Genomic DNA, 57,671 nt, shown 5'->3' on the forward strand with positions numbered 1-57,671 from the left:
GCCGATTTTCTTATACTCCGCACCTGAAGAAACGATGATAGAACGTGCTTTGAATTCCTTGGAGCCTGCTTTGATGGTTTTGTACTCTTCCCCATCAATGATTTCCTTAACATCTCCATAAGCGTATTCCGCACCGAATTTTTTAGCATGGTCAAACATTTTTGTGGATAGCTCAGGCCCAAGAATGGTGTCGAATCCTGGGTAGTTTTCGACTTCTTCCGTATTGGCCATCTGGCCTCCTGGCACTCCGCGTTCTAGCATCAATGTTGAAAGGTTCGCACGTGATGTATATACAGCAGCAGTCATCCCAGCAGGGCCCGCTCCGATAATCACAACGTCATAAATTTTTTCAGACATAATTCTCACTCCTTCATATTCCATTACAAATGGAACTTTCACTACGGTTAGTGTTCCCTACCTATTATCCTATATAACAAATAATTTTTCGTCCAAATATTTGCTCAACCTAACAGGTTTTGAACAAGCTTTACATACTTCGACAAAGTGGACACCGATATGAAATATTTATCCGCGATGACCTGTTTACTCATCTTTTCGTTTTTCAGCTTATTCCATACATATTCGACAGCTGACGCCCAACCTGCTGGATTGTTCAGCTTCTGATTCGCATGGGTAGCCTCGACGAAGACAGAAAACCACATTAAATAAAGGCCTGCTTCATTTAATTGGATGGGGTGAAAATGCTGATATAACAATTCTGCCGTCCGATCGGCAAAACCAATCGCTGTCAGTTGGCGGTCTTTATTAGGTTCCTGCACCATGTCAGCATAATCCTTTTCCCATTCGGTGAAATTCTGCTTCATGCCGAAAACCTGGTTTTTCAAAAGCTTCGGTTTATGAACGGAGTGCTTTAATAGGAAAATAGCAAACAATCTTTCTTCGATAAATTCACTATCAAGCCGTTTTATAATAGAAGGAAGGTGATTTTCAAACCCATCAGAGGTAGCGTTCATATCCCCCCAAGGCTCCATGCCTTCTTTTTCTGGATTCATCTCAATGACCTTTTTCCATGCTTTTCTGGCAGCCTGTTCATGTCCTAAATGATGAGCTGATATCGTCAGCCAATAGTAGAACGTTCCGTCGCCTTCAAAACCTTGCTTTTGTAGCACATTTAACCATTTATATGCAGATGCATAGTTTCCGATTAATGCAAAAGTGGCACCAAGCTTGAAGCGATGTTCCGATAGCATCGGCCGGATCTTTTCGAGCATCGAAACAAGTTCATCCACCTTCTCATCTTCCTGCTGATAATGATAAAAGACGACTAAATTACATAGCGCATGCAGGTTTCCTGGGCTTTTTTCCAGGACCTCATCCAATGTGGCGAACGCCTCATCTTCCTGCCCAAGGTAAAAGTAGGCTAACGCAAGGTTATTGTAAGCGGACCAGTAATCCTTATATTCGGCAATCGTTTCTTTTAACACTTCAATCGCTCTAGGGAAGTCGCCCGCTTCCAAATATTCACGCGCTTTCTCCTGTTTGGCAATCAGGCCATCATGCTTGAAGGGATTTTCCTCCGAACCATCTGACTCAAAGGTGATAAGTTCAAGAAGATCCTCAGCGTCGTCACTGAATTCCCCGTCTTCCTCTTTATCCAGGTAAGCACTCGCATGGCGGTATGCTTCCTTGAACATGCCTAAATGGGCATAATTATTGGCTAGGAAGTAATGGCATTCCGACATAAAGGGATCCATTACATCCAAGATATTTTCTAGAAGGTTATTGGAATAATTGTATTCTCCGATTTCCGAACAAGTAATTGCCAATTGGCATGCAATCATCGGTTCAGCGGGTTCAAGTTCCAAGGCACGTTCCAGGTATTTTTTTGACTTTGGTAATTCATGTCTATGATATGCTTTTAAACCCTTGGTGAAGTAATACTCACCAGTTGGGTGAAAGGTTAGAATTTTTGCCTGTTGGCCATAATTAGAGTCTTTACTCATGTAATCCTCCATCTACAAGTTGATTAACTATAGTATTATACCATATGGAAGGATTTTTGCCGAACGATTCAAGAAACTGGAAATTGATATTTGACTTCCTTTTTCTCGATTTGACGGGTGGCCTTTGTAAAAAAAAACACCCTCCGAAGAAGGAGGGCAATAGACCTGCTTAGGCCTTTGATTTTGGCTCGTCTTTTACGGAATGCCTAGCTTTTAATACATCAAGAACGGCCTGGAAAGGTAATTCCTGTTCTTGTAGCAGGACGAATAAGTGATAAAGGAGATCGGCACTTTCCATCGAAAGTTCTTCGGCATCACGGTTTTTGGCAGCTATGATGACTTCAGCGGATTCTTCCCCCACTTTTTTCAGGATTTTATCAACGCCTTTTTCGAATAAGTAGGTCGTATAAGATCCTTCAGGCATTTCTGCTTTTCGCTCTGCAATCAACCCTTCCAATTCCGTTAGGAAATTCACGTTCGTTGGTCCAGATTTTTGCACTTCTTCATCTTTATAAATCGTTGTGCCGAAGCAACTAGTTGCACCAGTATGGCATGCGGGCCCTGCAGGTACAACCTTCACGACTAATGCATCCTGGTCGCAGTCATATTTCATTTCGACTATTTTTTGTGTATTTCCGCTCGTTTCCCCTTTATGCCATAACTCATTGCGAGAACGGCTAAAGAATACCGTCTCCCCTTTTGCGATGGAAAGATTCAAGGATTCTTTGTTCATGTAAGCAAGTGTAAGCACTTCTCCTGTACCAGCATCCTGGATAATCGCTGGAATAAGGCCTTTTTCATCATATTTAATAGTATCGAAATTCATCGTACAACCACTCCTTGTTGTTTGAGAAACGTTTTGACTTCTTTAACTGATGTTTCTTTATAATGGAAAATTGAAGCCGCCAATGCCGCGTCCGCTTTTCCTTCTTCAAATGCAGTCTGGAAATGCTCCGCATTCCCGGCACCACCCGAGGCAATGACCGGAACGGAAACAGCTTCAGATACCGCTTTCGTTAATGCAATGTTAAACCCTTGCTTCTCGCCATCACAATCCATGCTGGTTAATAAGATTTCACCGGCACCACGGCTGACCGCTTCCTTTGCCCACTCTATGACTTCCCATTCTGTCGGTTTTCGGCCCCCATGGGTATACACACGCCAAGAACCAAGTGCTTCATCATATCGTGCATCAATGGCAATGACGATGCATTGCGCTCCAAAGTAATCGGAACCTTCATTGATTAAGTCAGGTCGTAGGACGGCAGCTGTATTTAGAGACACTTTATCAGCGCCTGCTCGTAGAATCTTCTTCATGTCCGCTAGCGAGTTAATGCCACCGCCAACCGTAAAGGGGATGGCAAGGCTACCTGCCACACTTTGAACGACGTCGACAATGGTTTCCCGTCCTTCATGCGAAGCAGAAATATCAAGGAAGACCAGTTCATCGGCTCCTTCTTGATCGTAAAAGGCCGCAAGTTCGACAGGGTCCCCCGCATCTCTTAAGGAAACAAACTGAATCCCCTTAACGACGCGTCCATCCTTTACATCCAAACAGGGGATAATCCGTTTTGTCAGCATTTAACCACGCACCTTTTCCAGCGCTTCTTTTACCGTGAAGCGGTTCGTATAAATGGCCTTGCCGATAATCGCCCCTGCAACACCTTGGGCTTCATATTCTTGGAGTTTGATAAGGTCAGCAAGCGAACTGATGCCTCCTGATGCGATCACATTCTTACCGGTTGCTTCCGCCATCGCGACAATCCCCTTCACATTAGGACCCGAAAGCATCCCGTCCGTCGCGATATCTGTCACGATAAACGTTTCCGCACCGGCATCAGCAAGAATTTTCCCAAGATCGATGGCCAGTGTTTCAGAGGTTTGTAGCCAACCATGCGTGGCCACTTTACCATCCTTCGCATCTATTCCAATCGCGATGTGTTTCCCGTATTTTCTAATCATTTCTTTTGTGAATTCAGGATTGGAAACGGCTGTGCTGCCAAGAATGACACGCTCTACACCGTTATCGAGATAATGGGCAATATCCTCCTCCGTCCGAATCCCGCCGCCGATTTGGACACGCGCCCCCAACTCTTTTGCCGCTTTAATCACGTATGAGTCATTGATGCGCACGCCTTCTTTGGCCCCATCCAAATCAACCATGTGTATCCACTCTGCTCCTTGGTCCGCAAAGCTTTTGGCCATATCAAAGGGAGAATCTCCATAGACCGTTTCCTGATTATAGTCTCCCTGGATTAAGCGGACGCATTTGCCGCCCCGCATATCAATCGCCGGGTAAATCGTAAAGTTGCTCATGCTTTTTTCTTCCCTTCCACTAACGACAAATAATTTTTCAAGAGAGACATGCCCATCTGCCCGCTTTTCTCCGGATGAAACTGCATGCCGAACACATTACCTTTCCCCACGATCGCCGGTACCTCCACATCATAGGTTGCTGAAGCGATCATATAAGATTCATCGGTATCCGCATAATAGGAATGGACGAAGTACACATGCTCTTCTACAAGACCATCGATTAATGGCGAAGATTGTTTAAATTCAAGGTGGTTCCAGCCCATATGTGGTACTTTATATGTTTGTTCGTTAGCATCAACACCGGTAAAACGAACGACTTTCCCTGGAATTAGAGAAAGTCCTTTTGCTGGTCCATTCTCTTCACTTTCATCAAATAGAAGTTGCATGCCAAGGCAAATCCCAAGTAAAAATCCACCATCGGCGACGTATTGTTTCAGGAACTCATCAAGCTTCTGTTTTTCCAAAAGACTCATCGCATCTCTGAATGAACCGACGCCTGGTAGGATGATGCCTGTCGCTTTGGCCAGCTCGGCTGGGTCGTCGGAAATGAATGAATCAGCTTCCAAACGTTCGAGCCCCTTACTGACGGAAAATAAATTCCCCATTCCGTAATCGACGATCCCGATCATTTACAACATTCCTTTCGTCGATGGAATCCCTTTTTCTCGCGGATCGATGGACGTAGCTTCATCCAATGCACGCCCAAGCGCTTTAAAGATTGCCTCGATCATATGATGCGTGTTATGGCCATAATGAACGACGACATGTAGGTTCATTCGTGCTTCAAGCGCAAACTTCCAAAGAAATTCATGCACCAATTCCGTATCGAATGTCCCTACCTTTTGCGAAGGGAACTCTGCACGGAACTCAAGATGCGGCCGATTACTTAAATCGATGACCACTTGAGCAAGAGCCTCGTCCATCGGTACGAAGGCATTTCCATAACGTTTGATGCCACGCTTGTCCCCAAGGGCTTCCAATAACGTCTGCCCTAAGCAAATGCCGATATCTTCAGTTGTATGATGATCATCAACCTCCGTATCCCCCTTCGCATCCACAGTAAGATCGAACTTCCCATGCTTCGTGAACAAATCAAGCATATGCGTCATAAACGGAACACCCGTCTCAATCGACGAATTCCCTTCCCCATCGACACCAAACCTCAAACTAATATCCGTCTCATTCGTCTTCCGCTCCACACTAGCAAAACGCTCCATAACTAATCCTCCTCAAATCGGGGGTCAGACCCCATTTCCCAAGTTCGTAAACTCTTTGAAAACACTTATATATCAATACTTTCAATGATTTATTTAGGGGTCAGACCCTATTTCCCAATTTCATGCACACCACGGGATTCGATGGCGCGTGCGTGGGCTTCGAGTCCTTCCATTCGGGCAAATGCGGCAATTTTTGCCGCGTTTTGTCGGAATGCCGTTTCGCTGTACATGATGATGCTCGATTTCTTTTGGAAGTCGTCAACATTTAATGGACTAGAGAAACGGGCCGTCCCGTTCGTAGGTAAGACATGATTCGGTCCTGCGAAATAATCCCCCACCGGCTCCGAACTGAAACGGCCGATAAAGATGGCCCCGGCGTGGCGGATTTTCGCCATCACTTCAAGAGCATCACGAGTCACAATTTCCAAATGCTCTGGTGCCAGCTCATTTACGGCACCAATGGCCTCGTCCATATTCTCACAGACAACAATCCGCCCGTAATCCTTAATCGCAGCTTCTGCAATTTCCCGCCGTGGAAGTAATGCAACCTGCTTCTCCACTTCTTTAGCCACTTCCGTTGCAAGGACCATTGAAGTCGTCACAAGGACACTACAGGCACGAGCATCATGTTCTGCCTGTGATAACAGATCCGCGGCCACTTCCGAAGCAGCAGCCGTATCATCTGCAAGGACGGCAATTTCACTAGGGCCTGCAATCATGTCGATTGCCACGTCCCCGAATACTTCCCGTTTCGCCAATGCTACATATATATTGCCGGGACCGACGATTTTATCGACATGCACAATCGTTTCTGTTCCATAAGCAAGTGCCGCAATCGCTTGAGCCCCACCGATCTTGTAAATCTCCGTCACACCGGCAATTTTCGCAGCGGCTAAAACGGCCGGTGTCAATTTCCCGTCTTTCCCAGGTGGAGATACCATGACGATTCGCTTCACACCCGCCGCTTTGGCAGGCATCACATTCATCAGAACGGATGATGGATAGGCAGCCGTTCCACCGGGAACATAAACCCCAACCGCATCAAGGGGCGTCATTTTCTGGCCCAGCATCGTTCCATTCTCATCGGTTGTGATCCAGGAGTTCCTAATTTGTTTCTCGTGAAACATTCTGATATTATCGGCCGCTTCCTGAATGATTGCTACCTGTTCCACAGTTAAATCCGCTGTTGCCTGTTCGATTTCCTGTTCGGTAACTAGAAACTCCTCAAGACGAACGCCGTCGAAACGTTCCGTAAAATTATGTAATGCTTCATTCCCATTTTTTCTCACAGCATAAATGATATCCTGTACCGCTTTTCGTTGATCGGCAGTACCAGCATCAACTGAACGCTTCAAGGAAATCCCTTCTGCAAACCGTGCAATTTTCATGTTTCCACCTCATAAACGTACGTATTATTGTTCTATGATTTCCGCTAAACGATCGACAATTTCTGTAATTCTCGCTTCTTTAATTCGGTAACTGACAGGATTCGCCACCAACCTTGAAGTCACATCGGCAATTTTCGCATATTCGACCAAACCATTTTCCTTCAATGTTTGACCTGTTGAGACGATATCCACGATTCTCTCTGCTAAGCCAATTAATGGAGCTAACTCAATCGAACCATTCAATTTGATGATTTCGACCTGCTCACCTTGTTGGCGAAAATAACTCGATGCCACATTCGGGTATTTACTCGCAATTTTAGGGGCAAACGAGCTGATTTTCGTTCCAGGTAGCCCGGCCACCGCTAAGTAGCAAGCACTGATTTTCAAATCCAGTAATTCATAAACATCGCGTTCTTCCTCTAACATTACATCCTTGCCCGCAATCCCCATGTCAGCAACTCCATGCTCCACATAGGTTACGACATCCATCGGCTTCGCTAAAATGAACCGAAGATTTTCCTCTTCCACTTCGATGATTAACTTACGGGAATCATCAAACTCAGGAGGTAGACGGAAGCCGGCCTTCCTTAATAGCTCCGCCGCTTCTTCAAAAATTCTGCCTTTAGGCATCGCGATTGTTAAAAAGCTATTACTCATCTTGTCCATTCCCCCCATTCCCTACAAACATATGCACATCAGAAAAAGTTCTTGTAAACGCATCGACATTTTGTACGACCGTAATATCTTGGATCGTGATTCTCTTTCCTTCCAATCGTTTCGATTTCGCATAATCAAGGGCTTCCGCTCGGCGCTCCGGACTGAACAAAATGCATTCAGGTGCAATTAGCTGACTAGGTTCACCTAGTGCTTCGGCAAGGCGGTCGACACGAATTGCAAAACCAGTGGCAGAGGCATCCCATCCGAATTTTTCAAGTAAGTTGTCATAACGTCCACCATTCCCGATCGGCGACCCGACTTGACCTGCATACACTTCGAACAGCGTTCCGGTGTAATAACTCATATGACTGACTAGCGTTAAATCAAGGTTCACATACTGATCGACACCGAATTCCTTCAGCTGTACAGCCAATTCCCTCAGTTCATCGAGTGAATCCTGTCCTTTTCCATTCTCAAGCAGCGCCATTGCTTTTGACAAAGTGCCCTCACTTCCTCTTAAGGAAATGAATTCGATGAGCCTTTGTTTATCAATAGAAGAAAGCGGAAGCGATTTTACATGTTCACGAAAACCAACATAGTTCTTCTCATATAACAACTTTCGTAAAACCGAAGCTCTTTCTTCCGTCCCTAATATGCTCAAGAAGAATTCCTGTAAAAATCCGATATGCCCGATGGATATTTTGAAATCCTCGAGGCCGGCAGCCTTCAGGACATCGGTAAGTAACGCGATCATTTCCGCATCTGCACTGATTGATTTGTTTCCAATACATTCAATCCCGATTTGCTCGAACTCAGCCGGTCTCCCGCCTTCACGTTGCTGGGCGCGATACACATTCGCTGAATAAGCTAGACGAAGTGGGATTTGTTGTTTAAGCAGTTTCGATGCCGCCACCCGGGCGATCGGAGCCGTCATATCCGGTCGAAGCACAAGCGTATGTCCCTGGGCATCAAGCAGTTTAAATAATTGCTGATCCAAAATGGCAGAAGCTTCCCCGATCGTTTCGTAATATTCCAAAGCAGGTGTTTCAATAAATTGATACCCCCACTTCTTGATCTCATCACTCATCTTATTTCGAACCGATACTTTGGTTTCGTATAGCATTGGTAATGTATCTCTCATCCCTAACGGTTTCTCAAACATAAATGGCTTAGTCACGACTGCACATCCTTTTGGAATAATGGGTACTGTATGTATTTCCATTCGACCCCCCTCTTTTAAAATGCAGGGCCTTGATAAATTAAATATGTGTATACTTATATCTTTCCTATATGCCAATCTTAAAACCCCACTATGGGTCACATGTAAAATACTATCAAAAAAACTAACATAATCCTATAAATAATCGCAATTATCTATCAAATTACTTTAGTTCGCTAATATGGTAACAAGATGAAGTTATTACTAGTGTACTCCTGCCCCCACCTCCCGTCAATGAAAAAAGGGGGTCAGACCCTATTTCCCAAACTCCTTATAAGCACCCGAGACCTACAGCGGCGTGGTTTTGGAAAAAAACAGGAGGGGTCAGACCCTATTTCCCGGTCCTTTTCTACTATCTTTGTTCGTTTTTTATTATTGTTGTATATCTTTTGGTATGGAGGATTTATAATTTTTAGTGGTTTAGGTGTATTTTAACTTCTTAGGGGGAAATGATTTTGAAGAGATTTTTGTCGTTTATTGTTGCAAGTGTCATCATTTTTACGTTCGGGTTTGGCGGGGATAAGGGGTTTGCCGCAATGAAAATCAATCAAGATGAGCTGAATGCCTATCTTGCTGAAATAAGAATGACGGAAGACGAGTTAAAAGAGTACTTGGACTACTATGATTTAACTTTGAAAGATTTTGATTCATTGGAAGAGCTACGCGATACTTGTGGTCCCATCGTTACTCCAGAATCTTTACAGGAGCTCCTGGATGAATATGAAATGACCGAAGAAGAGGTTACGAGCTTATTAGTGGAATATGGCGAAATGGAAAAAGGGGAAACCATTCTCGATTCGTTTCACTTCATTTACGATATTCAAGATATCATTGATATGGATTTAGAATCAGACATGGATTATGCCGACGAGGATCTTCTTGATTTGATGGATGGTCTATTTACCGAAGTCGATCTCACAGAAGAAGAACTCGACCGCCTGATGAACCATTTGTTGCCCATCGTCGAGGACCCTTCCTTCGAATCACGCTTAATGGCGATTGCCGATAAGATGGAACAATTGGAATACTTCGATACAATCGATGAACTTTCCGCTGAACAAGTGGCTGAAATGCTTTCAATTTATGATGAATTGCAAAACTTGTTGCAGATTCAATTCAAGTTTTCCTTAACTCATGAAGGCGTTACCTCCACTCTTTCTCTTGAATCATTATTCCAGCTAGAGGATTTAACGAATGCTAGCTTGCTAGTCTCCATCTATGACTTAAGTGGCAACCTCTTGCTTGATTTTAAATTGACTGGGGAAATGATTGGTTCCAATTTAGTGAAAGAAACAGGAAATGACCTTAAGCAAACAACGAAGGTCATAACCAAAGTGGCTGATGTAAAACAAGAAAAGCCTACACATAAAACGGAAAAAGGTGCTTTGATGCCCAAAACTTCCGGTAACTATCTTTTTGGTGCGTTAATCGGCTTAGTGATGATTGCCCTTGCCTACAGGCTGATCAGAAAAGCGACACTCGTAAAATAAGATGAATCCCAAGCAAAAGAAAAAGTGGCTGCTCCTTGTAGCTTCCTGCCTCATAATTGTAGGGTTTTATTTTACGACGACGAATGCCTATACGCTGTTAAAAGGCTATGCCCTCTATAAATGGAACAAGCCGGATAGTGTGGAGTCGACGGCGACCCTACACCAAGAAAAAAAGGACCCTGTTCCTGATCAACTATATGAAAAAAGGCCAGAAATGGGCGACCTGGTGGGTGAACTGTATATCCCCAAGCTCGAAGCAACCTTACCGATTTATCATGGAACAGATGAGGATGAGCTTGAAAAGGGAGTCGGCCATTATGCAGGTTCTGTCCTGCCTGGGGAAAAGGATAATTCCGTTTTATCTGGCCATCGGGACACTGTATTCCGGAAGCTAGGTGAGGTTGGTAAGGGGGACTTGCTGATCACAAAGACAGAAGCAGGCACGTTCACGTATAAGGTAAGAAAGGTCCGTATTGTTGATGCCGATGACCGGACCGTGATCGTACCCAAGCCCAAAGCCACGCTAACGGTAACAACCTGCTATCCTTTTTCATATATTGGTAGTGCACCAGAGCGATATGTATTGATTGCTGATTTACTGAAATCGGAAGTGGACAATTAAAAGAGAGGGCTGCATCCTTTTTGCAGCCCTCTCTCCATTATAAGAGAGTAGGAGGACGGGCGCGTGACCGATAAAAGGGCGCAGGAAAAGTTCTTTCAAATCGTAAGAAACACATATGAAATCACGTCTAGTGAAGAGAATATATCATTGGCAGAGGTTATGGATCAGCTAAAAAAGGATTTGTCCCAGCTAAAAGGACTTACTCATTGAGCAAGTCCTTTTTCTTATAAAGAAGTTTGCTGTTCACGCTTCAGCATTTCTTCTTTGGTATAAATCAGCTGCATCGGATTCCCACCAACGAAAGCTCCCTCTGGAACATCCTTATGAACAAGCGTCCCAGCTGAAACAATTGCCCCATTTCCGATTGTCAGTCCCGGAAGAATGGTGGAATTGGCTCCAATCAGTACTTCGTCCCCAATGACCACCTCTCCCAACCGGTACTCGTCGATCAAATATTCATGAGCAAGAATCGTCGTATTATAGCCGATGACTGTATTCCGCCCCACTGAAATCTTTTCAGGAAACATGACATCCGGCATGACCATCAAGGCGAACGAGGTATGCTTTCCCACTTCCATTCGCAGAAAAGTTCGGTACAACCAATTTTTCATGCCTAAAAACGGTGTATATCTTGCTAGTTGAATCACAATAAAATTCTTCACGACTTTCCAGAACGGGACGGTTTTATACACATGCCAAAGTGAATTGGCCCCTTTCACTGGAAAGCGGGTCGTCCGTCTCATCCCTTAACCTCTTCAAACTTCTCAGCCTCTACTATATCCAATAAATCAGACATGTTCTCCAGCATAAAATCTGGATGAAAGCTTTCCAGGAACTCCCGGCCCTTTATGGACCACGCAACACCGGCCGTTCTCGTTCCCGTGTTTTTTCCACCAAGAATATCATGATGGCTGTCGCCAATCATCACCGCTTCTTCTGGAACTGAGTCAAGCTGCTTTAATGCTTTTAACAGCGGCTCCGGATCTGGTTTTGCGTGTTTCACTTCATCCAAAGTGACTACGACGTCAAAGAATTGATCAAGTTTGCTTAAGCGTAAGCCCCTTTCGACAATATCCCTTTTCTTCGTCGTCACGACAGCTAGCTTATAACCACTTTGCTTCAACGTTTGGACCGTTTCGAATACCCCATCGAATTGGGTTACCAGCAAATCGTGGTTTTTCCAATTATGTTCGCGATAGCGGGCGATCATTTCATCTGCGCGTTCCGGGTCTATCGAAGTAAACGTATCGACCAGTGTCGGACCTATGAATGGGATGATGTCCTCCCGCTTGAATTGTCCGGGAAAATAATGGTTCAACGTTTCCGTAAAGGAGGCGATGATTAATTCATTCGTATTGATCAACGTACCATCCAGGTCAAATAATAGTGTAGTTATTTTACTGTTCATATGCGGCATCCTTCCTCTGTACACTGCTGTATCGATTCCATATATAAGCGACTATCATCGTCAGGACAATGGCGGTGACCAGCCTGATTAGTAATAAAGGCAAAACGGGAATCCCCAGTGGTATAAAAATCAAAGTATCTTCTATAACGGCATGACAGGCTACTAAAAAGATGAACGCGAGGGTCATATCCTTCTTCGAGACATTGTCTTCCTTGGCAGCCTGAATCATCACACCCGCTCCATAAGCAAGGCCAAGTGTCAGCCCTGCCACAAATGGCATCGATGTATTTGGCTTCATCCCCAGGATTTTCATAAAAGGAGCGAGTGCCTCGGAGAAGGCCTCCAGCCATTTTAAGTCTTTCATAATCTGAACAACGACCATAAGGGGTATCACGATGAGCGCCAGCTGTCCAATTCCGTATAGAGCCTGAATGACCCCATGTAATAGAATCGCACCAGCCCCGGTAATCTCGACTGTCTCCGGAACAGCAAAACCTTGGGCCATTTCCGCACCACCCTGCCAAACGAGATTGATGATGAAGGCAGACACTAGGGCGAGACCAAACCGGACCGTCAATATGACCCACAGCTTGACGCCCGTTTTCATGGCTACCCCTGATTCGATAAATAAATTGTGTGAAAAGGATAGCATCACGGCAATGATGAAGACTTCTTTCACCGTGAGATCGAGCGTCAAGATTCCTGCAATTGCCGCATATAAATTCAAGAAGTTCCCCAGTACAAGCGGGATGGCCGCATCGCCAGGGAGACCGATTAAATTCATCAGAGGCGCAATCAAGTCAATCAACCATGGCAAGACAGGTGTATACTGAAGCACCGTCACAATCAATGTAACCGGAAAAATGATTTTCCCCAATGTCCAAGTAGTATTTAAACCAGAAAGAATTCCCCTCTTAACGGAATCTACTATCACTATGCCCTCTCCCTTTACACATATTCTCTATGCATCTAAATATCGTTTATCCGCATGACCACGGAACCTTCTATAAAGAATGAAAGCAACAGCGATAATGATCAAGACAATGGAAATCACTTGGGCAATCCGAAGTGAATCCGTTAGCATCAAACTATCGGTCCGCAGCCCTTCAATGAAAAAGCGACCAACTGAATACCATAGAACGTATGTTAAAAATAACTCTCCCCTACGCAAGTTCACTTTACGCAATAATAGGAGGATGACCACGCCGACTATGTTCCAGACCGATTCGTATAAAAAGGTCGGGTGATAATACGTTCCATTTATGTACATTTGATTAATAATGAACTCTGGAAGATGTAAGTTTTCCAAGAAGGCCCTGGTTACTTCCCCACCGTGCGCTTCTTGGTTCATGAAATTGCCCCAACGGCCAATGGCCTGACCTAGCAACAAACTTGGAGCAGCGATATCCGCCAACTTCCAAAATGATACGTTCTTTACCTTTGCGAAGATGATGGCGGTTAGGACCGAACCGATTAATGCCCCATGGATGGCAATTCCGCCATTCCATATTTTAATGATGTCCCCGGGGTTTTGTGAATAATAATCCCATTGGAAGATAACATAATAAATGCGTGCACATATAATCGCAATGGGCACTGCAAAAAGGATCATATCCGTAAATAGTTCCTTGTCCAGGCCTCGGCGTTCTGATTCCCTTAAGGCAATGATAAGGCCCAGTAGTACCCCAAACCCGATAATCAGCCCATACCAATGTATCTGGATGGAACCAAGTTCAATCGCAATCGGATTTAGTGGTTGAATTCCTTGCTCCATTTTGTCCCCTCTTTTCTGATAACTTTACTTAAAATTCATCGTTGTCCGAATCGGCAATAGCATTATTTAAACGATCCGAAAATTGTTCCGCCGCATTAACACCCATGCGTTTTAACCGGTAATTCATGGCGGCCACTTCAATGATGACAGCTAAATTTCGTCCTGGACGAACCGGAACGGTGATTTTCGTAATCTCTGTATCAATGATTTTCATTGTCTCTTCATCCAGACCGACCCGGTCATATTGCTTATTCTTTTCCCAAAGTTCCAGATTGATGACGATGGAAATTTTCTTGTGGCTCCGAACAGCTCCGGCCCCAAATAACGTCATGACATTGATGATGCCCAGTCCCCGGATTTCAAGAAGGTGCTCAATTAAATCCGGAGCATTCCCGACAAGCATATCCTGATCTTCCTGGCGGATTTCGACGCAATCATCGGCTACAAGACGATGTCCACGTTTAACCAGTTCGAGCGCCGTCTCACTCTTACCGACCCCGCTTTTTCCGGTAATCAGTACACCCAATCCATAGATATCCACTAACACACCATGAATCGCTGTAGTGGGGGCTAATTTACTTTCGAGAAAGTTCGTCAGACGGCTGAATAACCTCGTTGTCTTCATGGAGGACCGCATGACAGGAACGGACTCTCGTTCCGATGCTTCAATCAACTCGATAGGCACTTCCTGACCACGAGTGATGATGATTCCTGGTGTATAGTCTCTACATAGTTCTTCCATCCTTTGAATTCGATCGGCCTCATTCAGACGATTGAAGAACGACATCTCCGTCATTCCCAGGAGTTGTACGCGATCTGCAGGATAATAGTCGAAGAAACCGGCTATTTCCAATCCTGGCCGAGAAAGATCACTTGTAACGATTGGACGGTTAATGCCTTCTTCACCACTGATAAGTTCAAGATCGAATGCTTCGACTACATCCTTTGTACGGACTTTTGCCATATATCTTTCCTCCTTTTTTGGAGCGATGTTTATTTTTAGCGATACTTTTTCATTTTAGCATTATTCTGTAAATAACCAAACCACGCATGATCAATTTATTTTTTTTTCCTATCCAGAAGCTACTTTACCCCTTTCCCTTTTGATTATAATGATGAATACAGGATTTCGAAAGGAAGGGATAACACATGAAAATCGTACTTGATGCCGGCCATGGTTATACGACCCCCGGCAAGCAATCTCCCGATGGGATGAAGGAATATGAGTTCAATCGCGAGACGGCTGCCTTCATCAAACACTATCTAGAAAAAACAAAAGGCATCACGGTCCATTACGCCCACGAAGATGAAAGGGACGTCCCTCTTGGCGAACGAACCCGGAAATCCCATGCCCTCGGAGCTGACCTATACCTCTCCATCCATGCGAATGCCGCTGGATCAGGGAAATGGCATGAGGCAAACGGGATTGAAACTTATGTTCATACCTCTAAACCGAAGGAATCGCTCTCCCTCGCCGAAAAGGTCCAACATGATTTGGTAAAAGCCACACAATTGAAGAACAGAGGAGTGAAGACGGCAAACTTCCAGGTTCTTCGTGAAACAAAATGCCCTGCACTATTAATCGAATGTGGGTTCATGACCAATCAACAGGAGGCCGCCCTTTTAAGAACGGAAGCCTTTCGGAAAACATGCGGGGAGTCCATAGCCAAAAGCGTCCTTGCCCATTATAAGCTTAAAAACGAGGGCTCCTCCACCATTCTGTATAAAGTCCAAATCGGAGCCTTCACGGATAAGAAAAAAGCTGAAACCCTTGTCAAAAAGTTGGCCAAAGATGGTTATGATGCCTTCATCACCAAGCAAACATAAACAAAGCCCGTCAGTCTAACTGGCGGGCTTACGCTTTTTTTTACTTTTAAGAAACCGTGATGGCTGCCGTTTTCGTGTCGGCGAATACATGGAGGACCGAATCATCAAAACTAGTCGTTTTAAACTTAAGCACTTTTTGAACCACATCACTTTTTTCTTCGACGATGGTCATTCCCTCTAAGCTTACGTTAAAACTTCCTAAGTTAGACTTCAACTCTCCTTCAATCGCCTTTCCTGGAGGCAAAATCAGCTGGACCTTACCAGTAATCGATTTGGCATGGATTGCTTCACAATCCTGCGCTTGATTCTTGCAGACGATTTCCCCGTTAAAGGACTGAACATCCATTTTCTTGAAGTGCCCATCGGCATTAATTGCCCCATTTAATGTTTCTGCCTCGAGCTCATCATAACTCGTATCTGAAATGGTGATGGTTCCGTTACCCGTTTCAAGTTCGCACGTTTCACCTTTCCCTTGTTGGATATGGATGACACCATTTGCCGTTTTGGCCTTAAGTTTCTCTGCCGTCAGGGATTCTGTAGTGATTGCACCGTTAAACAGCCTAACCTGAATGTCTTCATAGGCCTTGCTCGGGATATACAACACCGTATCGACCTTCATCGTCTTTTCACGGACCTTGAACTTCATTTTCCCAGCGTCGATTGCGAAGTGAACTTCCTCTAGGAAGGTCTCCCTCGCCTTTTCTATATCTTCCACCCGATACACTTTAGCAAGACATTCCACTCGTACATCCTGCTGGTCCCATGTTGCGATTTTCACTTTCCCATTTGCGATATCGATATCGATTTCATCCAGGTACTCATAATCATGTTGAAAAATATGACTGACCTCGACGGATTTCCCAAAGTTAAAATCCAAATCCGTTTCTTTAATCTTTTTATATGCACTTTCAACGAAGCCTAAGATTTTTTCCTTAGAGGATTGTACATTCTTCTTGAAGCTATCCTGGGCACTGTCATCACTTTTCTGATTGACAACAACGGTGGATAACTCATTTTGCAACTTCTGCTCTTTTGCATCACTTTCCAAACTAGCCTTTTCTAATTCCTCCAACAGATTCAATGCTTCTACAGCTGTCAGCTTTCCTTCTTGTACCATCTCTAATATTCTCTGTTTTTCCGCTTGCATAGACATCCCCACTTTCTTAGAGTACCTTACACATACATACGCCCAGACAGGTAAAAAGTTTCATAATTATCCCAATTCCATTTATCGACAAAGAGTGGCGACAATTTCTGAAAAGGGAAAGAACACATTTCCCCGGAAATAATGGAGTTCAATCGATTTTAATCAACTGATTAATTAAAAGAAACCTGCCATATTTCTACAAAAAGCAAGCCGAAATTGGCTTGCTCTTAAACATGTTCATGCTCTTGTTCCTTTTCTTCGATCCATTTTTCCATCCGGATTTTATCACGGGTCAACACAGGCTTTAAATATTTCCCTGTATAAGATTCAGGCACTTCACAAATATCCTCTGGTGTTCCGTAGGTTACGATGGTCCCGCCTTTATCTCCGCCTTCAGGACCCAAATCAATGATATGGTCCGATGCCTTGATGACATCAAGATTATGCTCGATAACGAGAACGGTATCCCCATTGTCCACAAGTCGCTGTAAGACTTCAAGCAACCTGGCGATATCATGGACGTGCAGACCGGTAGTCGGTTCATCCAAGATATAAAATGAACGGCCAGTTGAACGGCGATGCAATTCGGAAGCGAGCTTCACCCGCTGGGCTTCACCGCCTGACAGTGTGGTTGCCGGTTGCCCAAGCTTGATATACCCTAGCCCCACATCAAATAGCGTTTGTATTTTCCGTTTGATTTTCGGGATATTTTCGAAGAAGCTGACACCTTCCTCGACAGTCATATCAAGGATATCAGATATGTTTTTCCCTTTATATTTCACTTCCAGTGTTTCACGGTTATACCTTTTTCCATGGCAGACTTCACATGGAACATAGACATCAGGAAGGAAATGCATTTCGATTCTAATAATTCCGTCACCACGGCAGGCTTCACAACGGCCGCCCTTCACATTAAAGCTGAAACGTCCTTTTTTATACCCACGAATCTTCGCTTCATTCGTTGATGCAAAAACGTCACGAATATCATCGAACACGCCTGTATAGGTGGCTGGGTTAGAACGAGGTGTCCTGCCAATTGGCGATTGATCAATATCAATTACTTTATCTAAATGTTCAATCCCTTTAATTTCACGGTACTCCCCAGGTCTAGCCTTGGCACGGTTCAGTTTTTGCGCTAGAGACTTATGAAGGATTTCATTCACTAATGTACTTTTACCAGAACCGGAAACCCCAGTGACCGATGTAAAAACCCCAAGCGGGAATTTAACATTGACGTTTTTCAGGTTATTTTGCTTAGCCCCTTTGATTTCAATGAACCGTCCGTCGTTTTTTCGGCGTTCTAACGGAAGAGGGATGAACTTCTTTCCGGAAAGGTATTGGCCCGTTAATGATTGGGGATTATTCATGACTTCTTCTGGGGTGCCGGCAGCTACGATTTCTCCACCATGTTCACCTGCTCCCGGTCCCACATCAATCAGATAATCTGCCGCAAGCATCGTATCTTCATCATGCTCGACCACGATGAGCGTATTGCCGATTTCACGCATGTTTTTTAGCGTGTCAATCAATCGGTCATTATCACGCTGATGCAGACCGATGGAAGGTTCATCTAAAATATACAGCACCCCCGTCAGACGTGAACCTATCTGGGTAGCCAACCGGATACGCTGAGCTTCCCCACCCGATAATGTTCCTGCTGCCCGGCTTAACGTCAAATAATCCAACCCGACGTTATCAAGGAAACCAAGGCGTTCGCGGATTTCCCGTAAAATCAACTTCGCAATCGCGGCTTCTTTTTCGGTCAACTCGAGGTTATCGAAAAACTGCAAGGAGTCTGAAACCGATAAAGCCGTTGTTTCGCTTATATGGACACCTTGAATGAGGACAGCGAGGCTTTCTTTTTTCAATCGATGCCCCTTACATGTGGGACACGGATTTTCCGACATGTATTTCTGCATTTGCTCCCGTATATAATCGGAGTTCGTATCCTTATAGCGCCGTTCGATATTTCGTAAAACCCCTTCAAACGGAATATGGCCTTCCTGCACTCTTCCAAAATCATTTTTATAGCGGAAATAAATCTTATCCTTACCAGATCCCAGTAAGATTTTCTCCAGTTTCTCTTCCGGAAGGTCTTTGACCGGGATATCCATATCGATGTCATAATGAGTCGCTACAGCTTCAAGGAGCTGCGGGTAATATTGAGAGCTCGTCGGCTCCCATGGCGCTATGGCATGCTGGCGAAGACTTAACTCTTTATTCGGGATGACCAGATCACGGTCCACTTCAAGCCTTGCACCCAAACCATCACAATCCGGACAGGCCCCGAATGGACTATTAAAAGAAAACATCCTCGGCTCTAACTCCCCAACAGAAAAACCACAGATTGGGCAAGCATGATCCTCACTGAAGAGTAATTCCTCTTCGCCCATCACATCTATAATGACCTTGCCATCCCCAAGCTTCAAAGCGCTTTCCAAGGAATCTGCAAGTCTTGCCCTGATTCCTTCTTTGATGACGATCCGGTCAATGATGACTTCTATTGAATGCTTTTTATTCTTTTCAAGGGTGATATCATCACTGAGGTCATACATCTCCCCATCAATCCGTACACGGACATACCCTTGTTTCTTCACTTCTTCCAGCACTTTCACATGCGTTCCTTTTCTTCCTGAAACGAGTGGTGCCAATACTTGAAGCTTTGTCCGTTCTGGATAATCGAGTATACGGTCGACCATTTGTTCAATCGTTTGGGAACTGATTTCGATATGATGAATCGGACAAGTCGGCCGACCGACCCTCGCATATAGCAATCTTAGATAATCATAAATTTCCGTTACGGTTCCCACAGTGGAACGAGGATTCTTGCTCGTCGTTTTCTGATCGATCGATATCGCAGGAGATAACCCATCAATCATATCCACGTCTGGTTTATCCACTTGCCCTAAAAATTGGCGGGCATAAGCCGAGAGTGATTCGACATAACGTCTTTGTCCTTCCGCATATATCGTATCAAAAGCCAAGGACGACTTCCCTGAACCGGATAATCCCGTTAGCACCACAAGCTTATCCCTAGGTATCGTGACGTCGATATTCTTCAGGTTGTTGGTCCTTGCACCCTTAATCACAATTTTATCCATTGCCATGTTTCGTCACCCTTCCGCTTTTAACTCTAATATTAAATCACGCAGTTCGGCAGCCCGTTCGAAATCCAGTGCCTTTGCCGCTTCTTTCATTTCTTTTTCCATGCTTGCCACCACTTTTTCGCGCTCTTTTTTCGGAAGCTTAGACAGTTTGATAGCCGGATCTTCCTGATACGCTTCCCCATCTTCAGCAACTTGCGTAGCCCGGATGGAATCCCTGATATCCTTTTGGATGGTCTGTGGTGTGATTCCATGCTTTTTGTTGAATTTTTCCTGGATTTCCCGTCGGCGTGTCGTTTCACTGATGGCCAGTTCCATCGAATTCGTTATCCGGTCAGCATACATGATGACGTGCCCGTTTGCATTCCTGGCGGCACGGCCCATCGTTTGGATGAGTGAACGTTCCGAGCGGAGGAATCCTTCTTTATCAGCATCGAGAATGGTCACCAAGGACACTTCGGGGATATCCAGACCTTCCCGCAAAAGATTGATCCCGACAAGGACATCATATTTCCCCATCCTCAATTCCCGGATGATTTCAATTCTTTCCAACGTTTTTATCTCAGAATGAAGGTACTGAACCTTGATTCCTATATCCTTCAGGTAATCCGTTAAATCCTCGGACATCTTTTTCGTCAATGTCGTAATTAAAACCCGTTCATCCCGTTTAGCCCGTTCCTGGATTTCACCTATCAGGTCATCAATCTGCCCTTCAATCGGTCGCACTTCAATGGTAGGATCAAGCAATCCAGTAGGTCGGATAATTTGCTCGACCATTTCCGGCGTATGTTCCAATTCATATGGTCCTGGAGTTGCCGAAACGAATATGGATTGATGGACTTTCTTTTCAAACTCCTCGAATCTGAGTGGCCGGTTATCTTTCGCAGAGGGTAGGCGGAATCCATGGTCCACCAATACCTGCTTCCGAGCCTGATCGCCATTGAACATGCCGCGGATCTGTGAAAGGGTTACATGTGACTCGTCGACAATCAATAGGAAGTCTTCCGGAAAATAGTCAATCAAGGTGTAAGGTGTAGCTCCTGCGGGGCGTAGGGTTAAATGACGGGAATAGTTCTCGATACCCGAACAGAAACCCATCTCCCTCATCATTTCCAAATCGTAACGGGTCCGTTGCTCCAATCGCTGTGCTTCAAGAAGCTTTTCATCTTCACGAAGTTCTGCCAATCGTTCTTCAAGTTCCGTTTCAATATTTTGAATCGCCACATTCAGTTTCTCTTCACGTGTGACGAAATGGGATGCCGGAAAGATGGCGATATGTTCCCGTTCACCAGTGATCTCGCCAGTCAGGGCATCGACTTCCCGAATCCGGTCAATCTCGTCCCCGAAAAACTCGACCCGAACACAGTGTTCATCTTTTGAGGCCGGGAAGATTTCAACTACGTCTCCGCGGACCCTGAACGTTCCTCGTTGAAAGGCAATATCATTTCTCTCATATTGAATATCTACAAGTTTATGCAGCAGTGCATTTCTGTCTATCTCCATACCAGTACGCAGCGATACCACCATCTCCCTGTATTCTTCCGGGGAACCTAACCCATAAATACAGGATACACTGGCAATGATGATGACATCTTCCCGTTCGAACAAAGAGGATGTCGCCGAGTGGCGGAGTTTATCGATTTCATCATTGATACTGGCATCTTTCTCTATGAAAGTATCAGTGGAAGGCACATAGGCTTCTGGCTGATAGTAATCGTAATAGCTGACAAAGTACTCAACCGCATTATTGGGGAAAAACTCTTTGAACTCACTGTAAAGCTGCCCTGCCAACGTTTTGTTATGGGCAATGACAAGGGTAGGCTTATTGATTTGTTGGATGACATTGGAGACAGTGAATGTTTTCCCTGTCCCTGTCGCACCAAGCAGCGTCTGCATACTCTTTCCTTCTTTTATGCCAGCAACAAGCTTTTCTATCGCCGCTGGCTGATCTCCCTGTGGAGAATATTTTGAGACTAACTCAAACGTTTCCTTCACCAAGCATGGCCTCCTACTGAATTAGTTTTATATGAAAAAAGGGATATGATTTATTCCTTCTATTTATTCCGTTTAAAGAACTATATATACACATTCTACCACAATATCCTCAAAACAAACCACCGAAAAGCGAACAAACATTCTGTTTCGCATTTTATAACCTAGCAGGTCAAAGAGTCCTTTTCATAGAAATCGAGACAAAAAAAGCACCTCTATAAATTAGGCGCTCTTGGCTGTTCGTTTCATCATTCTTTTTGATAACCAGAAACCCACCGTCAGTGATAGTGCATCAATGATTATTAATAAGTTCGTATGTGTATAACCTTTATATGCGGAAGCGGCGATCAATGCAACCGTTAGTATAAGACCTACAATATAGTTATAGGTGACCCTTGAAAATAGCATGACTAGAAGACCGGGTAATAGAAGGGCTGAAAGAAATTTAATCATTTTTTCATCTCCTTTGTAAGAGAAAAATAGAGTAGTTACAGTTTAAATGATTCCTTGGTTTTTTGCCAATCTATTTCCTGCAAAACGAACAAGCGGTATACAAAAGGGAAACCCCCTTCAAGGAAGGGAGTTCACTTTTTGCATCCTATTAATATGGATCGGCGTCATGACCTTTTTCGACTCCTTCCTCTGGATTGTCCGTACCACCCATTGGTTTGGAAGACTCGGTATGTTGGGAGGCTGCCGCTAATCCTTCTTTCAAACGGCGGCCATAATCTTTATCGGCCTCTTCAGCAAGGGTAATCATCTTCTCTTGAATGCGTGGATCGGCAGGTGCGAGTGCATCCACTAGATTGGAGATCAATTCGTCCCTTTCCCAATCCTCGAATTCACGATACGTTTCACCTGCTTGTTTCGTGTTGCTTTGGCGATCTATCGTTTCACGGACCAGTTTGCCCTCTACAAAAGGGGTATACTCTTTACCCGTCTGCTCAGCCTCTTTCAATCCTCCTACAGTCGATGGTTCGTAGTTGATATGAGGACTTTGGTTTCCTCTACCCACTTCATACTGCATTTGGCCGCCCGTTTGATTGGTCGCCGTCCGTTTTTTCGGTGCATTGATCGGCAGTTGCAGATAATTGGCCCCCACGCGATGACGTTGTGTATCCGAATACGAGAATGTGCGGCCTTGGAGCATCTTATCATCCGAGAAATCCAATCCATCTACAAGGACTCCCGTTCCAAAAGCAACCTGCTCGACTTCGGTGAAATAATCTTCCGGGTTCTTATTCAAAACCATCGTGCCGACATGCAGCCATGGGAATTGGTCTTTTGGCCAAATCTTCGTATCATCCAATGGATCGAAATCCAGTTCAGGATGGGCATCATCACTCATGATTTGTACATTTAAATCCCATTCTGGATAATCCCCATTTTCGATTGCTTCATATAAATCCTGTGTAGCATGATTGAAATTCGTCGACTGAATCTCATTCGCTTCTTTCTGCGTCAAGTTTTTGATCCCTTGCTTTGGTTCCCAATGGTACTTGACCAGGACTGCTTCCCCCTCTTGATTCACCCACTTATATGTATTGACCCCGGAACCTTGCATCATGCGGTAGCTAGCCGGAATGCCCCAAGGCGAAAATAAGAAGGTGATCATATGGAAGGTTTCCGGAGAACTTGAGCAGAAATCGAAAATCCTTCTGCCATCCTGAATGTTTGTAACAGGGTCGGGTTTGAAGGCATGGATCAAATCGGGAAATTTCATGGCGTCGCGGATAAAGAATATTTTGAGGTTGTTCCCTACTAAATCCCAGTTTCCATCTTCCGTATAAAACTTAACGGCAAATCCACGAGGGTCACGTAATGTTTCAGGGGAGGTTCCCCCATGAATGACCGAAGAAAACCTGACGAATACCGGTGTTTTTTTACCCGCTTCTTGAAAGACCTTTGCTCTCGTATATTTAGAAACCGGCTCGTCTCCCGCCTTGCCTGTCGGAACAAAATATCCATGTGCACCTGCACCTCGTGCATGTACCACCCGCTCCGGAATCCGCTCTCTATCGAAGTGACTCATTTTTTCCAGGAAGTCGTAGTTCTCTAATGTACTTGGTCCCCTGTTTCCAACAGTCCGGATGCTTTGATTATTCGTTATGGGGTGCCCTTGTCGGTTGGTCAAGGTTTCTTCCGATTCATTATTCGTCTCTTTTGGTTGATCAGACACTAAATTTCCTCCTTTGTAAATATCATCCATCACTCCAACTAACATCCCCAATTCCTCAAACTCCACTCATATTAATTCAAAATTCTTCAATTAATGTAAATTACGTTCTAATTACCTACAAAAAGTTCCAAAAAACACCTACTAATTGATGTGAGTATATTGTACTATTATTAATGAATCTCCTTCACACTATCGCCAATGATACCGATAAAAATCATGGAGATTACTCCAATGAAGGCATCTCCGCAGTATATGTGCACTTATATTCACTTACCAAGGGTTATTCTGACCCAACCTCTGGATGAACCATAACCATTCGATTATTTCAGCATAATTTAAAGGAGCGAGCTTTAATGAAAAGAAGAATAATCACCTTATTTGCAGCAACCTTGGTTTTTTTGACGATTTTCTCGTATCCATACGCCACCGATCAAGTCCAGGCCGCTTCCAAAACGGCCAAAATTACAGCTAGTTCCCTCCATATAAGAGAACAGCCTAAGACAACGGCAAAATCTCTGGGCCTAATTAAAAAAGGAAAAGAAGTGACCATCTCTTCACAAAAATCCGGATGGTCGAAAATCAAGTATGGAAAACTAACGGGCTGGGTCTCCACCACGTATTTGGACGAGTTAGGTTATGTGACAGCTTCCTCGTTAGTATTAAGAAAATCAAATAATACAAGCAGCAAGTCTCTCGCAACCTTACCTAAAGGAACCGCCGTAGAAATTAAATCGACCAAAGGCAATTGGCTACAAATCTATGTATCTTCCAAAAAGAAAACTGGTTGGGTTTCTAAAACATACATATCTAGTTCCAAGCCTACAGCCACTGCTAAACCGGCAGCTATCAGCACGACCAAGTACTATGTTACAGCCAGTTCATTGTATGTCCGTAAGTCTGCCAATACCACGTCAAAGAAGCTGGCGACGATCAATAAGGGCGCTGCCGTTACCTATATTAAAAAATCGGGTAACTGGGCAAACGTGAAGACGGCTTCCGGCGTGACCGGATGGGCTTCCTTAACCTATCTATCTAAGAAAAAACCTACTGCATCTCCTTCAGCCGTTAAGGAAACGACTTACTATGTAACAGCTGCCGAGCTATATGTAAGGAAATTGGGTAACTCAAAAGCTGACAAAGTCACCACTCTAAAAAAAGGGGAGGCTGTCACGCTTTATGAAGAGAAAGACAAATGGGGAAGAATCAAAACGGCTTCTGGGAAAACAGGTTGGGCTTCCCTTACCTATCTAGCAAAAACCAAGCCGAAAGAAACAAAACCAGTAACAACCACACCACCTAAAGTAGAAGCACCTATAAAAGAAGAACCGGTCAAAACCAAGCCAACCAAATACTATGTCATTTCCGACTCGTTGAACATTCGCAATGGACCTTCGGCAACGAATAAAATACTAGGGGCCGTCGATAGAAGTGATAGTGTCATAGTGACGGAAACACAAGGAGATTGGGGCAAGGTCGAAACACAATCCGGTTTGGTAGGATGGGCCTCCCTCACGTATCTATCGAAGACCAAACCGAGTGATGGATTTAAAGGCAAGGTGATCGTCCTTGATCCGGGGCATGGCGGGTCTGACCCTGGGGCATCCGGGAAAAATAATCGGGAAAAGGATTTAACTCTTTCCACGGCTAAAAAGCTGAAAGCCAAATTGGAGGAGGCCGGTGCAAAAGTCGTCATGACACGAACAGGCGATACGTATCCCTCTTTAAGTAAGCGAGTGGAAATCAGCCAGGCCAACAAACCCGATGTCTTTATCAGCATTCACTATAACGCTGGTCCCAGCTCAGCCAACGGCATTGAAACATTTTATCTAGCATCGAATGTCAATGAAAAAGAGCTCGCACAAACCGTACAAGCGGAAATCATCAAAGAAACAAAATTGAGAGACCGCGGTGCCAAAACGGGGAACTTCCAAGTCATCCGGGATAACAAGCAAGCTGCGATATTACTAGAATTAGGGTTCATCTCCAATTTGGAAGAAGAAAAGCTCATTGCCACAAGCGCCTATCAAGACACGGCCGTCACTGGTATCTTTAATGGGTTGAAGAAATACTTCAATTTATTTTAATGAATCAAAAAAGCTTTGGAGGGATTTACCTTCCAAAGCTTTTTTTTAGAAATTCAAGAAACCGCATACCCAGTTTTGCAAATAGGAATGTTTCCCCTTTATAATTAAGAGTGGATTATGATAAAAATTTTAAAAGTGAGGTGCCTTCATTGAACATATTAGGAAGATTAAGCAAAATGATGACCGGGACAATTAGCCGTTGGGTTGTCATCGCCATCTGGATTATTGCGACAGTGCTGTTAACCTTCACGTTACCGGCAGTGAACGATAAAACGGAAAATGTTCCTACTGATTTACCTGCAGACTCAGATTCTGTCGTAGCGGATGAACTGATAAAAAAAGAATTCCCTAATTCCTCAGGGATACCTGCCTTGCTTACATGGCATCGGGAGGGTGGACTGACTGATGCAGATTTAGCTGAGATTCAAACCCTTTCCAAAGAGCTTACAGAAAGTCCCTTAAAACAGCAATCCTTCTTACCTCCTCTTCACAACGCTCCACTGCCCGCACTAAAGGGCTCTGTTTCTGAAGATGGTACGACTTTCGTACAGCCCCTCTTCTTTGAGGAAAGTGCCGGGACAGCCGTTTTGGAAAAAAATATTGAACGCATCAATAAGTTAGTAACCGAACGCGTCGGTACGGACCCTTCAAAGGTTAAAATCGACTCTGAAGATCTATCGCTTCGTGTAACGGGTCCTGTCGGGATTTCCGTCGATGCGACTGGATTATTTGCCGGTGCCGATATTCAATTACTACTGGCGACGGTTATACTCGTTCTTGTCGTCTTATTACTTATTTATCGCTCACCACTTTTAGCGATCATTCCATTAATCGGGGTCGGTTTCGCTTACCTTGTCACAAGTCCTATCCTAGGATTCATGGCAGACCACGGCTGGATTACAGTCGATGCGCAGGCCATTTCGATTATGACCGTATTGCTATTCGGGGCGGGAACCGATTATTGTTTATTCTTGATATCCCACTACCGTAGTGAATTGAGAAGACACGAAAGCAAACGAGAAGCCATGATGGCTGCCTTTAAAGATTCTTCAGGCGCCATTGCGATGAGCGGTCTGACGATCGTCGTCTCCCTATTAACATTGCTCGTGGCTCAATATGGTGCTTATCATCGTTTCGCCGTACCATTCAGCTTATCCATATTAATCATGATGATTGCTGCCTTAACTCTCGTTCCTGCACTACTTTCTGTTTTCGGCCGGGCCTCTTTCTTCCCGATCGTTCCACGTACACCCGAAATGGAAGAAGCGCGCGCGAAGAAAAAGGGCAAACCCGTCAAGATACACAAAGAAGGCGGACGCATTGGAAAATGGATTGGGAATATCGTTACAACCAAGCCGTGGACCGTCATCCTTACTTGCCTGATTCTTTTCGGCCTTTTAGCTGGCTATTCATCACAAATAAAATATTCCTATGATATCCTCTCTTCATTCCCAGAAGACATCAACTCGCGTGAAGGGTATACCGTCATTTCCGATGCCTACTCACCTGGTGAACTTGCACCGGCAACAGTCGTCGTCGATACGGATGGTAAGGATATCGATTTAACAGATTCCCTGAAGGATATGAGCCTGATCGGAAGTGTCTCAGAACCGGTCAGGAGTGAAACGAATAAGGACTTACAATCCTATGAAGTCAAATTCAATATCAACCCATACGATACGAAAGCGATCGACGCCATTTCAGATATACGCAGTTCCGTGGAAAAAGAACTGAAAGATGCGAAGATCTCATCCGTTGATGAAAAAGTATGGATTGGCGGCCAGACAGCTGAGCAGCACGATAAACGCGAAACGGTCAAGGCAGATGAATTCTTGGTTTTCCCAATCATCATCGTCTTGATTTCATTGCTACTGTTAGCCTACCTTCGTTCCGTAACAGCCATGGCTTATTTAATGGGAACGGTTATCCTTTCCTTCTTTGCCGCTATGGGCTTAGGCTGGATCATCCTTCACCACTTCATGGGTGTGGATGCAATTGAAGGTACGATTCCGTTGTATTCATTCGTATTCCTTGTCGCCCTTGGAGAAGATTACAACATCTTCATGGTATCCAGCATATGGCGCAAGAAGAAGACGATGCCAATCAAGCAAGCCATAAGAGAAGGTGTAACCGAAACAAGTGGCGTCATCACTTCAGCCGGTATCATCTTGGCAGCTACATTCTCTGTGCTCGCTACGTTGCCGATTCAAGTGCTTGTCCAATTCGGACTCATTACCGCACTCGGTGTACTGATGGACACATTCATCGTTCGCCCATTCCTAGTGCCGGCGATTACCGCTCTGCTTGGTCGCTATGCTTTCTGGCCAAGTAAAGCCCCGATTCACGAAGAAAAAGAACGTTCTAACTAAGAGTTTCTTTCTTAGACCTGTGTCCGCACACATGCGGCACAGGTTTTTTTGCATTTTCTAAATAAAGGAAAAAACATTTGACTCTGGAACCACCAGCTCATATAATTACAATATGTTAAATTATCTCAAATTAAAGATATATGAAGTGGAGGAATATACAAAATGGCTAAAACAAAATGGATAGTCGACCCTACACACAGCGCGATAGAGTTTTCTGTAAAACACATGATGATTGCAAAAGTAAAAGGAAGTTTCAATAAATTTGACGCCAACATTTCTGCAGACCCAACCGACCTAACAACGGCGGAAATTGATTTCACCGTCGATTTGTCCAGCATTGACACTCGTAATACAGACCGTGATAACCACCTGCGTTCTGCTGACTTCTTTGACGTTGAAAAGAACCCGGAACTGATATTTAAAGCTACAGACATCAAAAAAACGGATGACGATGAGTATGCCGTAACCGGTGATGTCACGCTTCATGGAGTGACAAAAGAAGAAACATTCGTTATGACATTCGAAGGGCAAGGAAAAGATCCATGGGGTACGGAAAAAGCAGGATTCAGTGGCAAAGGCAAGGTGAAACGCAGCGACTATGGTTTAACCTATAATGCTGCCCTGGAAACGGGCGGGGTACTGATTGGAGATCAAATCACCATTTCCATTGATATCGAAGCCGCAAGAGAAGCGTAAAATGTTTCATTAATAAACCCCCAATGAGCAGAGCAACCTGCCTTTTGGGGGTTTCCTGTGAAAAATCGTTCAATAACTGGATTTAGAAAAAACAAGCGTATGCTTATCCTGTTTATCTTTGTAACTCATATATAATTTTTCCCCTTTTATTTCATACAACAGAGTATCGGAATGCTTTAATCCTGCCCATTCTGCAGGTACATCAAAATCTGCTTCATCCCCTGTCTTCATTTTCAGAGATTCCCCATCATATTGTGTAATCTCTCCTTGGATGCCCGGGTTCCCCGCTTCAACATCATACAAAGAAAATTTCCCATTTTTCTCGATGTCAAACGCGTAAAATCCTGTATAACGATTTCCATCTAAACTCATTTCTTCCCCATGCCACTCCCCTATAAGGTCAACGGGGGCAGAACTTTCCTTTCTCCCGTCTTTCCCACCTGGTTGACATCCATATAAGAACAAGCATGATAATACTATCAAAATACTCTTCATACTCTTCATCTTCATCGTCATATCCATATTCGCACCTTCACTTTTCATTTCGTCTACCCATATAAGAAACCACCTAGATCTATCATCTAAGTGGTTTCAGTTACTATTCAGAAAGATCCGGCCGTTTCTATCCTGCTTGGCCACTCTCTTTCAATTGATCATCCACAAAAAGGATGCCCAATTCATAATGTTCCCCTTCAAATAAGGCCCGTTGCACAAAGCGCATTTGTTGATTAATGCCGATGACCTCGAGCTTACAATAGGCCCGATTCTTTTGCAGCGCCCGGTACAACTCTTCTTCTTCCCTGACGACAACCCCATTGATCTTTGAGATGATTTCACCCTTGACCAATCCCATCTTGTCAGCCGGTGATTCAGGGATAACGCCTAGAATCTGGACGCCAAGCTTGCTTTTCGAAAAGTAAAACGGTTGCTTTTCGTCCAAATTCTTTTGCGCATAATGGATGAATTCCCGACCAAGGATCGCTAAAACAGCTGTTATGATTGCCAATAGTGGGTACCAGTAGCTGACGACCGCCAAGACTGTAATCAATATGCCAAGTGTCCCTACCTGCTTACCTTGGGCCTTTATTGCCTGTTCCGGAAGCGATCCATGAACCTTCTGCCTAAATCCAATCAAAAATGGCAGAACGATTGGAGAAACGAACACTTCACCAATGGAGAATACGGGATACCAGTCAAAAGGAACGGGCAGTTCTCCCCCAGGAATCAGTACGAACATCGGAATCAGCCAAATACGTTGCGAAACATAAACGCCAATCGGCTGCCCGCGCTTCGAAACCTCTAACTGCGGTGATGCCTTTTTACTGCCTTTCTTAACGATAAGAAAACCTTCCGCAATCAACAAAAGCCCAATCAATATCACAAGTGTCGGATAAACCGATTGATTCAGTTGGTCAAATGCATCCGTGAAAATAGGAAGTGCCATATCCTTACCATTTAGAAAGAAAAGGATAAAGAACGTGACACCCAACGTATAAACAGGTGATACCAGTCTCCTTTTCATGGTCAAGACGGCTAGGACCGAGACTGCCGCCATGATGACCACCGCCGCCATCGGTATGACAAGGCCAGACACCAGCGCGAGGAGTGACAGAATCACCCCAGTGACGATTCCCTGTAGAAGCAAAGCCCGAAGCTCCATGGTTTTCCTATAAATCTTCGTATTGAAATCACGGCGCTCCCGTTTAACCCGAAGATAGCCGATGAATAAACAATAAGCAATGGAAACGTAAAGCAATGGATGAAGGAAGAGTTTTCCCAATCCTATTAAGCAATCAATAAGCCAATCCGTTGTCAATTTCTCTCCACCATCCCTATAAGTGATTAAAAGTATGTATCAATCGTTCTAGTCAGTTACTTCCTATTCTATCAAATATGTCAGCTTCCTGCCTATTAAGATGTAGAAAAAACTGTATCCGCTCTAATAGATGAAATGAATCTTTCCCCTTTCCTGCCAAGTAAAAAGGCAACACCCCGATGGGCGTTGCCTCCTTCTTCTATTTCGCCAAATAATTCAAAGCCGTCCGTAGCTGTATATCATTATCTTCATCCTGAATTTTTTCCAAGATGACGGTTTCTAGCTTAGCTGCGGTCTTAGCATCCAAATTTCCCGTCGCCTTCATCCCATACTGCTTCTGAAAAGCCTTGACCGCAATCTCCGTATTCCAATCGTAGTACCCATCCTCACGCCCTGTTTCAAAGCCGATCCCTTTTAGGATCGTTTGCGCATACTGAATTTGATCGTCTGTCATATCCCGCTTCAATACCTTTTCGATGGTTAACTGATGGGCGTTGAAGTAGACCGGTTGCTTGACTTCAATCGTCGGTTCGATTCCCTTTTTGTGAATCCAGTTACCAGATGGTGTCAGCCACTTGTACAGCGTAAGCTTGATATTGCTGCCATCTCCCATTGGAACTGCCTGTTGAACCGTCCCTTTACCGAACGTCTTCTCGCCAATCAGCGGGTATCCCCCGGCCTCCTCCATGGCACCGGCAAGGATCTCCGAAGCAGAGGCACTGCCTTTATCCGTCAGGACCGCAATGGGGTAGTCCTTCTTTTTCTTCAGCTCGGTGAAAAAGGATTGCGTCTCACCCGTTCTTTCGGCTATTTTCAAATATGGTTTATCTTTCGTAATAAACTCGCTTAAAATCGTTTCCACACTTGAAAGGAGGCCGCCCGGATTCCCCCGGACATCGATAACCAACCCTTCGATTCCCTTCTTCTCAAGTTCCTTCAACTGCTTTTTAAAATCCGTTGCGGTATTTTCAGAGAATGTGGTCAACTCCACATACCCGATTTCCTCACCCGCTACTTCCTTGGTCGAAGAAAAAACCGTGTCCAATGGAATTTCAGCACGAACCATATTGAATTCGATCGGATTGGATACGCCGGCACGTTTTATTTCCATTTTGACTGGAGAACCCTTTTTCCCACGGATCTTCAACCGAGTTTCATAGAGGTCCAATCCTTCGACACTTTCCCCATTCACCTTTAAGATTTGGTCCTTCGGCTTTAATCCTGCCTTTTCAGCCGGGGAGTCCTTGTAGGGAGAGACAATGATGACCTTCCCGTCCTCCATCCCGATTTCCGTACCGATCCCTTCAAACGAGGAATCCAAGGTCTCATTGAACTGCTTTGCGGTCTCCTTGTCCATATATACGGAATATGGATCCTTCAATGTTGCCAGCATGCCTTGAATGGCACCTTCAATGAGCTTTGAGCCGTCTACCTGTTCAACATACTGGCTCACGATCAACCCATAAGCTTGTTCCACTTTTGCCCATTCCTGATCCTTTATGCCCTCTTGGCTTTCCTGTTTCATCTCGTGTTTATCCTGGGTGCTTGTCCAATACATGCCCCCCGCTGCCCCAATAACTAGTGACATCATGATTGCCAGAGGAATTACCCATTTTTTGACCATATTTATCCCCTTTTCTACCCCGATATATTTTTCACTATATGAGTAGGTTCGGGTAAATATGCTTTTGAACAGAGCAAAAAAACAGACTAGGATGTGATCCTAGTCTGTTTTATGATTCATATATTGGGTATTAGTTAGGTATGTAGCTTAATGGATTGACTGCATTGGACTTACTGTAATTCCACGTACCTTTGTGAAGCTCAAAGTGCAAATGCTGTCCATAAGAATGTCCGGTATTCCCCATGATCCCAATTTGTTGACCTTTGGCAACGACTGCACCTGTACTAGCTTGTCTTGAACTTAAATGTGCATAAACCGTTGTCCACGTTTGGCCACTAATATTATGGGTAACAAAGATTACATTGCCGTATGAAGAGGACGTATACGAACGACTTACGACTCCGTCTGCCGCTGCTACAACAGGCACTGTTCCGCTAGCGGCAATATCAATGCCGGCATGCTGTTTGTTCCAACGCTCGCCCATTGTCGAAGATACATAACCTGCACTTGGTCTTGTAAATGTTCCTGACGATACAGCCGGTGCAGAACTTACACTAGCCGGAGCTTGTGATGATGAAGAGGATGAACTGCTATTAGAACTAGAGTTAGAATGGGAAGGAGCTTGTTTTTTCGCTTGAGCTGCTTGCGCTGCTTGTGCTGCCGCTTCTTGTTCTGCACGTTTTTTCGCTTCAGCTGCTGCTTTTTTACGAGCTGCTTCTAATTCAGCTAGACGATTCTTCTCTAAGTCGATGGCTGACTTGATAGCTGTTTCTTGAGCAGCAAGGTTCGCCTTTTCTTCCTCTAAGCCCATTTTATTTTCTTCTTCTTTTTTCGTTTGTTTCTTTAATTTCTTAACTAACGCAGCTTTTTGTTCTTTCTGCTGTTTTTGTTGATTTTGGATTTGTAAAAGTTGAGCTTTAGCCACTTCTAAACTAGCAAGCTTCGTTTCTACGGCCTTTTGTTTTTCTTCAAGCTCTTTTTTATCCAGCTCATGTTGTTTCAAAATCTCGCGATCGGCTTCTGCAATGGCTGCAACAGCTCCTACACGGTCAATTAAATCGCTAAAACTAGATGATCCGAACAATACTTCCACATAATTCAAATCTCCACCGGACTCCTGGAAGGAAAGTGCACGTTCCTTCAGAACGTCGTTACGCTTAGCGATACGTTCTTGCAACACTATAATTTCTGCTTTCAATACTTCAATTTCTTCTTTTGTTTGAGTGATTTCAGCATTTTTCGCATCAATTTTCTTTGCTGATTCTGCAATTTTCGCATCAATGGCAGCGATTTGCTCCTCAGCTGTCAGTTGTTTATTCTGGAGGTTATTGATTTTTTCTGAGGTAGTGGAAATGTCCGCTTCAACACCCGAACGTTTTTCCTGTATAGATGCCTTCTTTTGCTCTAAGTCTGAAATGGATTCAGCAAAAGCTGAAGGAGCAGCCAAAATGCTCCCCAAGCCAATCATGATTGTCGCGTTCACCGCGATAATATTCTTTTTCAATGTTCCATTTCCCCTTTCAATCTCGTTACAACTCGTGCCATGCAACGTCTCTCTATTTTGAATGAATTTCTTCTTCGTATTTCGAGTGTAAAAGAATTGTAAAGTTTGTTCGCTTATGCTTTTAAGAATTTTCTAACGGACATTAAGCTTCCCCATATTCCAATCACGGCGCCCATGATGATAAGAATCGCCGACACTTGGTAAATGAATGGACTTGCTGGTAAAAAGTCTACGAATTTAAACGTAATCTGTGGTGATATATAATTGAACAGATTGTAGTAGAGTACTGAAATCAGGGCGATAGGCACGACAGAACCAAGGATTCCTAACCAGAGTCCCTCTAAGAAGAATGGCCAACGAATGAAGTTGTTTGTTGCCCCTACCAATCTCATGATCTCGATTTCTTTTTTCCTAGCCACAATCGTAATTTTAATCGTATTCGAGATGAGGAACATGGCTGTGAAAAGCAACCCTACGATAAGTACAATCCCGATATTTCTAGCAATTTCGACAAAACTGAATAGGTTTTCAACATAACCTTGTCCATATTTAACGCTTTGAATATAATTGATGCTTTCGATTTCTTTAGCTACCTTGATCACATCTTGAGGTGTTTTCGTTTTAATGATATAAACATCCCGTAAAGGGTTGTCTTGTTCAAATGGTTTAAAGGCATCTCCATTATCGCCTAGATCATCAATTAAATTGGTGAGCTCTTCATCCTTAGGGGAGAAGACAACACTATCAATTCCACCTATACTCGTTATCTGCTTGCTGATTGCTTGTATATCCTCTTTACTCGCTGCATTATCAATATGCGCACGAATTTCGACATCGTTTTCGACATTACCCGCGATATGATTCAAATTCATCATAATCACTAAAAAAACGCCAACCAATGTTAGAGTAACTGTTACAGCACTTACTGATGCAAACGTCATCCAACCATTACGACCAATGTTTTTAAAGCTTTCACGGAAGTGACGGACGAGTGTTCTAAATTTCATATCCGTATTCACCTCTATGTTCATCGCGAACGATTTTTCCACCTTCAATGGCAATTACACGACGTTTAAAGTTATTAACAATATCTTTATTGTGCGTAGCCATGATAAGTGTCGTTCCGCGCTTGTTTATTTCTTCAAATATGCTCATGATTTCCCATGATGTTTCAGGATCCAGATTCCCTGTAGGTTCATCGGCAATAACCACCTTGGGGTCATTGACGATCGAACGGGCAATCGCAACCCTTTGTTGTTCTCCACCTGATAACTCTGCAGGACGCATTCTGGCTTTATGCTTAATCCCAACTAGATCGAGAACTTCCATGACTCTCTTTTTAATGACTTCAGGTTCTTTTTCGATGACTTCCATTGCAAAGGCAACATTTTCATAGACTGTGAAAGTTTGAAGGAGTTTAAAATCCTGGAAGACCATCCCGATATTACGGCGAAATAGAGGAACTTTCGAATTGCGGATTTTTGGTAGGCTGACACCATTAACCAAGATATTTCCACTTGTCGGCTTTTCTTCCCGATACATCATTTTGATGAAGGTCGATTTTCCGGCACCACTTGGACCCACTACATAAACAAACTCGCCTGGTTGTATTTTAACATTTAACCCATTAATGGCTATGACGCCATTGGAATAGGTCTTTTTGACATCTATCATCTCTATCATTCTAAAACCACCTAATTTGCTTGTTAACTTATCTATTAAAAGCGTTTTTTTCGACAGCATTTTTTAAATAACGACAGGAATCATTTCGTTTTAAGCACAGGAACATTATAACATCAAAGTTTGTCAAATTAAGCATAAAAATATTACAGTTTCATTTCAAAGAGTGAGGTAAGACTATCTATCTAGTATACGGAAAAATGAATGGAAATAATAGGAGATTTTATGAAGAGGATGGATGAAACGTCCAGCCTAAAGGAGGACGTTTCGGTAGAAATGTTACTTATGTTCGGAAAGCCAATCGGCTACTTTTGATGCATCATCACCAATGATGACACCTTTTGGCATTCCACCTTGGCCTTTCAAGATGATTTGCTCAATTTCATCTTTCGACAAACGCGAACCGACTTCCGTCAAATTTGGGCCTACGCCGCCTTCAAGATTCACAGCATGACAACTTGAACATTTATTTTCATAAATCTTGGCTGCATCACCGGCACCAGCAGTGGTCGTTTCATTAGTATCCGTTGCCGGTTCTTTATCTGCGTTATTATCGTCATTCCCCCCGCAAGCAGTAAGCGCAAGAGATGTACCTAATAGTAAAGCTAACCATTTCTTTTTCATTGGACAAGCCCCCTTCTTCTTAAGTCTACCAGTACAGAAACATTATACCAATCTCAATCGAGTTTAAAACCCTCTCCAAGTACTTCTGAGGCATCCATGACGATCACGAATGCTTTAGGGTCAACGACTTTGACCAATTGTTTCAATTTGGTGAATTCAGATTGATCGATGACACACATTAAAATCGGACGGGAATCGTCCGTATAGCCGCCATGCCCGGAAATCCGTGTAACACCGCGGTCTAGCTCATGTATAATAGCATCCCTAACTTCAGGTTCATTATTCGTGATAATTAATGCCATCTTGGAACGGTTGAATCCAACTTGGATAAGGTCGATGGTCTTACTTGTGACATATAAGCTGATCAAGGCATACAGCCCTTTTTCAATATCAAAAACAATGGCCGCGCTCAATACGATGAGGCCGTCAATGATTGCCACACATGTCCCCAATGACAAATTGGTATACTTATGAATGATTTGGGCCGCTAAATCCGTTCCCCCGGTAGAAGCCTTCCCGCGAAAGACTATGCCCAATCCTAATCCGACCAGGATACCGCCACAAAGTGACCCGAGTAATGCATCGTTCGTCCATGGTTCCCAATCCTTTGTCAGGAAGACGACAAACGGTAAAAATAACGTTCCGATGAACGTTTTTGCACCAAAATTCCTTCCAAGTACAATAAGTCCGGCAATGAATAAAGGAATATTAAATGCCCACTGAACATACGCTGGTTCCCAACCTAGCGTGGTATATAGAATCGTGCTGATTCCGCTGACCCCGCCTGAAGCGACCTGGTTCGGTAGAAGAAATACATTGAACCCAATCGCGATGATGCCTGACCCTATCAACACTAGACCATATTCCATCAAAATTTGTATCAAAGGGTGCTTTGGCTCCCGATATCTCTTTCTCATTCTGGTTGTCTCCTCATAATCCTTCTTATTTAATTAGTCTTAACCGAAAGTAGTATAGCATCCCTGTTCATTTCCTGTAAATAACAGCCAGATGACGTGGTAAAGGACTAATGAATTGAAATGTTGTACAAAAAAAATCGAACCGAATAAGATCCGGTTCGATTCATACCTCTTATAATTTAGAACGTAAATAAGCATCGATGAACATATCGATATCCCCATCCATCACTGCTCCAAGGTTCCCGGTCTCCGCACTTGTACGGTGATCCTTTACCATGGAATAAGGGTGGAAGACGTAAGAGCGGATTTGGCTTCCCCAGCCAATTTCCTTCTGTTCACCGCGGATTTCATCCAAATCGGCTTGTTGCTGTTCGATCTCAAGTTGATATAATTTGGCTTTCAGCATATTCATCGCTTGGGCCTTGTTTTTGATTTGCGATCTCTCATTTTGACACGTTACGACCGTATTCGTTGGTAAATGGGTAATCCGGACAGCTGAGTCAGTCGTGTTAATATGCTGACCGCCGGCGCCACTTGCCCGGTACGTATCGATTTTCAAATCTTCCGTACGGATATCTATATGAATCGTTTCATCGAATTCCGGCATGACTTCGCATGATACGAAAGAAGTATGACGGCGGCCTGATGAATCGAAAGGAGAAATCCGGACAAGACGGTGCACGCCTTTTTCCGCTTTCAAATAGCCATAAGCGTTATGGCCTTTGAATAGGAGCGTTACACTCTTGATTCCCGCTTCATCACCTGGAAGGTAATCAAGGGTTTCCACCTTGAATCCTCTTTTTTCGCCCCATCTAGTGTACATGCGTAGCAACATGGAACCCCAATCTTGGGACTCTGTTCCGCCTGCACCAGGATGCAGTTCCAGAATGGCATTTTTCGAATCATACTCTTCACTTAGTAGAAGCTGTAGTTCAAAGTCATTCATCTTTTGGGAAAGAATCGTGATTTCTTCCACTAACTCCGTCATAAGATCTTCATCATTCTCTTCTTTGACCAGTTCATACGTCAAATCGAGATTTTCATATGAATCATTCAACTCGGCCAATTGGTCGACTTGTTCTTTCAATGCGTTTGTTTCATTGATGACACCTTGAGCCTTTTGTTGATCATTCCAAAAGTCAGGATGCGTCATCTCATTTTCTAGTTGTGCAATGCGTGCCTCTTTTTCATCTAAGTCAAAGAGACCCCCTAAAGTCCGTTAATCGTTGCGCTGTTCTTTCTAATTCGTTTCTGATTTCTGCCATTTCCATTTCTATTCACCTCATTAGTATGTTAAAAAAAATCCCGTATCGGGATTTGCTTCATGCAAATATACCTCTTCAAAACGATATGCATCCAGTCCGCTTTCATAAACGAAACATGAAAAGAGGCGGTAAGTTCATTTAACTTATCCGTCTCTTCTCCATTATACACCTATTTTCAGGCTAAGTTGCCATGACAATTCTTATATTTTTTTCCGCTGCCACATGGACATAAAGCATTTCGCCCGACATCTTCCGACTTACGAGCCGGCGCCTTCTTCACTTTGCCGCCTTCGTCTTCTTTCGGATTGACCGCTTGTCCTTTTATGACTTCCTTCCGCTCCAAGTTATTGCGGATTTCAGCTTTCATAATGTACTTAGTGACCTCATCTTCCATCGAAGCAATCATGCTTTCAAACATCGCGAAGCCTTCTGATTGGTATTCACGAAGCGGATCGATTTGACCATATGCACGTAGGTGAATCCCTTGACGCAATTGTTCCATCGCGTCGATATGATCCATCCACTTGCTGTCCACCGCCCGAAGCACGATCACTTTTTCGAACTCGCGCATTTGCTCTTCTGAAAGCTCGGCTTCTTTTTGATCATAACTTTCTTTTACTTTTCCTAGAATGAACTCAACCAGTTCCGATTCATCTTTCCCATCCAAATCGGCGATTGTAATCTCACCCTCTTGGAATAGATTGCCGTTCAAGTAATCGACAAGTCCTTGCAAGTTCCAGCCTTCTTCATCGCCCATCGGCGCAAAAGCTGCAACATTACGTTGAATGGACGCCGTGATCATCGTTTCAACGATTTCACGCAAGTTTTCGCTTTCCATTACATCGAAACGCTGTTTGTATATGATTTCACGTTGCTGACGAAGAACATCATCATACTGCAGCAATTGTTTACGAGAATCGAAGTTATTTCCTTCAACCCGTTTCTGAGCGGATTCAACGGCTCTTGACACCATTTTGCTTTGAATGGGTTGGGAATCATCCATGCCAAGGCGCGCCATCATACTCTTCATATTATCCGAACCAAAGCGACGCATCAATTCATCTTCCATGGATAGATAGAACTGAGTGACCCCTGGATCTCCCTGACGACCAGAACGACCACGCAGCTGGTTATCAATCCGGCGACTTTCATGACGTTCCGTCCCGATGACGGCAAGCCCGCCCACGTCTTTGACACCTTCGCCTAGCTTGATATCCGTACCACGGCCAGCCATGTTTGTGGCGATCGTAACCGCTCCCTTATTCCCTGCATTCAAGATGATTTCCGCTTCACGCTCATGGTTCTTCGCATTCAACACGTTATGAGGAATGCCTTTTTTCGTCAAGTAATTGGAAATGATCTCCGAAGTCTCAATGGCGACCGTACCAACCAGCACGGGCTGTCCTTTTACATGACGCTCTGCAATATCTTCCACGACCGCTCTGAATTTCCCGTCCATTGACGCATAAATGAGATCTGGGCGGTCATCCCGGACGATATCCCGGTTCGTAGGAATCGCAATAACATTCATATTATAGATGTTACGGAATTCCTCTTCTTCCGTCTTGGCCGTACCCGTCATACCAGAAAGTTTTTCATACATCCTGAAATAGTTCTGGAAAGTAATCGTAGCAAGGGTCATGCTTTCATTTTGAATTTCCAGTCCCTCTTTTGCTTCAATGGCCTGATGAAGTCCTTCACTGTAACGGCGACCTTTCATTAAACGGCCCGTAAATTGGTCAACGATGACAATCTCGCCGTCTTGGACCACATAATCTACATCCAAGTGCATGGCAACATGCGCTTTCAATGCCTGATTGATATGATGGTTCAATGTCACATGAGTGATATCGAATAAATTATCAATATTGAACGCTCTTTCAGCCCTATTCATACCTTCTTCAGTCAATTGCACGCCTTTGGTTTTCTCATCATACGTGTAATCCGTATCTTTTTTCAGGGTACGCACAAAAGCATTCGCCTGGATATAAAGCTGGGCTGATTTTTGCGCCGCACCGGAAATGATCAATGGCGTCCTCGCTTCATCAATCAAGATGGAATCGACTTCATCGATGACCGCATAATGCAATGGCCGCTGTACCATTTGTTCTTTATATAGCACCATATTGTCACGCAAGTAATCGAAACCTAACTCATTATTCGTGCTATACGTGATATCCGCATTGTATGCTTCTTGTTTTTCTTCTTTAGAATGACTGTTCAGATTCAACCCGACAGACAGTCCGAGGAAATTATATAACACACCCATATCAGTCGCATCACGTTGTGCGAGGTATTCATTGACGGTCACGACATGCACGCCTTTTCCAGTAATCGCATTTAAATAAACGGGCATGGTTGAAGTCAACGTTTTCCCTTCACCTGTTTTCATTTCGGAAATATTCCCATCATGAAGGGACGCCCCACCCATGATCTGAACACGGAAAGGATACATGCCAAGCGCCCGCTTTGCTCCTTCACGTACGACAGCAAATGCCTCAACGAGCAAATCATCCACAGTTTCCCCGTTTTGATAACGTTTCTTGAATTCTTCCGTTTTGGCAGTCAGCTGCTCGTCCGATAACGAAGCCATCTCATCCGCCAGCGCTTCGACCTGATCAGCCACTTTTTCTAACCGCTTAAGTTCTCGCTTATTCGGATCAAAAACTTTATTTAATATATTAAGCATTCATTAACGCTCCTCTATTGGGAAAATGATCATTCAATATCGTTCATTCATATAAGTAAGAAGGAACACACCTTCTGCCGATAATAATCTAGTCTTAATTTTACCACTTCTATTCATGAGGTACAACTTCATGTCACTTTCAGGACTATGGGCCAGATATCACTTCTTGAGAAAAACAATGGATAAAACAGGACAAAAACTGTTAAAATAGAGGGAAGATTTAAAATACATATGGGTAGGCCCACGTTTGCACAGATGGTCTTTAAAAAAGGCTATATCTCTCAACTACTATAAATGGGTTTAATAGATAGTTGACGCCATTCGCTTGTAAACCTGGATAGTAGAAGACACTGTAAGTGGGTTAGCAAAGCTTATTCTGTGGGATAAATAGAACTAGTTCGAGGTGGTAATGATGATCGGTGAGCGTGTTAAAAAGCTGCGGGAAGAAAAGAAAATGTCGATGACTGAACTAGCCGAGAAAGCCGGGGTAGCCAAGTCCTACTTAAGTTCGCTCGAACGGAACTTACAAACGAATCCTTCCATTCAATTTTTGGAAAAAATCTCTGCAGTGCTTCATGTTCCTGTTGATGCCCTTCTTTACGATGCTCCCAATAAGGAAATCCTGGATAACGACTGGATAAAAATCGTTGAAGATGCCATGCATTCAGGTGTTTCAAAACAACAATTCCGAGAATTTATTGAGTTTAACAAATGGAAAAAGAACAACGAATAGAAAAATAGATAGGAAGCATAGCACTCTATCAATCTATTTACGCAAACGAAAGCATCCCTATAAACAGCCATGCTCCATACTGTTTATAGGGATGCTTTCCACATCTTTCTCATTTTTCGCAATTCCCCTTCGATGACTCCCGTGCAAGATAATCACGGATCTCTTCTTTCGTCAATCCTAAGCTTTTTGCCTCCAAAATCAACGTCATCCACTCTTGATCCATTTCCGTCGTAATCATTTTATCAACCTCCTAAAATACTACCTTGTATTTCAGGCAGACCAGCCATCGTAGCTCCTTACAGCCTTAGACCTGTGCCTTTGCGCCCTCACCTTTCGATAAGTTTGCCTTTTTCACGATAAATATTACTAAATACATAGTTTACAATCTTATTATAGGGAATACACCCTACATATGTTGCTAGTTTATGTCGCCAATTAACCAATATAAGGAAATATTTATCGACAAATTACAACAATAGGGAAAAAATCAAGGATAGATTTACATGAAACGAAAATCACGTTCGCTTTTTCAGATAATAAAAAACCTTGTTCTTTTCATTCAGGCGATGAGACATATTAATTCGCTCCACCGACAGTGCATCAAAGGCCTTTTGCACGGTCAAATCCTCGCCGCAGGTAGGACAAAACCAATTCCCCATTTCCGAACTACTAAACGAAGCCCTATTGCATGTATGGCAATTTTTCCGAAACAACATCCCATCCCCTCTGCACCTTATTAACCACTTGTTCGTTTTAAAGAACGATTAAGTCGATTATATGCCAAATTAAGGTAAAATAGAAATGGGTATAAAAACCTATCTTTCTCGCAAAAGAACACTTTTTGTTCGTTTTAAAGAAACTTCAAATTCACTCTACTTCATTTGAGAGCACTTATTATGAAAGGAATGTGCCTATTAACTCTTTAACGTATTTCGAATTTCCGAAAACAAAACTAATACTTTATACCTAACCCGATGTTAAATAAATAGAAAAGGAGAATACCTAAAAAGCACCGCCCAGAGTCTGGACGGTGCTTCCATGAAGTTCATGATTAACTTAACTTGGTTCTATTAATCCGTATCGTCCATCTTTACGGCGATACACGACGTTGGTTGTATTCGTATCCGCATTCGTGTAAACGAAGAAACTGTGACCAAGCATATTCATTTGCAGAATCGCTTCTTCACTGTCCATCGGCTTCAAATCGAAGCGTTTGTTACGGACCACTTCTATATCGCTGTCATCTTCGAATTCATCCGCCACTTCATCGACTTCCGTAGCAAAAGCGAATGCTTCGGGTGTATTGGATAAATTGTTGCGGAATTTTCGGTTGACCTTCGTTTTATGTTTACGAATTTGGCGTTCTAGCTTGTCATTGATCAAATCAATCGCAGCATACATATCCGCATTCTCTTCTTCAGCGCGAAGAACCAAATTCTGCATCGGAATCGTCACTTCGACCTTGGACGTATTATTGTTCACTTTCAAATTCACTTGCACATTTGCATCTGGCGTATTGTTAAAATATCTTTCTAACTTGCCAATTTTCTTTTCGACGTATTCTCGAATTGCTGGAGTTACCTCAATGTTTTCACCGCGTACGTTGTAATTCATAAAGTGAGTCCTCCTTAAATTAAGACTATACAGTTAGATTCTACAATACCCCTCCGGTTTCCTTTAGAAACACATCATGAAATATGTCGAAATTATGAAACAATTGTCGGAAGGTTTGAAAAAGGTTGATGTCTACCTTAACTCTATTATACCAAACAGTGCCCAATAAAGAAAAAATTAGCCATCATAATTTACAGAAATTTTAGAAAAAAATTACACAAAAACCGTTTGAAATTCAAACGGTTAGGGTAAGAGTTTATTTCTTTTTATCGTAAAACATGCCATCCGTGGAAAGATTCTCATAAGGATTGGTGTATTTATTCGAAGTTTTCTTCTTCTGATTCAGTTCCTTGATATCGCGCTGGATTTCTTGCTTTTGGAGCAACAACAATTGATCAACCTGCTGATTCAGAAGCATGGATTGACGTCCCAATTGTAGCTCTTCATCAGAAAAAGGCGGTTTGATATGCGAAAGAAACGCTTCACGACGGTCAAGCAACTTTGTGATTCGATCGATTCGATCATTGCGTTCGACAATATTCTGGTCCTGCAAGACGGTTAGTAATTCAGTGGTGACATCATGAAAATCTTGAAGCACCATCAAACTTGACCACTTTGGACGAATTGTTTTTGGCGGTTCAATTGAATGGCTTCCTTCCATGTGTTACGGAACTCGGTAACAAGCCCCTCCACCTCTTCTAGAGCCGCGATATCATTCTTCAAATTAGATTCAATCAGGCGACGATTCATATAATCATAGAGGCTCATCAAGTCTTTCGATACGGCAACATCCATATTCAAGGTCACCATCAGTTCATGAACGATGTTTTGGGCCTTTAAGATATTCGTATTCTTTTCTTCGATCTTACCCGCTTCAATGGCTTTTTTACCAAGTAGAATGAACTTCAGGCACCCGTTATAAAGCATGAGTGTAAGCTCCCCCGGCGACGCTGTATTCACTGAATTTTGTTGATAAGATTGGTATGGATTATTTATGGCCATTTCTTTTGATTCTTCCTTTCTTACTTAGCTAAAATATTGCGACAAACTAGAGCTTTGACTATTCGCCTTCGATATCGCCTTCTCCATGGCTGTGAATTGATTGTAGTAACGGGTTTCGAGTTTGATTAACTTTGCCTCGAATGCTGAAATTCTTGTGTCCAGACCATTGACCGCTTTTCCGATGGTAAAATTATTATTAACATAGCCAGCCTTACCAGCCTTTTCTGTAATCACCTTCATGGATGATTGTATATCATCACGTAAACGGCGTGCCAGGCCTTGTGAACTTTTATCAGTATTGCTACCCTCAGTCATGAAAAGTTTATAAATCGCATTTGGATCTTCTGAAATGGCTGCACGCAGTTTATCCTCATCAATGGTTAGTTTACCACCTTCTAAGTAATTCTTAGTTGTGGTAATTCCCAAACCACTGAGCGTGTTATTCCCTGTCATACCACTGACTGAAGTATAAAGAGAGGACCTCATCGTTGTGAGAAGGTTCTTTAGAGTAGAGTCATTTTTCAACGTCCCACTCTTCGCTTTTTCTTCCCAAAGCTTCACCTCATCTTCGGTCATGGCTTTCTTTTGCTCTGTAGTAAGAGGAGTGTAGGAACGATATTTCGATTCACTAGTTTTGTCTTGAATGTTTTTGATGATTTCGTTGTATTTGTTCACGAACTGAGTGACCGTGTCTAAGATGGTGTCTACGTCAGCTTTGGAGGAGAACGTTACAGCTTCCGTTGTTGGTTTCTTTACGGTAATTTCCGCTCCATTGATTTGGAAGGTGTTCGATGGTCGGGTAATTTTTAAGCCATTGTATTCTACCGTTGCGTTGGTTCCAGCTGTGCCTCCTGCCTCTGAATTATTATTACTCATTTCTAATAAACCAGTAAAAAATTCCCCACCCAATTCAATCTCTGCTGCACCCTCTACATCACCAGTATTCTTAGCAGTAATAGAAAACTGCTGAGAGTTCTGATCAAAGAAGACTGTTACCCCTGAGTTAGCATTAATTTTATTAATAACACTATCTAATGTATCAGTTGGTTCGATGGTAAGTGTATAAGGTTTCTTCACCTTACTCTCATCCAAATCAAAAACGCCATCTTTATTAATCGCTAATATCGAAATTTCATGCTTTACCAACCCATATTTAGATAACGGCTCTTTTGAATCAATCTGCGTCAGTAACCCTGTTTCTGTATTTTTCACTTTTGTTGGTTTGCTCGTCATAGTCGCCGCCGTGGCAAGGTTCGTTACACTTATCTTCCCAGTAAAATCACTTGTTGAATTAATATTCCGCACTGATATTGCATCTGGATTTGATACAGACACCGTCTTTTTAATAAACGAAGATTGTTTTCCAACTCCATCTGAGATTAGTTTATCCAATTCAGATAATGCTGTATTTACCGAACGATAATCATCCCGTTGCCACTCAGAATATTGCTTCTTCTGCGTTAGTTTATCCAAAGGCACTCGTTCCGCCTGCATCATACTTTTCACTATCTCATCAATATCCATCCCACTCGCTAATCCACTGACACGTACCATCATTCATCACCTGCTTATATTTTTTCGTCGACCATTATCCCAACAAATTCCGTCATTGCCGCATAAAAGTCTAGAAGCTTTTTTGGAGGAATTTCTCTGATTGTTTCATTCGTTATGTCATCAACGACCTTAACATAATACTCGTCCAGTTTTTCATGATACTCAAAGCGTACTGCTGTATGTGTTGGATTTAGAAAGGTATTTAAACTTTCAGTTACCTCCTGAACCTTTTCTTTTGTTGGCTTGTCATTCGATTCTACACTTTGTTCTGAATATGCTACTGTATTGATTTCCCTCTGATAATACGTACTGATTCCTTCTGATATTGCTGTTCTAAGCTGCGAGGAAAGAATATTCGTCGATAGACTCTCCAACATCTCTTTTGCCCCCAATAAGATATCTTTACTTTTTATATCGGTATTTGCCAGTTTATATTTAGTGATTGGAATGGAGTTATATAGATTTAGCGAATATCAGAAAGGGTTCATTTTAAAATTATTTGAAGGCAACGCTTTTATTTAAGAAAAATAGAAAGCATGAAAAGACCCTAGCTAAAAATTAGGGTTCGCTTCTTACCATCAAATAGTGACTGGTCACTCCAAAAAGTAGCTGATCAACTCAATATAGAAGGTCATAAAACTAATAAGGAGAACAGTTTACCAAAGTTCAAGTAAAACGAATTTTAGATCGTGAAAATTTTTATAAAGGTACATATCAATATGGAGATGTAACCACCTCACAAGGTCAACATAAAGCCATTTTGTAATCCTAATTTTAGTTTGGTAGATAAGAGAGTGTTAGACTAACATATCATTGCGAGTCTCCTTATTGGCGGGCTAACGCTATAACTGACGCTGTCACATTCTCTTATTAACCCAAATAAATAGAAATTACTTAGGAGGATCATTTGAATGAACCAGCTAGACAGAACTAAATGCGTATTTGTAGGAGTAGACCTACATAAAAACAATCATGTTGCAGTATTAACTGACTGTTTTGGAGATAAAATCAAGACATTTAACCTAAAGAATGCATTCTCTGCTTTTCCTGCATTCGTTGAACAAGTGAAGAAGAAGTCAGACGGGAAAGAAATTGTATTTGGTTTAGAAGATGCTAATTTTTATGGTAGAAGTCTTTCCAGATACCTACTTGACTCAGGTTTTATAGTAAAGGAAGTTAATTCTTCTTATACAAAGAAACAAAGAAGTATTGGAACTAACCACAATAAATCTGATGAGCTTGATGCTCTTGCGGTTGCCAAAACTCTTATTTTTGAATATAAACATCTCCCTTTTGCCGATCCTCAAGATGTATATCTTGCCATCAAACAAACACTCAATACTAGAAACAATTATGTTCAAATGACAGCCAATATCAAAATGTCACTTCAGAATATCCTTGTTCATCATTACCCCATGCATAAAGAATTTTTTAAGGATCTAGAAAGTAAAACGGCAAAAGGTTTCTTCAAGAAATATCCTTCACCTAACTTACTTGAAGCGGTCACAGAGCGGGAATTGATGGAAGACCTAAAAAAATTTAATAAATCAGTACCTAAAAAGAAGGCAAAAGAGATATTAGAAGCTATTGATAGTAACGGCTGGAATAAAACAGATTATCAGAAGGAACAAAATGAAAGTGTCATATCTTTCATACATTCCCTCGAACATATAGAAAATCAGATTGATAGTCTTGATAAAACCCTGGATAACTTAATCGAAGTAACAGGATATCCGCTCAAGACTATAAATGGTATTGATACAGTACTGGCAGCTACCTTCATAGCCAATATAGGAGATGTCAATAGGTTTCCTAAGGCAAATAAACTAGCTAAATTGGCTGGAATAGCTCCACTGGAACACAGTTCGGGGGAGAGTCAAAGAAATTACTCAAACAAATTAGGTAACAGAGAACTTAACAAAGCCTTCTACTCCCTTGCCTTAACACAAATTAGAAAAAATATGAACCCGATCATGTATGAATACTATCAAAGCAAAATCAAAGAGGGGCTCAAGAAGAAACAAGCCATGGTATATGTAGAAAGAAGATTAGTAAACATAGTATTTAGTATTATGAAGAATAAAACACCTTACAAACAGCCTATATTAGAAAATGAGAGTGCATAAAAAGAGACCTGGTATTATCCCCTACAGGTAGACTGAGTAAAAAGAGAACATGATAAAATGTTCTTAACAGTCTATCTGGGAGGGGATTTTTCTATGGCAAAAAAGGGGCAAATCTTTCAAACATATACAGAAGAATTAAAGCGAAAAGTTGTTCGTTTGAAGTTAGAGGAAGGCTGGTCATATCGTCGGCTTCGTGAGCGATTTGGTATCAAAAGTGATGCACAAATAGCGAATTGGGTAAAGAAAGTGCAGAATAATGAGCCTTTTGAAGACCAACGTGGTGTATGGAACCGTAAGAATTTTACTAGTGTAGAAGAAGAAAATGCTTATCTGAAAGCGCAGGTGGACTATTTAAAAAAGCGCAATCCAAATCTACATGGGAAGGAATGGTCCTGAAAGCCGAAAGGTTTCAAGTGATTGATGAATTGAGGAAAGTACACCCACTCACGTGGCTAATAAAAATCGGTGAAGTTTCAAGATCTGGTTATTATAAATGGCGGAAGACTCAGTCTAAACGATCTCTAAGACTTGAGAAAAACCTATGGATAAAAGAACATATATTAGCCATTCATAAGATACATCCATACTACGGATATAAGCGAATGACTCGAGCTTTATTTAGAGAGGGAATCGTTGTAAATCATAAGCGTGTGCGTCGCTTGATGAGAGAATTGGGAGTTACATCTGTAATTCGAAAGAAACGCCCTTTCTATGGTAGAAGAGGATCCGTAGTATTTAAGAATGTTTTAAACCGTGAGTTCTATGCAGAGTCCATGTTTCAAAAGTTAGTAACAGATATAACCTATGTGCGGATTGGAGACACGTTTGCCTACTTATCTGCCGTTTTAGATTTGTATAATAATGAAATTGTCGCATGGGAAGTTTCTTCTCGAAACGATCTTGAATTGGTTCATAATACGTTGAATCAGTTAAGGGATAAGTCATTCGAAAAGGGTGCCCTTCTTCACTCTGATCAAGGATTCCAATATACGACGAAATCATACGAAAAGCAGATAAAAGAACTCGGTATCCAAGGAAGCCACTCTCGTCGTGGCAATTGTCATGATAACGCTTGTATAGAAAGTTTCTTCTCGCATTTAAAAACAGAGAAGTTATATTTGGTAAGCCTAAAAACAACAGAGGAAGCTTATATAGCTATTCAGGAGTATATAGAATTCTACAATACGGATCGCTTCCAAGAAAAATTTAACGGCCTTTCCCCGATTGAATATCGAGAAAAGGCCGCAGCTTGAAATACTCTTTTTTTATTGTCTACTTGACAGGGTTATGTGCATAGAGTCTCTTTTCTTTTTAGCTAATCTAAGCCGTGGGGCGAAGATTAACGAAGTAATTGAAGCACGCCTTGCGGTTGTTGGTTAGCTTGAGCCAACATTGCTTGTGCTGCTTGAGAAAGAATAGAGTTCTTAGTTTGGTTCATCATTTCTTTAGCCATGTCTACGTCACGGATACGAGATTCCGCAGCAGTTAGGTTTTCAGAAGATGTGTTAAGATTGTTGATTGTATGCTCTAAACGGTTCTGTGAAGCACCTAGTTTTGAACGCTCTGCTGAAACTGATTCAATTGCACTTTGAATAGTAGTAATTGCAGCATTGGCACTGTCTCTATTAGATACATCAATAGTGTTGATTCCCAATGCTTCTGCTCTCATATCATTAATTGATAAATCCATTTGTTGGTTAGAATTAGCTCCAATTGCAAACTTCAATGAATTATTTGAACCAACTGTGATAGTATTTGCAGTAGTGGCCTTTGTCAGTTCAAACGATAAGCCTTTAGAGTTACCAGATTTAGTAATAGTTACCTTGTTACCTTCTACAACAAAATCTCCCGCAGCAGCATTATTTCCATCTATAGTAAAGGCATTACTAGTTGCTAAAGTAGCATTTGATCCTTGGGCTGATATATTAGCAATGGCTGAAGTAGCACTTGCAGTTTCCCCATCAAAATTCCCACCGAAACGCACATCAATTTTACTTGCTGAACCAGTTGCACCCTTTTGTGTTAATGTCAATTCGTGAGTTGTTGTATCAAAGTTAGCAGTTACACCAAATTTATCTGCATTTTGATTGATGGAAGTTGCTAAGGCAGCTCCCGTTGTACCAGTTGCTACATCTAAGGAGCTACCATTAATTGTGATTTTACCACCAGTAGCAACTGTATCATCTGCTGTAGCTAACGCAATAGTAGCTGTTGCAGCTGTTGCTAATGAGGTTACACCTGAGCCTGAAAATGCGACTACCCCAGTTGCCTTAGTATCAGATGTCCCAGAAATACCTTTCGCCACAGTATCATTAGTTTGAGTTGCTTGTATACCAGCTCCTCCATTTAAAAGAGTCTTTGTGTTAAACTCCGTATTATCACCTATTCTGGTTACTTCTTGTTTTAATTGGTCTACTTCTTTTTGAATTTCTTTTCTGTCTACGTCAGTGTTTGTATCATTTGAAGATTGAACAGCTAGTTCCCGCATACGTTGTAGGATATCATGCGTTTCATTCAATGCACCTTCAGCAGTTTGAATTAAACTAATTCCATCTTGAGAGTTACGAGAAGCTTGATCCAAACCACGAATTTGCCCACGCATTTTTTCAGAGATTGCTAAACCTGCAGCGTCATCTCCTGCTTTGTTAATACGCATACCTGAAGCTAGTTTCTCCATTGATTTAGATTGGTTTGCAGATGCAGTTGATAACTGACGATGTGTGTTAAGTGCTGCGATATTGTGATTGATAATCATTTTTGTTTCCTCCTTGAGTTTTCGGTTCCCACGTCCATGTGGTTTTTTACGATAAGCAGTGAATAAGTCGGCCGCCTATTTCACTATCTATCGTTGTATATATAATATCGACAGTCTAAGAAACATATTAAGCAGTTTTTAAGGTTTTTTCTTAAAATATTCATTTATTTTTTCCAGAATATTGGTTTCTGTTTTTGTGGCTTCATTATTTTCTTGCTGAATGGACAGGTAGACTTCTTTTCGGTGAATATCCACATTTTTTGGTGCATTGATACCAAGTTTGATCTGTTCTCCTTCTATTGCTAGCACTGTAATTTCAATATCATTTCCTATTACGATCGATTCATTTGGTTTCCTCGTTAATACAAGCATTAGTATTCCCCCTGTTCTACTTCTAGAGGTTCAATTAGCAAATGCTTATTCATATAGCCGCTACCATTCATGATAAACTGCTTTCCAGTCTTTTTATGAGTATTTAAAATGATAGGAGCTTGAAGGTTGGCAGTTGTTTGATTGAAAGGGTCATGAATGGTTAAAATAACAAGCGTTATGACTTCTTTTTCTGTTTCTATTTCTAAAGTAGAAAGTACTTCATCCGGCAGCTTCACTTCATAATCACGAAAAGTATCAAAAGGGTTCGTAACGATGAATGCCACTTCTTTTGTTTCAATAGATTGGAGAACAAAAAATGGTGTTTCTTCTAATGGTAATAAACAAAACTTCTTTTCCTCCAGAAATCCCGGAATCCCGCTGTCAAATCTATAAATATCTTCCTCTGCTATTTCTACTTCACCATGAAATTTTGTTTGTCTGATCATATATGTCTTCACTCACCTATCACATCTGGAAATAAATTAATGAAATCTATATCCAGTGAATTTTTTTGTAGAACTTCCACTTCCGTGTTACCTGGCGTATATTCATGAGTCGGTCTATTAATTTGCACATTAATATTTGGTTTCTGTGGGCTTACATCAATGTCGACTTGGGCCGGTTGATAATCTAGCTTCACACTGAAATTCGAAGGAATCCAACCAAGATTGAATTGCTTCTCCGGACCTTTACCGTTCTGTTTCGCTTGAGAAGCTATCGCATTCCCACCGTTTTCAATATGCCTCAATTCCGTCCCCTGTTGGGATCTTCTTGCCATACCAGCCAGCCAATCCTGATACCCCTGCTGGGCAAATTCCTCCACTCGCTTGGATAAGCTTTTCAAATCCATGTCTTCTCTAGCCTTCGATTGATCAATCGTTAGCTTCCCAGGAGTTGTCTGAATCTCTAAAATAGCTTTTGGCTGTTCAATAGATAAATCCGCTGCCTTCTGTTCCAGTTGTTGTACAGGTTTTTCGATATTCAATCCGATTTGCATCGATGTAGACTGCATGCGGATTTGTGGCATTTGCATCTTCATCACTCCTCTCTTTATAGAAAAAAGCTATCCGGTTACGAATAGCTTAGCGAAGAAAATCTAGTAAACTTGGTTGCATGATTTTTGCGCCGATACTTAATGAAGCACTATGAACACTTTCTTGAGTCGTTAAATTCATGATCGCCTTCTCAATATCGACATCCTCATTTTTCGAAAGAATTTCCGTAGCAAAGACCTCCTGCTGGCCTAAGCGGTCGGTCATTAAGTCAATCCGATTCTGTCTAGCACCCACTTGGGCCTGCGTAGCTAAGAAGCTATCAATCGTTTTATCAAGTTCTGCCAACATCGCACCAACATCACCATTGCCTTCGAGCGCATCAATTGTTTTTTGAATACTACCATCCTTGGCAAGAGCATCTCCAAAAACCTTGGATCCATCTGTATTGATCTGAATCGAAATGCCAGAAAACACTTCAAGGTTAATAGGTTCCGAACCGTATGTGATTTTCCCTGTTGTAGCATCTAAACTATCAGAAGGCTTCACATTCGTATTCTGTCCATTAAAAATATACTTCCCACCAATTTGTGTATCACCGATACTCACAAGATGTTCCTTTAATTGCTTGATTTCTTCTGAAATATTACTCTTCTGATTTTCTTCATACGTCCCATTACTACCTTGTACCGTTATCTCCCGAATCCTTTGTAAAGCTGAAACGGCTTCAGTAATCGCATCGTCCGTACTATCAATCCAATTTTCCGCTTCGGAGATATTACTCTTATACTGCTGGATTTGATTGAGGTTGGTCCGGTACCCCATCCCCATCATCGCTGCGACCGGATCATCGGAAGGCTTCGTGAATTTCTTTTGTGATGAGACTTGTTCCTGCAGTTTGCCCATTTTTTCATAGCTGCTGCTTAGGTTGGTTAACATATTATTGGTTAGCATCGATTGCGTTACGCGCATCTATATTCACTCCTATTATCGGCCTACAGTTCCCATTCCATTAATGATTTTATCGAGCATTTCGTCGACCATCGTCACCATTCTTGCTGATGCATTGTAGGCCTGCTGGAATTTAATCATGTCAGTCATTTCTTCATCCAAGGATACAGAACTAACAGATGCTCTATTTTGATCTACAGATGCTGCAAGCACTGATGAGTTAGAAAGGTTCTTTTGGGCACTTTGAGAATCAACACCCAAGTTCCCAATCATTCCGGAATAATAGGTGTCAAAGCTCCCTGTTAAATCCTTAGAATTTAAATCCTTTGTCGAATACTCACTAAAAGCCTTCTTTTTCAAATCAGCCAAAAGCTTAGCATTTTCATTATCTCCTGAAGCTCCACTAGTTTTCCCAGCAGCAATTAATGAAGAATCTTTTAAAATATCACTACTCATCTTGATACTTTGAGCAGCACTCCCATTTACGCTGATTTCAAAAAAGTTGAGCCCTGATTTTGCATTCGAACCTAAAGCAAACCCTTCTTGATGAATCGCATTAAATTCATTTACAAAGGCCTTCGTCATGTTATCGAGCTTTTGCAACATATCAGGATAAGAGCCCTCAGTTGTGCCATCACTCTTCTTATATCCGAAGCTTTCAATCAACCCAGCCAGTTCTCCAGAAAAATTGAAGTCCGTAATCGTTTTCGAACCAAACTTCACTCCATCTATTGCACCTGACGTATCATCATAGCTCACTGCAACTTTGGCTGTCCCAAGCATGCCCGTTTTGTTCACGCTGACTAGATTGATAGGCGGTACATACGCTGAGCCATCTTCATTCATTAACTCGATGTTGTATAAACCTGTCGCAACGTCGCTTGCTTTGCCATAATCACTTGGAATGACGTTTTTTACGTTGATGCTGACAAGCTGCGATAGATTGTCGACGAGCACGTCCCGTTTATCGTAAAGGTCATTCGGAATATAGCCATGCGGCTCGACTTTACTGATTTGCTGGTTCAGTTGATCGATGCTGTCAATGATTGTGTTGATTTCGTTCGCTTTGACATTGATTTGGTTGCCAATGTCCGTTTTCACGCTTGTTAACGAGTTGTAGTAGTAGTTTAATGTATCAGCGACCATCACGCCTGTGGATGCCACGACTTCACGGGCACCAGAATTTTCGGCGTTGGCCGTTAATCCTTGGATTGAATTCCAGAACTTCTCCATCGTGGCAGCCAAGCCGCTGTCGGTTGGTTCGTTCATGATGCCTTCCATCTTCGATAGCGATTCGCTCATGGCGCCATAATAACCGATTTTATTACTTTGGGTTCTGTATTGTGCATCCAAAAAGCTGTCGCGGATTCGTTGCACCGTTTCTGCCGCTACACCCGTTCCAATTTGACCCGCTACACGGGGGCTGTTCATCCCGACGGTAGGGAAACCGGATGTTTGCTCCAAGTTTACCCGCTGCCTTGAATAGCCTACCGTGTTAGCATTGGACACGTTATTTCCTGTCGTATACAAGGCACCTTGCGAGGTGGATAATCCACGCTTTGCTGTTTCGAGCCCCATAAAGCTTGAAATCATAAGTTCAAACCTCCATTATTTTCTCTATCTTACGCTTTCGAGTCAAACATGCCCAAGCCGCTTTTCGCATCCTTTTTGGCAGTCTTGCCATAGTTCATATTCTGGTTTTGCGGCCGTAGCATATTCAGGGAGACATTTATGAATTGAAGAGATTGATAGATTAACTGCTGATTTAAGCTGTTTTGCTCTTTCAACTGAGCTACCTCTTCAATCAGTTCCGTTTTTAAGTGTTCAAGCGCAACCGTTTCTATCGGATCTGTGAATTTCGTTACAGTGGAAATGGAAGCCTCCTGATTCGCTGCGCCATTTGCCGTAAGAAACCTTTCCACAGCGGCTTCTCTTTCTTGATCCGTTTGGCTGATCGCTTTAATATGCTTTTGTTCATCAATCAGCAGGGCGGAGATAGCCTCCGTGTCGCCGGCTTTCAAGATGTTTGTTTTTCTTTGCGCTAATTGGTTGAAGCTGTTATGAAGGGCAACCAATTTTTCAAGCGAGTCGATGATCTGTCGTGCAGACATGTTCGCTGCCTCCTCTGCTCATAGATGATGGACGGAATGCGGTTCCGTCCATTTTAATCAAACGTTTGATTAAGGGTTATTTTCGGTAGAAATCGATTAATCCCTTGGCTGTTGCCTCTGCATTCATTTTATATGTTCCATTTTCCACTTGGATTTTCAGTTCATCCACCTTCGCCTGTCTAGCAGCTGGAATGGGTGATAATTGCTGCATCTCTTTTGCGGCTGAAGATATTTCCACTTTGTCTGAGAGGTTGACCTTGGAATCTTTGACATTCCCCATTTTATTGATTTTATTATTATAGGGGTTCATACCCGTTACACCGACGTTATTGATTTTCATATTCCAGATCCTCTCCTTCGGTCGATTTTTTTTATCTATTCTTATCAACATCCACATATTTGTGATTCCTTTAACAGACGATGAGTAAGACTCACGGCTGTGTTTATTATCCATACTAGTATTATCGACAAGGAATAGATTTATTTGATGATTTCAAGGAATCTTTCCTTCGACATCCTTTGTCGAATTCCGTTCTCAATACAGAATATTCTAACAAAATTTCAGCAGAGAAGCTAAGATTTACACTTTATCGATTTTTCATAAAGTATGTATTCTTTTGATCGCGTTCTTGAATCTCTAGGCGGCGCTTTTCTTCACTTTCGTACGTCTCTAGACCAGAACGAATGGAATCGCTGCATGTTTCACATAATCTCCCGTTACGAATAAGCGTTCCACATTTTTCACAAGGAATACTCAAGTTCGGAAATTGAGCGATTCTCAACTTTCCCGTTTTCACAAACTTAATGATTAGTTCTTCCTCGACACCTGTGGCATCCACCACCTGTACCATAGAGGCCGTACGATTGCTTTTCTTCCGGATGTAATCATACACCTTATCAAATTGCGCTTCTTCTTCTTTATAGCAAGCATCGCAAACATCGCGGAATTTCGTTTTAACAAATAACGAATTACAGTTTGGACAGTTGAATAAATCCATTTCGGGTGTCCCCCTCGACTATACTCTTATACTGTATATATCGAATAGAAAAAGCGATACTTTAGGAAGTTTGTAAAAATACTCACTTTTACCTACCTAGCGTGATGGAGAAAATATCTCCCGCGCCAGCAAGTTTCAAGGCTTTGGCTGCGTGCCTTAGCGTAGATCCCGTCGTGTAAATGTCATCCACGATTACAATCGATTTGTTCTGTATCGCGTCCAGCTCGATAACTCGAAAGACCTGCGGCAATGATATCCGCTCTTCACGTGACTTTTTCGATTGCTTTTCGGTATGAAGGCGTGTAAGGAGCTCCATTGTTTCAAGACCCAATAGATCTGTTAAGGCTTGTGCCTGATTGAACCCGCGCTCCCTCAACCGCTCCTCGCTAAGCGGAATCACCGTCACAATATCAAATTTCAGTTCCTTCATTCTTTCTCTTAAAAAAGGGACGAAGGCTTCAGCCAATGCGTAATCTCCTCGGTACTTATACTTCGCAATGATATCTTTCAGGTGTTCATTATAATGAAATAGCGAGATATTCTGCGTTAAATGCCCTTTCCACTTTTCATCTTTTTCCCATCTCACACAATCTAAACATCGGTCCCCCACCCGAAACTTCTCATCCAGCTCCCTAGAGCACATCGAACAGGTCTCGCCACTTATCACCTCAAGCCTTGATTCACATTCCTCGCAGATCACTTTCACTTCAACTTTCAGCAATAAACTCCTCCATGTCAGGACGTCCTTCATCTCTTCATCACAAAACAAACATCTACGCATCCAGTAACCCCCTTTTCCTAGCCTCCAGGTTCATCCTTTCAATATGGTGAATGCTCTCTAGCATCGCCCGGCTTTTACCATAATGAAAAAACGTGATCGTGCCCCTCGGA

Annotated in this window: 57 protein-coding genes and 1 riboswitch (2 of these 58 only partly in view); of the genes, 10 read left to right on the forward strand and 47 right to left on the reverse strand. The window is 42.7% G+C overall.

What is annotated here, in order from left to right; genetic code table 11:
• The 10 genes from trxB to AC503W_RS19055 form a co-directional block, all read right to left on the reverse strand.
• Positions 1-360 carry the 5' portion of a thioredoxin-disulfide reductase gene (gene trxB / locus AC503W_RS19010; protein ID WP_403079749.1) on the reverse strand. The gene continues 591 nt to the left of window position 1, outside the view, so the window shows 360 of its 951 coding nt (coding positions 1-360); its start codon is at positions 358-360; its stop codon lies beyond the left edge, outside the window.
• 101 nt (positions 361-461) lie between these two features.
• The gene (locus AC503W_RS19015; RefSeq protein ID WP_402954514.1) at positions 462-1,964 is read right to left on the reverse strand and encodes a tetratricopeptide repeat protein; all 1,503 of its coding nucleotides are present in this window, start codon (positions 1,962-1,964) and stop codon (positions 462-464) included.
• 169 nt (positions 1,965-2,133) lie between these two features.
• Complete coding sequence (gene hisIE, locus AC503W_RS19020; protein ID WP_427685795.1) at positions 2,134-2,790, reverse strand: bifunctional phosphoribosyl-AMP cyclohydrolase/phosphoribosyl-ATP diphosphatase HisIE; 657 nt, start codon at positions 2,788-2,790, stop codon at positions 2,134-2,136.
• Positions 2,787-3,545 (reverse strand): imidazole glycerol phosphate synthase subunit HisF, encoded by a 759-nt coding sequence (hisF, locus tag AC503W_RS19025; protein WP_402870721.1) that lies wholly within the window; start codon positions 3,543-3,545, stop codon positions 2,787-2,789. The genes hisIE and hisF overlap by 4 nt, the downstream gene beginning before the upstream one ends.
• Positions 3,546-4,280, reverse strand: coding sequence for a 1-(5-phosphoribosyl)-5-[(5-phosphoribosylamino)methylideneamino]imidazole-4-carboxamide isomerase (gene hisA, locus AC503W_RS19030; RefSeq protein WP_402870718.1), 735 nt, complete (start codon positions 4,278-4,280; stop codon positions 3,546-3,548).
• Complete coding sequence (gene hisH, locus AC503W_RS19035) at positions 4,277-4,909, reverse strand: imidazole glycerol phosphate synthase subunit HisH (RefSeq protein ID WP_427685797.1); 633 nt, start codon at positions 4,907-4,909, stop codon at positions 4,277-4,279. The genes hisA and hisH overlap by 4 nt, the downstream gene beginning before the upstream one ends.
• Positions 4,910-5,497: an imidazoleglycerol-phosphate dehydratase HisB gene (gene hisB, locus AC503W_RS19040; RefSeq protein WP_402870712.1), complete on the reverse strand. Its 588-nt coding sequence runs from the start codon at positions 5,495-5,497 to the stop codon at positions 4,910-4,912.
• A 107-nt stretch (positions 5,498-5,604) separates the two neighbouring features.
• Positions 5,605-6,885 carry a histidinol dehydrogenase gene (gene hisD / locus AC503W_RS19045; RefSeq protein WP_494915418.1) on the reverse strand — a complete coding sequence of 427 codons (1,281 nt, stop codon included), beginning with the start codon at positions 6,883-6,885 and terminating at the stop codon, positions 5,605-5,607.
• A gap of 24 nt (positions 6,886-6,909) precedes the next feature.
• Positions 6,910-7,542, reverse strand: coding sequence for an ATP phosphoribosyltransferase (hisG, locus tag AC503W_RS19050; RefSeq protein ID WP_402870706.1), 633 nt, complete (start codon positions 7,540-7,542; stop codon positions 6,910-6,912).
• Entirely contained in the window at positions 7,535-8,764 is a 1,230-nt protein-coding gene (locus tag AC503W_RS19055; protein ID WP_402954532.1) for an ATP phosphoribosyltransferase regulatory subunit, read from the reverse strand. The genes hisG and AC503W_RS19055 overlap by 8 nt, the downstream gene beginning before the upstream one ends.
• A 452-nt stretch (positions 8,765-9,216) precedes the next feature.
• Between AC503W_RS19055 and AC503W_RS19060 the strand changes: the two genes are divergently transcribed.
• From AC503W_RS19060 to AC503W_RS19070, 3 genes are all read left to right on the forward strand, one after another.
• Positions 9,217-10,251 (forward strand): processed acidic surface protein, encoded by a 1,035-nt coding sequence (locus AC503W_RS19060; protein ID WP_402991295.1) that lies wholly within the window; start codon positions 9,217-9,219, stop codon positions 10,249-10,251.
• A 1-nt stretch (position 10,252) separates the two neighbouring features.
• Positions 10,253-10,873 carry a class D sortase, LPxTATN-specific gene (gene srtD, locus AC503W_RS19065; protein WP_402870697.1) on the forward strand — a complete coding sequence of 207 codons (621 nt, stop codon included), beginning with the start codon at positions 10,253-10,255 and terminating at the stop codon, positions 10,871-10,873.
• A gap of 63 nt (positions 10,874-10,936) precedes the next feature.
• Positions 10,937-11,083 carry a YwzD family small protein gene (locus AC503W_RS19070; protein ID WP_402870694.1) on the forward strand — a complete coding sequence of 49 codons (147 nt, stop codon included), beginning with the start codon at positions 10,937-10,939 and terminating at the stop codon, positions 11,081-11,083.
• Between the two features lie 14 nt (positions 11,084-11,097).
• On the opposite strand, the gene AC503W_RS19075 is transcribed toward AC503W_RS19070, so the two are convergent.
• Genes AC503W_RS19075 through hprK form a run of 5 tightly spaced genes read right to left on the reverse strand, consistent with a single transcriptional unit; the run spans position 11,098 to position 15,019 of the window.
• Positions 11,098-11,616 carry an acyltransferase gene (locus AC503W_RS19075; protein ID WP_402954544.1) on the reverse strand — a complete coding sequence of 173 codons (519 nt, stop codon included), beginning with the start codon at positions 11,614-11,616 and terminating at the stop codon, positions 11,098-11,100.
• Positions 11,613-12,281 carry a pyrophosphatase PpaX gene (gene ppaX / locus AC503W_RS19080; RefSeq protein WP_494915420.1) on the reverse strand — a complete coding sequence of 223 codons (669 nt, stop codon included), beginning with the start codon at positions 12,279-12,281 and terminating at the stop codon, positions 11,613-11,615. Before ppaX ends, AC503W_RS19075 begins: the two co-directional genes overlap by 4 nt.
• On the reverse strand, positions 12,271-13,215 hold the full coding sequence (locus tag AC503W_RS19085; RefSeq protein WP_494915422.1) for a nucleoside recognition domain-containing protein: 945 nt from the start codon (positions 13,213-13,215) through the stop codon (positions 12,271-12,273). Before AC503W_RS19085 ends, ppaX begins: the two co-directional genes overlap by 11 nt.
• A gap of 27 nt (positions 13,216-13,242) precedes the next feature.
• A complete protein-coding gene (gene lgt, locus AC503W_RS19090) occupies positions 13,243-14,055 on the reverse strand; it encodes a prolipoprotein diacylglyceryl transferase (RefSeq protein WP_402870683.1) in 813 nt (270 codons plus the stop codon).
• Positions 14,056-14,083: 28 nt separating this feature from the next.
• On the reverse strand, positions 14,084-15,019 hold the full coding sequence (hprK, locus tag AC503W_RS19095; protein WP_402870680.1) for an HPr(Ser) kinase/phosphatase: 936 nt from the start codon (positions 15,017-15,019) through the stop codon (positions 14,084-14,086).
• A gap of 185 nt (positions 15,020-15,204) precedes the next feature.
• Here hprK and AC503W_RS19100 point away from each other — a divergent pair, with 185 nt between their 5' ends.
• Positions 15,205-15,882, forward strand: a complete 678-nt coding sequence (locus AC503W_RS19100) for an N-acetylmuramoyl-L-alanine amidase (protein ID WP_494915424.1) — start codon at positions 15,205-15,207, stop codon at positions 15,880-15,882.
• Positions 15,883-15,928: 46 nt separating this feature from the next.
• Here AC503W_RS19100 and AC503W_RS19105 read toward each other — a convergent pair whose 3' ends face one another.
• From AC503W_RS19105 to AC503W_RS19125, 5 genes are all read right to left on the reverse strand, one after another.
• The gene (locus AC503W_RS19105) at positions 15,929-17,029 is read right to left on the reverse strand and encodes a DUF4097 family beta strand repeat-containing protein (protein WP_494915426.1); all 1,101 of its coding nucleotides are present in this window, start codon (positions 17,027-17,029) and stop codon (positions 15,929-15,931) included.
• Positions 17,030-17,256: 227 nt separating this feature from the next.
• Entirely contained in the window at positions 17,257-20,136 is a 2,880-nt protein-coding gene (gene uvrA / locus AC503W_RS19110) for an excinuclease ABC subunit UvrA (protein WP_494915428.1), read from the reverse strand.
• A gap of 6 nt (positions 20,137-20,142) precedes the next feature.
• On the reverse strand, positions 20,143-22,128 hold the full coding sequence (gene uvrB / locus AC503W_RS19115) for an excinuclease ABC subunit UvrB (protein ID WP_402870668.1): 1,986 nt from the start codon (positions 22,126-22,128) through the stop codon (positions 20,143-20,145).
• Positions 22,129-22,347: 219 nt separating this feature from the next.
• On the reverse strand, positions 22,348-22,578 hold the full coding sequence (locus AC503W_RS19120; RefSeq protein ID WP_402870665.1) for a DUF2198 family protein: 231 nt from the start codon (positions 22,576-22,578) through the stop codon (positions 22,348-22,350).
• A 148-nt stretch (positions 22,579-22,726) separates the two neighbouring features.
• Positions 22,727-24,304, reverse strand: a complete 1,578-nt coding sequence (locus tag AC503W_RS19125) for a catalase (RefSeq protein WP_403079589.1) — start codon at positions 24,302-24,304, stop codon at positions 22,727-22,729.
• A 353-nt stretch (positions 24,305-24,657) separates the two neighbouring features.
• Between AC503W_RS19125 and AC503W_RS19130 the strand changes: the two genes are divergently transcribed.
• From AC503W_RS19130 to AC503W_RS19140, 3 genes are all read left to right on the forward strand, one after another.
• Positions 24,658-26,388, forward strand: coding sequence for an N-acetylmuramoyl-L-alanine amidase family protein (locus AC503W_RS19130; protein ID WP_494915436.1), 1,731 nt, complete (start codon positions 24,658-24,660; stop codon positions 26,386-26,388).
• Between the two features lie 176 nt (positions 26,389-26,564).
• Entirely contained in the window at positions 26,565-28,757 is a 2,193-nt protein-coding gene (locus tag AC503W_RS19135; RefSeq protein WP_494915438.1) for an MMPL family transporter, read from the forward strand.
• Between the two features lie 162 nt (positions 28,758-28,919).
• Positions 28,920-29,453: a YceI family protein gene (locus AC503W_RS19140; protein ID WP_402954577.1), complete on the forward strand. Its 534-nt coding sequence runs from the start codon at positions 28,920-28,922 to the stop codon at positions 29,451-29,453.
• A gap of 69 nt (positions 29,454-29,522) precedes the next feature.
• On the opposite strand, the gene AC503W_RS19145 is transcribed toward AC503W_RS19140, so the two are convergent.
• The 10 genes from AC503W_RS19145 to secA all read right to left on the reverse strand — a co-directional run bounded on the left by AC503W_RS19145 (position 29,523) and on the right by secA (position 41,572).
• Entirely contained in the window at positions 29,523-29,996 is a 474-nt protein-coding gene (locus AC503W_RS19145; protein ID WP_494915440.1) for a hypothetical protein, read from the reverse strand.
• Positions 29,997-30,075: 79 nt separating this feature from the next.
• The gene (locus AC503W_RS19150; protein ID WP_427650358.1) at positions 30,076-31,269 is read right to left on the reverse strand and encodes a PDZ domain-containing protein; all 1,194 of its coding nucleotides are present in this window, start codon (positions 31,267-31,269) and stop codon (positions 30,076-30,078) included.
• 199 nt (positions 31,270-31,468) lie between these two features.
• On the reverse strand, positions 31,469-32,893 hold the full coding sequence (locus AC503W_RS19155; RefSeq protein WP_494915448.1) for a S41 family peptidase: 1,425 nt from the start codon (positions 32,891-32,893) through the stop codon (positions 31,469-31,471).
• Positions 32,894-33,023: 130 nt separating this feature from the next.
• On the reverse strand, positions 33,024-34,397 hold the full coding sequence (locus AC503W_RS19160; RefSeq protein WP_427650355.1) for a murein hydrolase activator EnvC family protein: 1,374 nt from the start codon (positions 34,395-34,397) through the stop codon (positions 33,024-33,026).
• 113 nt (positions 34,398-34,510) lie between these two features.
• Entirely contained in the window at positions 34,511-35,404 is an 894-nt protein-coding gene (gene ftsX, locus AC503W_RS19165; RefSeq protein WP_402870641.1) for a permease-like cell division protein FtsX, read from the reverse strand.
• On the reverse strand, positions 35,394-36,080 hold the full coding sequence (gene ftsE, locus AC503W_RS19170) for a cell division ATP-binding protein FtsE (protein WP_402870638.1): 687 nt from the start codon (positions 36,078-36,080) through the stop codon (positions 35,394-35,396). The genes ftsX and ftsE overlap by 11 nt, the downstream gene beginning before the upstream one ends.
• Before the next feature lie 276 nt (positions 36,081-36,356).
• Positions 36,357-36,701, reverse strand: coding sequence for a cytochrome c551 (gene cccB / locus AC503W_RS19175; RefSeq protein WP_402870636.1), 345 nt, complete (start codon positions 36,699-36,701; stop codon positions 36,357-36,359).
• Between the two features lie 53 nt (positions 36,702-36,754).
• Complete coding sequence (locus AC503W_RS19180; RefSeq protein WP_402954594.1) at positions 36,755-37,618, reverse strand: YitT family protein; 864 nt, start codon at positions 37,616-37,618, stop codon at positions 36,755-36,757.
• Between the two features lie 172 nt (positions 37,619-37,790).
• A protein-coding gene (prfB, locus tag AC503W_RS19185; protein ID WP_402870630.1) for a peptide chain release factor 2 occupies positions 37,791-38,889 on the reverse strand; the annotation gives its coding sequence in 2 pieces (ribosomal slippage) (positions 37,791-38,816 and positions 38,818-38,889; 1,098 coding nt in all).
• A 169-nt stretch (positions 38,890-39,058) separates the two neighbouring features.
• A complete protein-coding gene (secA, locus tag AC503W_RS19190) occupies positions 39,059-41,572 on the reverse strand; it encodes a preprotein translocase subunit SecA (RefSeq protein WP_427591441.1) in 2,514 nt (837 codons plus the stop codon).
• Positions 41,573-41,984: 412 nt separating this feature from the next.
• On the opposite strand from secA, the gene AC503W_RS19195 reads away from it, so the two are divergent.
• On the forward strand, positions 41,985-42,305 hold the full coding sequence (locus tag AC503W_RS19195) for a helix-turn-helix domain-containing protein (protein ID WP_402954602.1): 321 nt from the start codon (positions 41,985-41,987) through the stop codon (positions 42,303-42,305).
• 109 nt (positions 42,306-42,414) lie between these two features.
• On the opposite strand, the gene AC503W_RS19200 is transcribed toward AC503W_RS19195, so the two are convergent.
• From AC503W_RS19200 to flaG, 6 genes are all read right to left on the reverse strand, one after another.
• On the reverse strand, positions 42,415-42,543 hold the full coding sequence (locus AC503W_RS19200; RefSeq protein ID WP_402991245.1) for an anti-repressor SinI family protein: 129 nt from the start codon (positions 42,541-42,543) through the stop codon (positions 42,415-42,417).
• 32 nt (positions 42,544-42,575) lie between these two features.
• A riboswitch (cyclic di-GMP riboswitch) is annotated at positions 42,576-42,662 on the reverse strand.
• Positions 42,663-43,361: 699 nt separating this feature from the next.
• Entirely contained in the window at positions 43,362-43,919 is a 558-nt protein-coding gene (gene hpf / locus AC503W_RS19205) for a ribosome hibernation-promoting factor, HPF/YfiA family (protein WP_402870618.1), read from the reverse strand.
• Positions 43,920-44,175: 256 nt separating this feature from the next.
• A complete protein-coding gene (gene fliT, locus AC503W_RS19210; RefSeq protein ID WP_494915453.1) occupies positions 44,176-44,520 on the reverse strand; it encodes a flagellar protein FliT in 345 nt (114 codons plus the stop codon).
• Positions 44,520-44,921 (reverse strand): flagellar export chaperone FliS, encoded by a 402-nt coding sequence (fliS, locus tag AC503W_RS19215; protein ID WP_427650349.1) that lies wholly within the window; start codon positions 44,919-44,921, stop codon positions 44,520-44,522. The genes fliT and fliS overlap by 1 nt, the downstream gene beginning before the upstream one ends.
• Before the next feature lie 24 nt (positions 44,922-44,945).
• On the reverse strand, positions 44,946-46,478 hold the full coding sequence (locus AC503W_RS19220; protein WP_494915455.1) for a flagellar hook-associated protein 2: 1,533 nt from the start codon (positions 46,476-46,478) through the stop codon (positions 44,946-44,948).
• Between the two features lie 11 nt (positions 46,479-46,489).
• Complete coding sequence (gene flaG / locus AC503W_RS19225; RefSeq protein WP_402991236.1) at positions 46,490-46,852, reverse strand: flagellar protein FlaG; 363 nt, start codon at positions 46,850-46,852, stop codon at positions 46,490-46,492.
• A 534-nt stretch (positions 46,853-47,386) separates the two neighbouring features.
• On the opposite strand from flaG, the gene AC503W_RS19230 reads away from it, so the two are divergent.
• Together AC503W_RS19230 and AC503W_RS19235 are read left to right on the forward strand one after the other, a co-directional pair.
• Positions 47,387-48,601 carry an IS110 family RNA-guided transposase gene (locus AC503W_RS19230; RefSeq protein ID WP_494915458.1) on the forward strand — a complete coding sequence of 405 codons (1,215 nt, stop codon included), beginning with the start codon at positions 47,387-47,389 and terminating at the stop codon, positions 48,599-48,601.
• A gap of 93 nt (positions 48,602-48,694) precedes the next feature.
• Positions 48,695-49,854, forward strand: a protein-coding gene (locus AC503W_RS19235; protein ID WP_494915460.1) for an IS3 family transposase whose coding sequence is annotated in 2 segments (ribosomal slippage) — positions 48,695-48,953 and positions 48,953-49,854 — 1,161 coding nt in all. Because the reading frame shifts where the segments join, the coding sequence is not laid out codon by codon here.
• 86 nt (positions 49,855-49,940) lie between these two features.
• On the opposite strand, the gene AC503W_RS19240 is transcribed toward AC503W_RS19235, so the two are convergent.
• From AC503W_RS19240 to AC503W_RS19290, 11 genes are all read right to left on the reverse strand, one after another.
• Positions 49,941-51,356, reverse strand: coding sequence for a flagellin N-terminal helical domain-containing protein (locus AC503W_RS19240; RefSeq protein WP_494915464.1), 1,416 nt, complete (start codon positions 51,354-51,356; stop codon positions 49,941-49,943).
• Between the two features lie 138 nt (positions 51,357-51,494).
• Complete coding sequence (gene csrA, locus AC503W_RS19245) at positions 51,495-51,728, reverse strand: carbon storage regulator CsrA (RefSeq protein ID WP_402991227.1); 234 nt, start codon at positions 51,726-51,728, stop codon at positions 51,495-51,497.
• Complete coding sequence (fliW, locus tag AC503W_RS19250; RefSeq protein WP_494915468.1) at positions 51,728-52,174, reverse strand: flagellar assembly protein FliW; 447 nt, start codon at positions 52,172-52,174, stop codon at positions 51,728-51,730. The genes csrA and fliW overlap by 1 nt, the downstream gene beginning before the upstream one ends.
• A gap of 8 nt (positions 52,175-52,182) precedes the next feature.
• The gene (locus AC503W_RS19255; protein WP_494915470.1) at positions 52,183-52,761 is read right to left on the reverse strand and encodes a DUF6470 family protein; all 579 of its coding nucleotides are present in this window, start codon (positions 52,759-52,761) and stop codon (positions 52,183-52,185) included.
• A gap of 49 nt (positions 52,762-52,810) precedes the next feature.
• Complete coding sequence (gene flgL / locus AC503W_RS19260; protein WP_494915472.1) at positions 52,811-53,692, reverse strand: flagellar hook-associated protein FlgL; 882 nt, start codon at positions 53,690-53,692, stop codon at positions 52,811-52,813.
• A 15-nt stretch (positions 53,693-53,707) separates the two neighbouring features.
• Complete coding sequence (gene flgK / locus AC503W_RS19265) at positions 53,708-55,264, reverse strand: flagellar hook-associated protein FlgK (protein ID WP_494915474.1); 1,557 nt, start codon at positions 55,262-55,264, stop codon at positions 53,708-53,710.
• A 29-nt stretch (positions 55,265-55,293) separates the two neighbouring features.
• A complete protein-coding gene (locus AC503W_RS19270; protein WP_427591455.1) occupies positions 55,294-55,782 on the reverse strand; it encodes a flagellar protein FlgN in 489 nt (162 codons plus the stop codon).
• Positions 55,783-55,858: 76 nt separating this feature from the next.
• Entirely contained in the window at positions 55,859-56,122 is a 264-nt protein-coding gene (gene flgM, locus AC503W_RS19275; RefSeq protein WP_427591456.1) for a flagellar biosynthesis anti-sigma factor FlgM, read from the reverse strand.
• Positions 56,123-56,369: 247 nt separating this feature from the next.
• The gene (locus AC503W_RS19280; protein WP_427591458.1) at positions 56,370-56,780 is read right to left on the reverse strand and encodes a TIGR03826 family flagellar region protein; all 411 of its coding nucleotides are present in this window, start codon (positions 56,778-56,780) and stop codon (positions 56,370-56,372) included.
• An 88-nt stretch (positions 56,781-56,868) separates the two neighbouring features.
• Positions 56,869-57,561: a ComF family protein gene (locus tag AC503W_RS19285; protein WP_494915478.1), complete on the reverse strand. Its 693-nt coding sequence runs from the start codon at positions 57,559-57,561 to the stop codon at positions 56,869-56,871.
• A protein-coding gene (locus tag AC503W_RS19290; RefSeq protein WP_494915480.1) for an ATP-dependent helicase ComFA crosses the window boundary here: on the reverse strand, positions 57,554-57,671 show its final stretch. The gene runs 1,271 nt beyond the window's last position; the window shows 118 of its 1,389 coding nt (coding positions 1,272-1,389); its start codon lies off the right edge, out of view; it ends in the stop codon at positions 57,554-57,556. Before AC503W_RS19290 ends, AC503W_RS19285 begins: the two co-directional genes overlap by 8 nt.

It is taken from the genome of Peribacillus suis, assembly GCF_059384845.1.

Excerpts from the sequence above, each read along its gene's own strand:
- AC503W_RS19200 (WP_402991245.1), bottom strand. The coding sequence starts at position 42,543 with ATGATTACGACGGAAATGGATCAAGAGTGGATGACGTTGATTTTGGAG.
- AC503W_RS19280 (WP_427591458.1), bottom strand. The coding sequence starts at position 56,780 with ATGGATTTATTCAACTGTCCAAACTGTAATTCGTTATTTGTTAAAACG.
- flgM (WP_427591456.1), bottom strand. The coding sequence starts at position 56,122 with ATGAAAATCAATAACGTCGGTGTAACGGGTATGAACCCCTATAATAAT.
- secA (WP_427591441.1), bottom strand. The coding sequence starts at position 41,572 with ATGCTTAATATATTAAATAAAGTTTTTGATCCGAATAAGCGAGAACTT.
- AC503W_RS19270 (WP_427591455.1), bottom strand. The coding sequence starts at position 55,782 with ATGTCTGCACGACAGATCATCGACTCGCTTGAAAAATTGGTTGCCCTT.
- AC503W_RS19015 (WP_402954514.1), bottom strand. The coding sequence starts at position 1,964 with ATGAGTAAAGACTCTAATTATGGCCAACAGGCAAAAATTCTAACCTTT.
- AC503W_RS19180 (WP_402954594.1), bottom strand. The coding sequence starts at position 37,618 with ATGAGAAAGAGATATCGGGAGCCAAAGCACCCTTTGATACAAATTTTG.
- ppaX (WP_494915420.1), bottom strand. The coding sequence starts at position 12,281 with ATGAACAGTAAAATAACTACACTATTATTTGACCTGGATGGTACGTTG.
- fliW (WP_494915468.1), bottom strand. The coding sequence starts at position 52,174 with ATGATCAGACAAACAAAATTTCATGGTGAAGTAGAAATAGCAGAGGAA.
- cccB (WP_402870636.1), bottom strand. The coding sequence starts at position 36,701 with ATGAAAAAGAAATGGTTAGCTTTACTATTAGGTACATCTCTTGCGCTT.
- AC503W_RS19075 (WP_402954544.1), bottom strand. The coding sequence starts at position 11,616 with ATGAGACGGACGACCCGCTTTCCAGTGAAAGGGGCCAATTCACTTTGG.
- AC503W_RS19145 (WP_494915440.1), bottom strand. The coding sequence starts at position 29,996 with ATGAAAAGTGAAGGTGCGAATATGGATATGACGATGAAGATGAAGAGT.
- flaG (WP_402991236.1), bottom strand. The coding sequence starts at position 46,852 with ATGTTGGAGAGTCTATCGACGAATATTCTTTCCTCGCAGCTTAGAACA.
- fliT (WP_494915453.1), bottom strand. The coding sequence starts at position 44,520 with ATGGTGCTTCAAGATTTTCATGATGTCACCACTGAATTACTAACCGTC.
- AC503W_RS19240 (WP_494915464.1), bottom strand. The coding sequence starts at position 51,356 with ATGATTATCAATCACAATATCGCAGCACTTAACACACATCGTCAGTTA.
- AC503W_RS19130 (WP_494915436.1), top strand. The coding sequence starts at position 24,658 with ATGAAAAGAAGAATAATCACCTTATTTGCAGCAACCTTGGTTTTTTTG.
- hprK (WP_402870680.1), bottom strand. The coding sequence starts at position 15,019 with ATGGCAAAAGTCCGTACAAAGGATGTAGTCGAAGCATTCGATCTTGAA.
- flgK (WP_494915474.1), bottom strand. The coding sequence starts at position 55,264 with ATGATTTCAAGCTTTATGGGGCTCGAAACAGCAAAGCGTGGATTATCC.
- srtD (WP_402870697.1), top strand. The coding sequence starts at position 10,253 with ATGAATCCCAAGCAAAAGAAAAAGTGGCTGCTCCTTGTAGCTTCCTGC.
- AC503W_RS19220 (WP_494915455.1), bottom strand. The coding sequence starts at position 46,478 with ATGATGGTACGTGTCAGTGGATTAGCGAGTGGGATGGATATTGATGAG.
- AC503W_RS19100 (WP_494915424.1), top strand. The coding sequence starts at position 15,205 with ATGAAAATCGTACTTGATGCCGGCCATGGTTATACGACCCCCGGCAAG.
- AC503W_RS19135 (WP_494915438.1), top strand. The coding sequence starts at position 26,565 with ATGATGACCGGGACAATTAGCCGTTGGGTTGTCATCGCCATCTGGATT.
- AC503W_RS19285 (WP_494915478.1), bottom strand. The coding sequence starts at position 57,561 with ATGCGTAGATGTTTGTTTTGTGATGAAGAGATGAAGGACGTCCTGACA.
- hisD (WP_494915418.1), bottom strand. The coding sequence starts at position 6,885 with ATGAAAATTGCACGGTTTGCAGAAGGGATTTCCTTGAAGCGTTCAGTT.
- lgt (WP_402870683.1), bottom strand. The coding sequence starts at position 14,055 with ATGGAGCAAGGAATTCAACCACTAAATCCGATTGCGATTGAACTTGGT.
- AC503W_RS19055 (WP_402954532.1), bottom strand. The coding sequence starts at position 8,764 with ATGGAAATACATACAGTACCCATTATTCCAAAAGGATGTGCAGTCGTG.
- flgL (WP_494915472.1), bottom strand. The coding sequence starts at position 53,692 with ATGCGCGTAACGCAATCGATGCTAACCAATAATATGTTAACCAACCTA.
- hisB (WP_402870712.1), bottom strand. The coding sequence starts at position 5,497 with ATGGAGCGTTTTGCTAGTGTGGAGCGGAAGACGAATGAGACGGATATT.
- hisA (WP_402870718.1), bottom strand. The coding sequence starts at position 4,280 with ATGAGCAACTTTACGATTTACCCGGCGATTGATATGCGGGGCGGCAAA.
- AC503W_RS19195 (WP_402954602.1), top strand. The coding sequence starts at position 41,985 with ATGATCGGTGAGCGTGTTAAAAAGCTGCGGGAAGAAAAGAAAATGTCG.
- fliS (WP_427650349.1), bottom strand. The coding sequence starts at position 44,921 with ATGGCCATAAATAATCCATACCAATCTTATCAACAAAATTCAGTGAAT.
- AC503W_RS19105 (WP_494915426.1), bottom strand. The coding sequence starts at position 17,029 with ATGCAAGCGGAAAAACAGAGAATATTAGAGATGGTACAAGAAGGAAAG.
- hisIE (WP_427685795.1), bottom strand. The coding sequence starts at position 2,790 with ATGAATTTCGATACTATTAAATATGATGAAAAAGGCCTTATTCCAGCG.
- csrA (WP_402991227.1), bottom strand. The coding sequence starts at position 51,728 with ATGCTTGTATTAACGAGGAAACCAAATGAATCGATCGTAATAGGAAAT.
- hisG (WP_402870706.1), bottom strand. The coding sequence starts at position 7,542 with ATGAGTAATAGCTTTTTAACAATCGCGATGCCTAAAGGCAGAATTTTT.
- AC503W_RS19120 (WP_402870665.1), bottom strand. The coding sequence starts at position 22,578 with ATGATTAAATTTCTTTCAGCCCTTCTATTACCCGGTCTTCTAGTCATG.
- AC503W_RS19230 (WP_494915458.1), top strand. The coding sequence starts at position 47,387 with ATGAACCAGCTAGACAGAACTAAATGCGTATTTGTAGGAGTAGACCTA.
- AC503W_RS19255 (WP_494915470.1), bottom strand. The coding sequence starts at position 52,761 with ATGCAAATGCCACAAATCCGCATGCAGTCTACATCGATGCAAATCGGA.
- ftsE (WP_402870638.1), bottom strand. The coding sequence starts at position 36,080 with ATGATAGAGATGATAGATGTCAAAAAGACCTATTCCAATGGCGTCATA.
- ftsX (WP_402870641.1), bottom strand. The coding sequence starts at position 35,404 with ATGAAATTTAGAACACTCGTCCGTCACTTCCGTGAAAGCTTTAAAAAC.
- uvrA (WP_494915428.1), bottom strand. The coding sequence starts at position 20,136 with ATGGCAATGGATAAAATTGTGATTAAGGGTGCAAGGACCAACAACCTG.
- AC503W_RS19140 (WP_402954577.1), top strand. The coding sequence starts at position 28,920 with ATGGCTAAAACAAAATGGATAGTCGACCCTACACACAGCGCGATAGAG.
- AC503W_RS19155 (WP_494915448.1), bottom strand. The coding sequence starts at position 32,893 with ATGGTCAAAAAATGGGTAATTCCTCTGGCAATCATGATGTCACTAGTT.
- hisH (WP_427685797.1), bottom strand. The coding sequence starts at position 4,909 with ATGATCGGGATCGTCGATTACGGAATGGGGAATTTATTTTCCGTCAGT.
- hpf (WP_402870618.1), bottom strand. The coding sequence starts at position 43,919 with ATGAATTACAACGTACGCGGTGAAAACATTGAGGTAACTCCAGCAATT.
- hisF (WP_402870721.1), bottom strand. The coding sequence starts at position 3,545 with ATGCTGACAAAACGGATTATCCCCTGTTTGGATGTAAAGGATGGACGC.